Here is a 57009-nt window from a genome sequence, read left to right as displayed (position 1 = left end):
CGGAGTTGCCCGGTGCCGGCAGGCCGGCAGCTCGGACAACTCGGTGGACGAGCCGTGGTGTAGCGGGCCAGGTTCGAGGGGGTGTGCCTGATCCGCTACTCGAACGCCTCGTTGAGAATGCGGTCCTGGTGCAGGCCGTCCATGGTGACGCCTTGAGGCAGCACCCCTCGGAGCGTGCCGATGTGGATGGCTGGCTGGTCGGAGTCGAGCGCGGTCTTCTGGCTGACCAGCAGATGCGGATTCGTCGAGGCCGGCCAGCGGCGGTGGCGGTAGGTCAGCCTCTCGGCGGTCAAGCGGTGCGTGAAGGCTCAAGGTAGAGGGTGTGCCGCAGCAGGCTGCGCCGGATCTCGACCGTGCCGCGGCGAGGTCCACATCGGCTGTCCGGATCGTGCGGATGTCGTGGCCGGAGACCGCGTGCACGGCCGCAGGACGACGGTCGGGCGCCCGAGTGGAGTGGTGGCGTGGCCCAGCAGGCCGGCCAGCAGGTCGCTGGGCACGGACCTCGGTACCCCCCTTAGGTCGCCGATGGGCAGGTTTCGGGCGGGGTTATGGCAGAGGGCGCGTTGCCGTTTCAGGGAGCGGAACAGGCCGCGCAGGACGATGGCGAGCTGTCGGCGGGCGTGGCCGGACAAGCCGTTCACCGTGTCTTCGACTTGCTGCGTGGAGCACATCGGGATCCAGCTGTAGGCCAGTCCCGGCACATACGCCACGCCTCGTCCCCGGCTACCCGAGCGCACCGGCGTTGGGGCTACCGGGGACGCAGTGGCTGCGCGTTCCTGCGAGGAGCAGGTGTGCTCAGGTGAGCGACCCAGTGCGGGCACGATTCGAGCCCCGGAAGATGGAGAACAAGCTCAGCCGGTGGCCGCCTTGCGGCTGCGGTAGGCCGCGACGCGGGTCCGGTTCTGGCAGGTCACCGAGCAGAACCGGCGCCGGCCGCCGGGTGACTGGTCGACGTAGACGTCGGCGCAGTTCCCGGCGGTGCAGACGCCGATGCGGGCGAAGCCGTGGGCGGCGAGGTACTGACGTAGAGCGATCGCGGCTGTCGCCAGCAGGGCGTGATCGGCGTCGTCGACACTCCATGCGGTCCGCAGCGCGCCGCCGTCCCCGGTCATCATGACGGGGCGGACGCCGCTGTCCGCCAGCAGACGCGTCAGGTGCCGTGCGCACGTCTCGGCGTCCTGGGCGGAGAAGACCGGGTGCAGGCGGTCCGCGGCGTGGGCGAGCGCCTCCGGGGTCAGCCCGGCGCTCACCCGCGCGGGCAGGCCGAGGTGTGGCGCGATGTCGGAGACGGGCCGGTGCGGAGCGTCCCCCCGGCCGTCTCCCTCGCGTGGCAGTGTGCCCCAGCCGTTGACGAGGTCCGTCAGTGCCTGAAGGGGGATTTCCGTGAAGGTGACCGCCGTACGTTCCGCCATACGTTCCAGCGTAACGCGTTGCCGACCTTTTACGCGTTGCTTCGGCCATGTCGGGCAGGTAACGTGATGAAAAGATTTTACGCGTTACCGAGCTGTTGAGCGTCACCTCATCCAGGCGCGGGAGGATGTCATGCTGGACCTCACACTGCTGCCGGCCTATCTGGCGGCGGTCGCGATCATCACCGTCGCCCCAGGGCCCGACGCCGCGTACATCATGGCCGTGGCACTGGAACGGGGCCCGCGGGCCGGTCTGGTCTCCGCCACGGGCATGGCGCTGGGCATGGTCGTGCACGTGACGGCCGCCGCGCTCGGCCTGGCCGTGCTGCTGCGCTCGACGCCCGCCGCGCTGGTGGGGGTGGAACTGGTCGGCGGCCTCTACCTGGGATGGCTCGCGGTGTCCACGATCCGCTCGGCCAGGAAGCCGCCGACGGAGGCTCCCGAGGCACCGCCCGAGCGTCAGGTCATGCGCCAGGCAGCCCTCACCAATCTGCTGAACCCGAAGACCGTGCTGTTCTTCGCCGCGTTCCTGCCGCGGTTCACCAGCCCCGGACACGGCCCGATGTGGCTTCAGCTGCTGGCGCTCGGCCTGATCTTCCTGGTGATGGGCTTCGTCTGGGACAGTGCGATCGGCCTGTGCGCCGGCCGGCTGGGCCAGGGGCTGGTGCGGGGCCACCGCACGGCCGCGACCGTGAACGTCGTCGCCGGAGTCACCTTCGCCACGCTGGCGGCATTCCTGCTGCAGCACGCGCTGACCGCGGCCATAGCGGCCTGAGCCTGACTAGACCACTCCAGGAAGAGCTCGACCGGGAGAACCCGACTGGGCAGCGGTGAGGTGATGAAGCGCCTGGGCCGTTCGCCCGGTGCGCCCCGGCTCGGCGGCCGCCGCTGCCTACCACTGCCGGAGATGGTCCCGCAGGCTGCGGGCGACGTGCGCCATGAGGGCGTCGGCGCCGGGCTGGTTTCCGGCTGGGACCAGGGACTCGGTGAGGGCCGCGACGGCGAATGTCTGGCCGTCGGCGTGCTCGACGACACCGACCTCGTGCCGCAGGTTGAGCAGGGTGCCGGTCTTGGAGGACCAGGTCGTCGCGTCGGAGCTGAAGTCCGGGGTGAGCCGGTGCCGGATCAGGTTGTTGGCCATGAGCTCACGGACGCGCGCGGCCACGTCGGGGTGGATCGCCGAGGGCGTCCACAGGGCCTGCAGCAGGTCGACGTAGGCGCGGGCGCTGCCGGTGTTGGCGCGGGTGGTGTCGAGCTGGGGCAGCCGGTGCCCGCGGCCGCTGGTGCCCGCGTCGATGGCGAGGGCGTGGGCGAGGTGGACCTGCGCGGCCGGGAAGCGCTCCGACGGGGTGTCGATCAGCTCGCGCATGTCGTGGCGGACGGTGAAACCGCGCAGGCCGAGGTCGTCGAGGAGAGCGGCGACCCGGGCGGGCGGGGTCAGTTCGAACAGCGCGTCGGCGGCCGCCCCGTCGCTTATGGACGTGCTCAGGTAGAGCAGGTCGTCGAGCGCGATGCGGGCGGGGTGGCGGAAGCGGCTCACCCCGGTGGGACCGGGCGTGGTGACCCGGCCGGGCCGCACGTCCAGCGGCGTGCCCCCGTCGAGTTCGCCGCGCCGGACGCGCTCCGCCGTCGCCACCGCGAGCAGGATCTTGACCAGGGACGCGGCGGGCAACTGGGTGTCCGGCTCGATGCCGAGTTCGTCGCCCGTGTGCAGGTCCCGTACGAGAAAGCAGCCGTGCAGGCCGCCGTCGCGCAGTTCCTGCCGCAGGTCGCGCAGGAGCGCCTCGGTGTTCACGTGGTGGTTCCTCGGGTGGTCGGGGGCTTGTCGTTGTGCACTGTGTTCATGCGGTTCGTGTGGTTCACGCGGTGCACGCCGTTCACAGGGTTCATGTGGCTCACATGGCCCACGTGACTCGTGCGACTCACACGGTCCACGTGGCTCGTGTGGCTCACGTTGTCGACGTGGTCCACGTGGCTCGTGTGGCTCACGTGCCGGCTTCCCCGGTGCGGGGGAGTCCGGCACCGTTCCGGTGGCGGGGTAGCCGTGTCCCCGCCGGGCCGGTGTCCGCCGTGTCCGCCCTGTCCGCCCTGTCCGCCGCGCCCGCCGTGTCCGCCGTGTCCGCCCCCAGGCAGCGGGCGAGGGCGTCGCCGAGGCGTGCCCGGAGGTGCTGGGGGTTGCCGTCCGCGGCGGCGGTCAGGGCGAACCCGCGGCTGAGGGCCACCTCGCCGATGGGGCGCCAGCTCAGGCCCAGTTCGTCGGCCTGCGCGGGGGAGCACAGGAGCAGGTCGCGGGAGCTGAGGGCCTCCGCGGCGGCCGTCGTCAGGTCGTCCGCGGCGACGAGCTGCGCGGGCCGCAGGCCGAGCGCGTCCCGCAGCCGTGTCAGGGGGTCGCGGATGTGCGGTACGTCGTCCTCCGGCTGGATCCACACGCGGCGGGCCGGGCCGGTGGCACCGCGCCGCAGCCGCAGCGTCTCCAGGTAGACGCGGTTCACGCCGGGGTCCCGGGCCGCGGCGAGGCCGAGCGGCACCGACCACGTCGCCTCGTCCGCGGGCACGGCGAGGAGCGCGGCGCGGACCTGCTGGGCGTGGATGAGCTCCAGGCGGCGCGGCGGGGCCGCGACCCGCAGGTCGAGCGTGACGCCGTGGCCGCGCGCCTCGGCCACCAGGCGGGCCAGCGCGGCGGTGGAGCAGGTGCCGGGCACCGCGAGCCGCCACGGCTTGCGCTTGGCGGCCTCCGCCTCGTGCAGCAGTACGTCGGCGGCCTGGACGAGTCGGCGGGCCGTCGGCAGCATGTCCCGGCCGAACGGGGTGAGGACCGCCCGCCGCGAGGTCCGCTCGAACAGCGGCTCGCCGAGGTGCTCCTCCAGCGCGGCGACACGGCGGCTGGCCACCGACTGGGACATCCGGGCGGCGGCCGCCCCGACGGTGAAGCCACCCCGCTCGCTGACGCTGACGAAGGCCCGGCACGCTCCCACGAGATCCACACCCGCACTCTATGCGAGTTCGGCATGGAACCGCGCGAAAGCGTATTGGACCGCATGACGCCGGGCGGCCAGGGTGGTGCCGGTACTGATCACCACCCGTCGGGACGGGGCCGTGCCGCTCCGTCCCCCGTGCCCCGCGTCCCGGGGCGCCTTGGAGGTTCTGACCATGCGGTACACCCGTGCCCGGCGCGCTGCTCTGGCCGCCCTCACCACGCTCGTCCTGGTCCCGCTCGTGGCCTGCGGCGACAACGACGCCCCCAAGTCCTCCGCCGCGGCCGTCACGACCACGGTCCAGGAGGCGGCCGACACGACGGGCAAGCCGTCGGTGGACGCGGCGGCGTACGGCCGCGCGTTCAAGAAGCTGGAGCGCGAGTACGACGCGACGCTCGGGGTCTACGCCCTCGACACCGGCACCGGTCGCGAGGTGGCCTACCGCGACAACCGGCGCTTCGCGTACAACTCCACGTTCAAGGCCCTGGCCGCCGGAGCCGTGCTGCGCAAGTACACCCTGGCGGGGATGGACAAGGTGGTGAAGTACTCCAAGGAGGACCTGGTCGCCAACTCCCCCGTGACGGAGAAGCACGTCGACACCGGGATGACCCTGCGCGAGCTGTGCGACGCCGCTGTGCGTTACAGCGACAACACCGCGGCCAACCTCCTGTTCGAGGCCCTCGGCGGGCCCAAGGGCCTGGACGCCGCCCTGGAGAAGCTGGGCGACCGCGTGACCCGCGTGGAGCGGATCGAGCCCTACCTCAGCCGGTGGGTCCCGGGGGAGAAGCGGGACACGAGCACGCCGCGGGCGCTCGCGAAGGACCTGCGGGCGTACGTCCTCGGGGACGTCCTCGCCGAGCCGGAGCGCGAGCAGCTCGCGACGTGGCTGCGGACGAACACCACCGGTGACAAGGTCATCAGGGCCGGGGTGCCCAAGAACTGGGTGGTGGGCGACAAGACCGGCACCGGCAGCTACTACGGCGCCCGCAACGACATCGCCGTCGTCTGGCGGCCGAACGCCGCCCCGCTCGTCATGGCGATCCTGTCGCACCGCGCCGACAAGGACGCCACCCCCGACGACACGCTGATCGCCCGGGCCGCGTCCGTGGTCGCCGAGACGCTTCCGTAGCAGCGGGGGCCGGGGGTGCGGAGGCTTCGGGCGCGGGGGCTTCGTGTCGCCTCACCCCGCCAGCGCGGCCCGTGCCGCCGCCAGGGCCTGCTCGGCGTACCCCCGGCCGAAGAGCACGGCGTGCACCAGCAGCGGGAAGAGCTGGTGCAGGGGGACGCGGTCCCGCCAGCCGTCCGCCAGGGGTGCCTCCCGCCGGTAGCCGTCGAGGACGTGCTCCAGGTGGGGGCAGCCGAAGAGCTGGAGCATCGCGAGGTCGGTCTCCCGGTGGCCGCCCTGGGCGGCCGGGTCGATGAGCCAGGCGTGCCCGTCGGCGTCCCACAGGACGTTGCCGTTCCACAGGTCCCCGTGCAGCCGGGCGGGCGGTTCGGCCGGGCCCGCAAGCTCGGGCAGCCGCGCGCAGACGCGCTCGACCGTGGCGGCCTCGGCGTGCCGCACCGTCCCGTCGTCGACCGCGCGGCGCAGATAGGGCAGCACCCGGTGCTCGGCGTACCAGCTCGGCCAGTCGTCGCCGGGGACGTTGCGCAGCGGGGCCGAGCCGATGAACGCGTCCTCGGGGCCGTCCGGCGGCGGGGCGCCGAACGCGGGGGCGCCGCAGGCGTGCAGCGCGGCCAGGTCCCGGCCGAACCGGGCGGCCGCCCCGGCGCTCGCCCGGCCGGACGGCACCCGGTCGGTCACCAGCCACGGCCCCTCGCGGCCGCGCACGGCGGGCACGCGCACCGTCCCCGTGGCGGCGAGCCAGCGCAGCCCGGCCGCCTCGGCGCGCGCCGCCCCCGGCGTGTCGGCGCGCTTGACCACGACCACCGACCCGTCGTCGAGCACGACCTCGCCGAGCGCCCCGGACAGCGGGCGCTCGGCTCTCGCCCGGTGGCCGGTGAGACGGCTCGCCACGGCACGCGCGCCGATGCCCCCGCCGGCCGCGGGCCGGGCGGTCACGCGGCACCCCCGGGCCCGTGCCCCCGGGCGGGCGGAGCGGACGTACGTACGGCGAGGGCGGTCAGCACGGGGTGCGCGTCCTTCCTGGAGGTCCTGGAGGTCCCAGGGGCCCCGGGGGTCCTGGAGGCCCCGAAGGTCTCGGAGTCCTGGAGGTCCTGGCGGTGTCGGCGGCCCCGGCGGGGGAGCTGGTGGCCGCGTCACCTCGTCCAGTCTGGCGCCCCGACCGCGACCCGTGCCACGGTCCGCCCGCGCCGTCGGCCGCCCGTCACGGGCACGCGCTCTCCCGCGCCAGCTCCTTGAGCGCCATCCGCGCCGCCGGGGTGCCCGCCGACGTCTGCCAGTAGGGGTGCGAGGCGATCAGACGGGACAGCCGAAGCAGCTGTCGGCGGTGCGCGGCGCCGGCACCCGGCGCCGCGGTGGCGAGCTGCCTGTAGGTGACGTACCAAGCGGTCTGGGCCTCCAGGAGGTCCGTGGGGAAGGTGTTGCCGTTCATGACCTCGATTAGATCGCATGTTCGAATTACGGGGCAACGTCGGGGTGGCGTCGGCTGTCGGCGCGGACGGTGTCCAAGGCCCGGCCGCGGGACGCAACGGGAAGCGGCGGCACGGCGAGCACCACCGGGAGCACGGCGAAACAGCCGGTCACGGGGGTGCCGAGGCGGGACGGCCCGGTCATGCCTCCGGTCAAGGAGGTGTGATGTCGTCGGCCCTGTCCCCTTCTCGATACGTCGACGATATGCACCGGCTCTTAGCATCGGACCATGCGTGTCTTAGTCGTCGAGGACGAGCCCTACATGGCAGAGGCCATCCGCGATGGGCTGCGCCTGGAAGCGATCGCGGCCGACATCGCCGGTGACGGTGACACGGCCCTGGAGCTGCTGAGCACCAACGCTTACGACATCGCCGTACTCGACCGGGACATCCCCGGGCCCACCGGTGACGAGGTCGCCGCACACATCGTCGCCTCCGGCGGCGGCATGCCGATCCTCATGCTGACCGCCGCCGACCGGCTCGACGACAAGGCCAGCGGGTTCGAACTCGGTGCCGACGACTACCTCACCAAACCCTTCGACATGCGAGAACTCGTGCTGCGGCTCAGAGCACTCGACCGCAGGCGCGCCCACAGCAGGCCACCTGTGCGAGAGGTCGCGGGCTTACGCGTGGACCCGTTCCGTCGCGAGGTCTACCGCGAGGGCCGCTACATCGCGCTCACCAGGAAGCAGTTCGCCGTGCTCGAAGTCCTCGTCGCCGCCGAAGGCGGTGTCGTCAGCGCGGAGCAGTTGCTGGAGCGAGCGTGGGACGAGAACACGGACCCGTTCACCAACGCCGTGCGCATCACGGTCTCGGCCCTGCGCAAACGCCTCGGCGAGCCCCGGCTGATCGCCACCGTGGCCGGGGTCGGCTACCGCATCGACACGGGATCGGACGCGGACGACCGGAGCGCGGAGCGTGGATAGGCGTCAGGGGCTGAGCGTCCGCCTCAAACTCACCCTCAGCTACGCCGGGTTCCTCGTGATAGCGGGTACCTTGCTGCTCGCCGCCGTGTGGGTGTTCCTTCTGCGAGGACGGTCGAACAGCCTGGCCATCCCCGATCGGGCCGACTTCTTGCTCGTCTTCGCCCCCGGCAGTTTCGGCCCGGTCGTCTTCGTCCCGGCGGGAATCCTGGTGCTCGCGTTCCTGCTGGTGTTCGGTCTCGTGGGCGGGTGGCTCCTGGCCGGCCGGATGCTCGCCCCGCTGATACGCATCACCGACGCCACCCGCAGAGTGGCGAACGGGCCGCTCTCGTACCGGATCCGCCTGCCGGGCCGCCGGGACGAGTTCCGCGAACTGGCCGACTCCTTCGACACCATGCTCGCGCAGCTCGAAGCCCACGTCGCCGAACAGCAGCGTTTCGCGGCCAACGCCTCGCACGAACTGCGCACACCGCTGGCGGTCACGCAGGCGCTCCTCGACGTGGCCCGCAACGATCCGCACCACGACACCCGCGAGCTCGTCGAGCGCCTCCGCGTGGTCAACACCCGGGCCATCGACCTCACCGAGGCACTGCTCCTGCTCAGCCGCGCCAACCAGCGGTCGTTCACGAGGACACGCGTCGACCTGTCCCTCCTGGCGGAAGAGGCCACGGAAACGCTCCTCCCCCTGGCCGAAAAGCACGGCGTCACCATCGAAACCTCCGGCGACCTGAGCACCACCACAGGCTCGCAGGCGCTCCTGCTGCAGATGACCATGAACCTGCTGCACAACGCGATCGGCCACAACCTGCCGGAGCAGGGCATCGTATGGGTGCGTACCGGCGTCCGCGCCGACATGGTGGTGCTCACTGTCGAGAACACCGGCGAGAAGCTCACCTCGGAGCTGGTCCCGACGCTCACCGAGCCGTTCCAGCGCGGTACTGAACGCGTACACACCGGCCATGCGGGTTTCGGACTCGGCCTGGCCATCGTCAAGAGCATCACCCGAGCACACGACGGAACCCTCACCCTCGCCCCCCGCCCCGCCGGCGGGCTCCGCGTCACGGTGCACCTGCCCGCCGCGCCGGCGCCCGCACGTACCGATGGCGATCAGGTCCGGCACACACCGGGCGCGGGTTCCGCCACCGGCGGGCTGCCTCAGCCTCGGCGGGACATGTAGACGTCGAACGCCTTGTACAGCAGGCGGTTCAGCGGCAGATCCCATTCGCCGAGGTACTCCACGGCTTCGCCGCCGGTGCCGACCTTGAACTGGATCAGGCCCAGGTGCGGGTCGTTCCCGTCCACGGTGTCGGTGATGCCGCGCAGGTCGTAGACCGCACACCCGGCAGCCAGGGCGTCGGTGATCATCCTCCACTGCACGGCGTTCGACCCGCGTACGTCCCGTTTGGCCGTGGCGGAGGCGCCGTAGCTGTACCAGGCGTGCTCTTTGACCCGGATCCAAATGGTGGCGGCGACGAGGTCGCCTTCGTGGTGGGCGAGGTAGAGCCGGATCCGGTCCTTGTCCTCGGCCAGCAGCGCCTCGAACATGACCGGGAAGTAGCCGAACGGCCGCGGAATGAAGTGATCACGCCCCGCGGTCTCGACGTAGACTCGGTAGAAGTCGGGCAGGTCCTCGACACCACCCTGGGTCACGACGACGCCCGCTTTGGCGGCCTTCTTGATGTTGCGCCGCCAGAGCTGGTTCATCCCCTTGAGGAGCTGGTCCTCGTTCTTGCCGGCCAACGGGACCTGGAAGACCCAGCGCGGCTGCCCGGCGGCGAAGCCCTCCTCCCCGTCCTTCGGCGGGCGCCAGCCCAGACGTCGGAGCCGGCGGCTCGCCCGGGTGGCGACGTCGTTGACCGTGTCCGGCGGCACGTCGCTGAGCCTGGTCATCCCCGGGTCGGCGATCGCGGCCTTGATCGTCGCGGCACTCCAGGTGCGGGTCGCCGTCGTCGGCCCGACGCGTATGGCGAAGGCGCCGGAGCGCTTCAGATGGTGCACCAACGGGTCGAGCCAGCCGGCCAGGTCGTCCGAGGCCCAGTCGATGACCGGTCCTCCGGGGAGGTACGCCAGCGACATCTTGATCCCGGGCAGCCGCCGGTACAGCACCAGGCCCGCGCCGACCAGTCGACCGAGGTCGTCGAACCAGCCCAGGGACTCCGACCCCCACTCGCTCTTCACCGCCGCCCAGGCCGGGGTCTGCAGGAAACTCACCGCGGGGCGGGCCGCGTTGAAAGCGGCGTGCTCGCTCGCCGTGATGGTCCGTACCCGAAAAGCCACAGCCGCTCCTACCTGTCGTCCATCGGTCGATCCACCAGTACGTCGTGGGGTCCCGACGTGAGCGCGGCGGCGACCTCGTCGAGGCGTGCCCCGCGGGAGGCCTTGACGAGCACCACATCGCCGGCGGTGAGCCGACCGCGCAGCCACTCGACGGCCGCCGCGTTGTCGGCCACCGCCACCGCCCGCTCTCCGGCGCCGTCGGCGAGCGGCCGGGTGCCGACCGCGACCACCACGTCGGCCCGGAGAGCGGCGTACTCCCCGATGGCACGGTGCTGGGCCTCGCTGCCGTCGCCGAGTTCGAGCATCTCGCCGAGGACGGCGACGCGGCGCCTGCCCTCGACGGCGGCCAGCGCGTCCAGGGCGGCACGGGTCGAGTCGGGGTCGGCGTTGTAGGAGTCGTCGAGCAGCGTCGCGCCGCCGGCGAGGTCACGCGGCTCCAGGCGCCACTTCGACAGCGAGACCGCGGGCAGCGCCGCCGCGGCCGTATCGAGGGGGACTCCGGCCGCCAGCCCCGCCGCCGCGGCGGCCGACGCGTTGAGCGCCTGGTGCGCGCCCACGAGCGGCAGCGTGACCGGGACCCGGGCGGCGGCGGCCCGCAGGGTGAAGGCCGGGCGGGCGGACCGGTCAAGGACCACGTCGAGTACGCGTACGTCGGCGTGTTCCGCCCGGCCGAAGGTCAGCACCGCGCGGTCGGTGAGCGCGCGCATCGCGGCAACCCGGGGGTCGTCGGCGCTCAGGACCGCGGTGCCGCCGGGCGCCAGGCCCTGCACCAGCTCACCCTTGGCCCGGGCGATCGCCTCACGCGACCCGAGATGGCTGAGGTGGGCCTGGCCGACGTTGAGGACGACACCGATGTCGGGTGCGACCAGGCTGGTGAGTCGGGTGATGTCGCCGATGCGGCGGACTCCCATCTCGAGGACGAGGAACCGGGTGGCCGCGTCGGAGCGCAGCATGGTGAGCGGCACGCCGAGCTCGTTGTTGAGCGAGCCGGTCGTGGCGATTGTCGGCGCGGTGCTCGACAGGACGGCCGCCAGCAGGTCCTTGGTACTGGTCTTGCCGCGGGATCCGGTCACCCCGACGACGGTCAGCCCGTCGCGCAGCCGTGCCACGACGTGGGCGGCGAGCGCCTGCAACGCGGCCTCGGCGTCCTCGACGACGACGGTCGGCAGCACCGTGGGCCGGGAGCCGAGCACGGCCACCGCGCCGGCCCGGCCGGCCTGGACGGCGTAGTCGTGGCCGTCGACGTGCTCGCCGACGAAGGCGACGAAGAGGCCGCCCGGCTCGGCCTGTCGGCTGTCGAGCACGGCCGGCGCGGTCACCGTCACGGTGCCGTCGCCCTCGACCGTCCCGCCGACGACTGCGGCGATCTCACCGAGGCTGAGCGGGATCACGCCTGGACCGCGCAAGGACCGGCGGGACACGGCACCGACCGGCCGGCCGCTGTGACGGCGATCGGGGGCGGGCCGGTGAGGCCATGGAGGGCAGAGGCTGCTTCGCGGGAACTCATGGCGTCCAGTCAAGAGCGCGCGGTGTTGCCGGCACGTATGCGCATTCCGATATGCCGACGACAGGTCGCCGGTCAACTCCGCACGAAACATGGTTGGTTGGTCCCGCCGTGCTGCCTTCGCCCGTGGGGTCGCCCGGACGACCGGACAGGGCGAGCACCGGACCGGGCTCGCAGCGGTCGGCACCCTATGTCGTCGGCGTATCAGAAAACGCATACGCGCCGGCAACAGTGCGCTCTCTTCACTGGACGGCATGAGTTCCAGCGGACCAACACGAGCGGCGGCGTGCCCCACCCGAGCGCCGGCACCGTCCTCACGGGCTGTCCCGACAACAGGGGTCACGGTCTATGGGTGCGAGCGGGACGAGGCCCGGCTGTTCCGAGAATTGGCACCTCGTTTCGGGGTGGTGCCCACCCTGACGAAGGCGGCGGTATCCGAAGCCACTATCGACCTGGCGGTCGGGAACCGATGCATCAGCGTCGGCCACAAGGCACACGTCACCCGGGCCACGCTCCTCGCACTGAGCCGCGCCGGTGTGAAGTACCTCTCCACGCGTAGCGTCGGATGCGACCACATAGACGTGCGGTTCGCGAACAGCGTCGGTATCTCCGTCGGGAACGTGACGTATTCCCCCGACAGCGTGGCGGACTACACGTTGATGTTGATGCTGATGGCGGTGCGCCACGCGAAGGCCACCATTCGTCGTGTCGATGCTCACGACTACCGGCTGAGTGAGCGACGTGGCAAGGAACTGCGCGACCTGACCGTCGGAGTGGTCGGCACGGGGCGCATCGGCACAGCGGTCATCGACCGGCTGCGAGGCTTCGGCTGCCGCGTACTGGCCTACGACAACCGCCCCAAGGCCTCCGTCGGGCACACGCCGACGGCCCCCGTCGGGCACACGCCGACGGCTGCCGTCGGGCACGCGCCGACGGCCTCCGTCGAGTACGTGCCGATCGACGCGTTGTTCCGGCACAGCGACGTGGTCACGCTCCACATCCCGCTCACCGCGGAAACCCGCCATCTCGTCGATCGCCGGCGTATCGAGCAGATGACACACGGCGCGTTCATCGTCAACACCGGACGCGGACCCCTCATTGACACCGAGGCCCTTCTTCCCGCGTTGGAGAGCGGCAGGTTGGGCGGCGCGGCGTTGGACGTCCTCGACGGCGAGGAAGGGATCTTCTACACCGACTGCCGGAACAAGCCCATCGAGAACCGCTCGCTGCTGCGACTGCACGAGCTGCCGAACGTGGTCATCAGTCCACACGTGGCCTATTACACCGACCACGCGCTGAGTGACACCGTCAGGAACAGTCTCATCAACTGCCTCGACTTTGAAAGTGGTAAAACGTGGACAGCGACAGGTTGAAGATAGGCATCGTCTTCGGGGGCTCTTCCGAAGAGCATCACGTCTCCGTCAAGTCCGCCCGAGAGGTCGCGAAGAACCTCGACACCGATACCTATGAACCGTACTGGATCGGCATTACGCAGTCCGGTACCTGGCAGCTCTGCGACTTCCCCGGCGCCGACGAGGAGAGCGGTGGCGCTCGTCCGGTCATGCTGTCACCCGACCGAAGCGTTCACGGACTGCTCGTCCTGGAAGAGGGGCGGTTCGAAGTGATCCGTCTGGACCTCGTGCTGCCCGTCCTGCACGGCACACTCGGTGAAGACGGGGCGATCCAGGGCCTGTTGGAGCTGTCCGGCGTTCCCTATGTCGGCTGTGATGTGCAGAGCTCCGCCCTATGCATGGACAAATCCCTGACCTACACCGTCGCCAGGAGCGCGGGCATCGCCACGCCGCGATTCTGGGTGGTCACGGAGAACGGGAAGGTCGACGCCGAGCGGCTTCCTTATCCTGTCTTCGTGAAGCCGGCCCGGTCGGGCTCATCCTTCGGCGTCAGCAAAGTCGCCGGAGAAGAGGAGTTGCCGAGCGCACTGGATGCCGCGCGGCAGTACGACTCGAAGGTCCTGATCGAAGAGGCCGTCGCCGGGAGCGAGGTCGGCTGCGCGATCCTGGGGGACCCCTTCACCCCGATCGCCGGCGAGGTGGACCGCGTGGCTCTCTCGGACGGTTTCTTCAGGATCCACCAGGAGGAGTCACCGGAGACCGGTTCGGAGAACTCGACGTTCATCGTTCCCGCCGACATCTCCGAAGAATCGCGTCGGCTCGTCCAGGAGAGCGCCAAGACCGTCTACCGCACCCTGGGCTGCCAGGGACTTGCCCGGGTGGACATGTTCCTCACACCGGACGGCCAGGTGGTGCTCAACGAAGTCAACACCTTGCCCGGCATGACCTCGTACAGCCGATATCCCCGGATGATGGCCGCCGCGGGACTGCCGCTCTCCGACGTGATCGACCGGCTCGTGTCCATGGCGCTGCACCGCGAAAGGACACTGGACCGGAAAAGGACACCGGACCGGAAAGGGACACCGCACCGGGACGAGCGGTGAACGGCGACTTCGTGTACCTGGACGAGGTGGTGCCCGGCATTCGTTGGGACGCCAAGTACGCCACCGGCGACAACTTCACCGGGAAGCCGGTGGACGGCTATCTGACCAACCGGATAGTCGGCACCAGAGCTTTGTGCGCGGCCCTGGGGCGAGCGCAGGAAAAGGCCGAGTTCCTCGGCTTCGGCCTGCTGGTGTGGGACGGATACCGCCCGCAACGCGCCGTCGAGTGCTTCCTGCGCTGGTCGGAACAGCCGGAGGACGGCCGGACAAAGCAGCGCCACTACCCCGGCATCGACAGATCCGAACTCTTCGACAAGGGGTACGTGGCCGCGCGGTCGGACCACAGCCGCGGCAGTGCCGTCGACCTGACGCTCTGCACCCTCGCCACCGGAGAAGCTGTCCGCATGGGCGGCTACCACGACCTCATGGACCCGGTCTCACATCACGGAGCAAGAGGAACAACCCCCGCCGAAGCGAGAAACCGCGAACTCCTGTGCTCCATCATGGAAAGCTGTGGATTTGCTCGCTATGCCTACGAGTGGTGGCACTACACGCTGAGAAGCGAGCCTTATGCAGATGTCTACTTCGACTTCCCTGTCACTTGAGGGGGCCCTCCCTCATGAGGGAACCCTCCCTTACGTCTCACAGTGGGGAAGCCTGGACCGGAACGACGAGGTCGTCATGCGGCGTGCCGCGGCATCGCGTCTCGACGTCTTCCTGAGACGCACCGATCCCTCGCACCTGCACGACTGGGCCTCCGACGGGTACCACTCGGCCGAGGAGTACCTGTTCTGGTCGCGCAAAGTCTGCGGCTTGGCATGCTTGCAGTCTCTGCTCCACGGCTGGACGGACGTTCGGCTGCCGATGCGTGACCTCCTTGCGCTGGCCCTCGACCGGGGCTGCTACGTGGTGGAACCCCAGGGCAAGGTCAGAGGGCTGATCTACAGGCCGTTCATGGCTTGGGTCAGCTCACAGTTCGGGTTCCCATGCCAACTGGTCGAGAACACACCGATTCAGGCGTCCGCCCGAGCGGTGCGCTCCGGACGCGTCCTGATCGCTTCGGTGTCTCCTGAGATCCGTGACCCCAAAACCTCCGAACCGCGCCGGGGAGGGCACCTTGTGCTGGTGCACGCGGTCCAGGGCGGGCAGGTGCGGTTCCACGACCCGTCGGGCTACTCCCACAACGCGGACTCCGCATCGCTGCCCATGCACGTGTTCGAGCGGTTCCATGCGGGACGCGGCATCCTGGTCGGTGCGACACCGTGAGACGAGGCGCACCGGCACCGCGCGTTCTTGTCGCCGACGGCCACTCGGTCGGGCGCACCGAGCGCACCAGGAGTGATCGGCCCACGGCCCGCACCCCGGACGGTCGGCCAGCCGTCGGCGCCACGCGTCCCTCGTCTGGCCCCTCCGTACGTGCGGTGTCCCCGGGCGGTCCTGACGATGAGGCCAGTCAAGGCCAGTCAAGGCCTGTCAAGGTCAGTCGAGGGCCATGAGGCCGGGCGAGGTGAGCCGGACCCGGCCGGGGCCAGTCAGGAAGGTGTCGTCATGCGCCGTCTCAGCGCCTCGCTGCTGGGGGCCGCCGCACTCGCCGGTGTGCTTGCCGTTCCCGCCCACGCCGCCGCCGCGCCCGCCGCGGCCGGAGCCGTCCCCGCCGCGGCCGCCGCCCCGTGCTGCACGCTGCCCTCCATCAAGATCCCGGAGATCAAGCTGCCGGAGATCAAACTCCCGGACATTCCCAAAGCGGGCCTGCCGGGCGGTCGCTGACCCGCCGCCCCGGCACGGCGCGCGGCCCCGGCGCGGCGCATGACCCTCCGCCGGCCGTCGTCCGCCGTGCGTCCCGCGGGCGGTCCCGCGGACGTGTGTGCCGATACGCACAGGGAAAGCGGTGGTACGCGACGGACGGGCGCGGCCGGTGGCGCCGGGGCGTGGGCCCCCGGCCGCGCGGGTGAAGGAGGCGGGGATGGCGACAGAAGACCGGGCGGGTGCGCGGACCGGCACGGTGACGACGTCCGTACCGGCGCGGCTGGACCGGCTCCCGTGGTCGCGCTGGCACTGGACGGTCGTGATCGGGCTCGGCACCGTGTGGATCCTCGACGGCCTGGAGGTCACGGTCGTCGGCAGCATCGCGAGCCGCCTGTCCGAGGAGGGCAGCGGCCTGCCCGTCAGCGCCGCGCAGGTGACGGGCATCGCCGCGGCCCTGTACGTGGCGGGCGCCTGCACGGGCGCGCTGTTCTTCGGCTGGCTCACCGACCGCTACGGCCGCAAGAAGCTCTTCCTGATCACCCTCGCCGTCTACCTCGCGGCGACCGCGCTGACCGCTGTCTCCTTCTCCAGCTGGTGGTTCTTCGCCTTCCGCTTCCTGACGGGCTTCGGCATCGGAGGCGAGTACGCGGCCATCAACTCGGCCGTCGACGAGCTGATCCCGTCCCGCTACCGGGGCCGCGTCGACCTCGTCATCAACGGCAGCTTCTGGCTGGGCGCGGTGGGCGGCGCCCTGCTCTCGGTGCTCGCGCTCGACACCGACGTCTTCGCGGCGAACGTCGGCTGGCGGCTGACCTTCGCCCTCGGCGTGGTCCTCGGCCTGGTCATCCTGCTGGTGCGCCGCAACGTGCCGGAGAGCCCGCGCTGGCTGTTCCTGCACGGACGCAGCGAGGAGGCGGAGACGCTCGTCGCGGACGTGGAGAGGCAGATCGCGGCGGAGAAGGGCGGCCCGCTTTCCGAGCCCGAGGGAGAGATCACCGTCCACACGCGCAAGAGCATCGGCTTCGGCGTCATCGCCCGGACGGTCCTGTCGACCTACCGCAAGCGCGCGGTCCTGAGCTTCTCGCTCTTCATCGGCCAGGCCTTCCTCTACAACGCGATCACGTTCGGCTTCGGCACCATCCTCACCACGTTCTACGACGTGCCGAGCGGGTCGACGGGCTACTACTTCGCGGTGATGGCGGCCGGCAACTTCGTCGGGCCGCTCGTCCTCGGCCGCCTCTTCGACACGCTCGGCCGCCGCGTCATGATCTCCGGTACGTATCTGGCCTCCGGGGTGCTGCTGTTCGTCACCGCCTGGCTGTTCGACGGCGGGCACCTCACCGCCAAGACCCTGACCGCCTGCTGGTGCGTGGTCCTCTTCTTCGCGTCGACCGGCGCGAGTTCGGCGTACCTGACGGTGAGTGAGATCTTCCCGATGGAGACCCGCGCGATGGCCATCGCGTTCTTCTACGCCATCGGTACGGCGGCCGGCGGCATCAGCGGCCCGCTGGTCTTCGCGAAGCTGACCGAGTCCGGCGTCGTCGCCGACACGGTGCTCGCCTTCCAGGTCGGCGCCGCTTTGATGACGCTGGCCGGACTGGTGGCGGCCGCCCTCGCCGTACGCGCCGAGCGCCGCTCCCTGGAGGACATCGCGGCACCGCTGTCGTCCGCGGCGCCTTCGGGCTCGCGGGCCTGAGACCGAGAGCGGCACAGCTCCGTGCCGATTCACCCGCCCGGTACCCGAGGACTACGCCCGGGGCCGGAACCGGACCCGCGGTAGTCCTTGCGACGGATCTTCCGAGGTCATCATCGCAGGTGACGACCTTGATCACCGAGCTGCCTACGGTGTGAGAGGCGAGGGAGCGCCCGGCGACGCCGGGCGCTCCCTCACGCCTTCCTCCCTCACACCCCACACGCCTCGCGCGCGTGCCTCATGCAGCTCCGGAGATCCGTCGTGCCCAAGAACGCCCTCGGCCCCGCAGGACCGGCGGTGCTGGCCCTCGTCCTCGGTCTGTGGGGCATCACCCGCGAGGACAGCATGTGGCGCGACGAGGCCGCGACCTGGATGGCCGCCGACCGTACCCTCACCGGCCTCCGGCGCCTGCTGGACCACGCCGACGTCGTCCACGGCTGCTACTACCTGCTGATGCACGGCCTGTTCGAGCTCTTCGGGCCCGGGCTCGGCACCCTGCGGCTGCCGTCCGTGCTGGCGACGGCCTGCGCCGCCGCCGCGACCGCCGCGACCGGCCGCAGGCTGGCCGGGCCCTGGGCGGGGCTCCTGGCCGGTACGGCGTTCGTCCTCCTGCCCAGCACCCAGCGCTACGCGCAGGAAGGGCGCTCGTACGCCCTGGTGGTGGCCGCGGTGGCGGTGGCCACGTGGCTGCTGGTGACCCTCGCGGAGGGGCGCCCGGGAGCGCGCGTGGCCACCTGGCGCTGGGCGGCCTACGCCGGGACCATGCTGGTGGCGGCCCTGCTGAACTGGTTCTCCCTGCTGGCGCTCCTGGCGCACGCCGGGACGGTCCTGAGGGCCCGGCGGCACGGCGCGGGCCACCTCACGCGCCACTGGCCGGTGGCCGCCGCCGTCGTCGTGACCGGGGCGCTGCCGCTCGTCCTGGCGAGCCGCGCGCAGGCGCGACAGGTGGCCTGGATACCCGCGCTCACCTGGACGACGGCGCTGACGCCGCTGGGCCTTCTGGGCGCGGGCCTGCTGTGCGGCCTGCTGGTGCGGCGGTGGCCGGGAACCCCCTCCCGGGCGGCGAAACCGGCGGCCCCGGTGGTGTCGGTGGTCTCGGCCGCGCTGCCGCTGCTGGCCGTCCCCGTGCTCGCCCTGCTGGCGGCCTCGCTGGTCAAGCCGCTCTACCTCGACCGGTACATCCTCTACGCCAATGTCGGGCTCGGGCTGCTCCTGGGGGCCGCGCTCGGGGTGCTCGTCCGCTCCTGGCGTCCGTTCACGGCGCTCGTCCTGGTCGCCTCCGCCGCGCTGCTGCCCCTCCAGCTCGGCCTGCGTACGCCGCAGAGCCGCGTCGACGACGTCCTGGCCTCCGCCGACGCGGTGGCCCGGCTGTCCCGGCCCGGGGACGGGGTGCTCTTCATCCCCTCCCTGCGCCGCGACACCGCGGAGGTCTCCCCGCGGCTCTTCGCGGAACTCGACGACGTGGCCCTGGTCCGGAGCCCGGCCGACTCCGGGACGCTCCGGGGTGTGGAGGCCGCCCCCGCGCGCATACGGAAGGCCATGCTGGCCGAACGCCGCATCCTGGTGGTCGGGGACCCCGAGGACCACCCCGGCGGGTCGCGCGACGCCACCAAGCGGCGCGTCCTCGCCGCCTTCTTCGTACGGTGCGCGGACGCGGAGACGCGGGGCCGCCGTGTGCAGGTGTACGAGCGCGGAACGAACTGCTCCGGCGCCCCGGCGGGCCGTCCCTGAGGGGAGAGGCCCGCCATGCCCTGCGCCGTCCGGAGCGCCCCGAACTGGCCCCCGGGAGACGGGCCTTCAGGCTGGAGGAACCCGTGCCCCCGTATACCGCGCACCGGTGAACTGAGGTTAGGCTAACCAAAGTCTGATCATGGCCCGGTGTCGATCGAGCCGTGCCTGTGTATTAGGTTAGCCTTACCTAATCAACGCCGGGGGTTGCTCATGCCTGACCACATACCCAGTGCCCGCTCCGCACTCGCTCGAAGAACAGCCCTGGTCACCGGGGCGGGGCAGGGCATCGGGGCGGCCGTCGCCGAGGCGCTGGCCGCCGAGGGCGCCCACGTGGTGGCCACCGACAGGACCGCCGAGGGCGTCACGAAGCTCGCCGCCGAGTGGGCCGCACGGCACGACCGGCAAGGCCGACAGGACCGGTCGGACCGGCAGGGGTCCGGGGCGGAGGGGGCCATCACCGCCCGCGTCATGGACGTCACCGACGCGGCGTCCGTCGAGGCCGTCGTGGCGGACACCGAGGACACCCACGGCCCGCTCGACATCCTGGTCAACGTGGCCGGGATCCTGCGCACCGGACCGGCCGCCGGACTCACCGACGCCGACTGGGCGGACACGTTCGCCGTGAACACCAGCGGCGTCTTCCACACCTCCCGCGCCGTCACGCCCCGCATGGCCGCGCGGGGGAGCGGCAGCGTCGTCACCGTCGGCTCCAACGCCGCCGGGGTGCCCCGCACCGGCATGGCCGCCTACGCCGCCTCCAAGGCCGCGGCCGCCATGTACACCAAGTGCCTCGGCCTCGAACTCGCCCGCAGCGGTGTGCGCTGCAACGTCGTCGCCCCCGGCTCGACCGACACCGCCATGCAACGCGCCCTGTGGACCGACGACGAGGCGCCCCGGCGGGTCATCGACGGCGACCCCGCCACGTACCGCACCGGTATCCCGCTCGGCCGCATCGCGGCGCCCCGGGACATCGCGGAGGCGGTGCTCTTCCTCGTCTCCGACCGGGCCCGCCACATCACCATGCAGGAGCTCTACGTCGACGGCGGCGCCACCCTCCGCTGAAGGCCACCGCCCCGCCGGCCGCGCGGCCGCACCCCCGCACGACCCGTACCGCACAGCACACCCCCGCGTCCTCACCCCGCATCCGCACCCGCACGCCCACCCGCGCCCGTGCCGCGTGCGCCGCCCCGGCGCACGCCGACGGAGCCCGGGAGAAACGGAGTTCCCCGTGTCGACGGCACCCCGTGTCGCCACACCCGCCCCGGCCCCGGCCGGCCCCGCCGCGGCGGTCGCCCCGGACCACGCCGGCGTGGCGTCCGCCCCGGCCCACCCTGCCGTCGGCGCCGCCACCGCGCTCCTCGGCGCCTACACCCCGGGCGCCCGCTTCCTCGGCACCCCCACGCGTACGCTGCTCGGACAGGGCGTCCACAGCGAAGTACCGCACGACGAGCGGCCGTTGACGGCGCGCGTCGCGCAGACCCTGGCCACGGCCCGGGCGGCGGGTGTCGAGGCGCCGGTCGTCATCGGCGCCGTGCCCTTCGACCAGTCGGCCCCGGCGGCGCTCGCCGTGCCCGCCGCGGTGCGCAGCACGCCGCCGCTGGCCGCGGACCCCCTCGTCGCCCTGCCCGCCGAGCCGCCCGCCGCCGCCCGGTGGCGCATCCGCCAGGTGCCCGCCCCCGAGCGCTACGGGGAGGCCGTCGCCGGCGCCGTCGACCGCATGTGGCGCGGCGAGTTCAGCAAGGTCGTCCTCGCCCGCACCCTCGAACTCGACAGCGACGCGCCCCTGGACGTGCCGGCCATGCTCCAGCGCCTCGCCCGCCGCGACCCCGGCGGCTACACCTTCGCCCTGCCCACGGGCCCCGGGTGTACCCTCCTCGGCGCCAGCCCCGAACTCCTGGTGTCCCGCCGCGGACGGCACGTCGTCGCCAACCCGCTCGCGGGCTCCGTCCCGCGCAGCGACGACCTGGCCGAGGACGTGCGCCGCGCGGCGGCCCTGCTGCAGTCCGCCAAGGACCTGCACGAGCACGCCGTCGTCGTCGACGCCGTGCACCAGGCGCTCGCCCCGCACTGCACGGACATGACCGTGCCGGCCACGCCCACCCTGATCCGCACGGCCGCCATGTGGCACCTGTCCACGACGGTCACCGGCACCCTCACCGACCCGCTCACCTCCGCGCTCGAACTCGCCTGCGCGCTGCACCCCACCCCGGCCGTGTGCGGCACCCCGACCGCCACCGCCCGCGAGGTCATCCGCGAGAGCGAGCCCTTCGACCGCGGCTTCTTCACCGGCATGGTCGGCTGGGGCGACGCCACCGGCGACGGCGAATGGGTCGTCACCATCCGCTGCGCCGAGGCGGAGCGGACCTCTCTGCGCCTGTACGCCGGCGCCGGGGTCGTGGCCGCGTCCGAGCCCGAGGCGGAGATCGCCGAGACCGCCGCGAAGTTCCGTACGTTCCTCACCGCCGTGGGAGCCGAGCTGTGACCGCCGAGAAGCCCCTGCCGGCCCCGGCCGACGCCCCACCGCACGCGACGGCGGCCGACGCCCGGCCTCGCGGGGCGGTGGCCGACCCGGCCGCGCTCGCCCCCACCTGGCCCGCGGAGTTCGCCGAGCGCTACCGCGCCGCGGGCTGGTGGCGCGGCGAGACCTTCGGGGGGATGCTGCGCGAGCGGGCCGCCGCCCACCCCGACCGGGTCGCCGTCGTCGACCCCGCCACCGACCGCCGCTGGACGTACGGGGAACTCGACGCGCGCGCCGACCGCCTGGCCGCCGGGATGCTCGCCCGCGGCATCGCGCCGGGCGAGCGCGTGGTCGTGCAACTCCCCAACATCGCCGAGTTCTTCGAGGTGGTCTTCGCGCTCTTCCGCATCGGCGCGCTGCCGGTGTTCGCGCTGCCCGCGCACCGCGAGACGGAGATCGCCTACTTCTGCCGCTTCACCGAGGCCGCCGCCTACGTCGTCGCCGCCGAACACGGGGGCTACGACTACCGCGCCCTGGCCGCGCACGTGCGCGCCGAGGTGCCGACGCTGCGGCACGTGTGGGTCGCCCAGGGGGACCCCGGGGAGTTCGAGGCCCTGGCCGACGTGGCCGCCCCGGCTGCCGCGCGCCCGGACGTACCCGGGCCCGCCCCGCACGACCTGGCCTTCCTCCAGTTGTCCGGCGGCAGCACCGGCGTCCCCAAGCTCATCCCGCGCACCCACGACGACTACCTCTACTCCCTGCGCGGCTCCAACGAGATCTGCGGCGTCGACGAGCACAGCGTCTACCTGTGCGTGCTCCCGGCCGCGCACAACTTCCCGCTGTCGTCCCCCGGCACCCTCGGCGCCCTGTACGCCGGCGCCCGGGTCGTACTCTGCCCGCAGCCCGGCCCGGACACCGCCTTCCCGCTCATCGAGCGCGAGGGCGTGACCCTCACCGGCCTCGTGCCGCCCCTTGCCCTGCTGTGGACCCGGGCCGCGGAGACCACCTCCCACGACCTGAGCAGCCTCGACGTCCTGCTCGTCGGCGGCGCCAAGTTCAGCGAGGAGGCCGCCCGCCGGGTCCGCCCCGCCCTCGGCTGCACGCTCCAGCAGGTCTTCGGCATGGCCGAGGGCCTGGTCAACTACACCCGCCTGGACGACCCGGAGGAGACCGTCGTCACCACGCAGGGCAGGCCCATCTCCCCGGACGACGAGATCCGCGTCGTCGACGACGCGGACAACGACCTGCCGCCCGGCGCCACCGGCCACCTGCTGACCCGCGGCCCGTACACCATCCGCGGCTACTGGAACGCGCCCGAGCACAACGCGCGCTCCTTCACCGCGGACGGCTTCTACCGCACCGGCGACATCGTCCGCCTCACCGACACCGGCCACCTCGTCGTGGAGGGCCGCGCCAAGGACCAGATCAACCGGGGCGGTGAGAAGATCGCCGCCGAGGAGGTCGAGAACCACCTCCTCGCCCACCCCGCCGTCCACGACGCCAACGTCGTCGGCGAACCCGACCCCTACCTCGGCGAACGCACCTGCGCGTACGTGATCCTGCGGCCCGGCGCGGAGCCGCCGACGGCCCTCGCGGTCAAGCGGTTCGTCCGCGCACGGGGCCTTGCCGCGTACAAGGTGCCCGACCGCGTCGAGTTCGTGGACGCCTTCCCGCAGACCGGGGTGGGCAAGATCTCGAAGAAGGACCTGCGCGCCGCCGCGGCCCGGCAGCCGGGGAGCCCCTGACCGCTCGGCCCTGGCCGCTTGGCCCCGGCCCGGCGGCCGCGCGACCCCGGACGGCCCCGGCCCGCCCCCGCACCCGTGTTACCCCACCCCCGTGTCACCCCGCACCCCCCGACGGAAAGCACCCCACCATGGCCCTGCCCGCCATCACGCCCTACCCCATGCCCGCCGCCGCGGACCTGCCCGCCAACCGCGTCGACTGGAAGGCGGACCCCGACCGCGCCGTGCTGCTCGTGCACGACCTGCAGAACTACTTCCTGTCCGCGTACGACGCCGGGGCCTCGCCGGTCCCCGAACTGCTGCGCAACGTAAGCGCCTTGAAGCTGCGCGCGGCCGCCCTCGGCGTCCCCGTCGTCTACACCGCGCAGCCCGGCGGCCAGACCCCCGCCGAACGCGGCCTCCAGCAGGACTTCTGGGGGCCGGGCCTGCCCGCGGACCCGCACGCGGCGGCCATCGCCGACGCCGTGGCACCCGGGCCGGACGACCGGGTCCTCACCAAGTGGAAGTACAGCGGGTTCGTCCGTACGTCGCTGGAGCGGGACCTCCGCGACCAGGGCCGCGACCAGCTCGTCATCACCGGCGTCTACGCCCACATCGGCGTCCTGGCGACGGCCTGCGACGCCTGGATGCGCGACATCCAGGCCTTCGTGGTGGCCGACGCCGTCGCCGACTTCTCCGCCGCCGACCACGCGGCGGCCCTGCGCTGGGCCGCGGGCCGCTGCGCCGTGGTCACCACCACCGACACCGTCCTGGACGGCGTCTGACCTCGGGCGACGGTACGGCCGTCCGGTGGCGCCGCCCACCGGACGGCGCGGGCCCCGACCGCCGAACGGCGCCTGGCGGCAGGGGAGTTCACGGCGGCCGGATTGGTCTAAACCCTTGACTGGTATAGACCAAGGCGGTTGACTGCGCCCAGTCCGTCTCGGCCCCCACCGGCTCGCAGCCGCACCGAGGAGTGAAGAGATTGAACGAGCGCAAGTCCTCAGGACGCGTCACCGCCCGTATCCGCGCCCGCGCCCGGCGGCTGCGGCCGTGGTCGGCCGCCGCGGCGGCCTCCGGGGTGGCGGCCCTCGTGGCCGTCCTGCTCCCCGTGTCCCCGGCGACGGCCGCCCCGGCCGCCGCGCCCGCCTGCGCCACGGCCTGGACCTCCGGAGCGGTCTACACCGGCGGCTCCACCGTGTCGCACGGCAACCACAACTGGCAGGCCAAGTGGTGGACGCGGGGCGAGACGCCCGGCACCACCGGACAGTGGGGCGTCTGGGTGGACAAGGGTGAGTGCGGCACCGGAAGCGGCAACCCCGACCCCAGCGGCTTCGTCGTGAGCCAGGCCCAGTTCGAGCAGATGTTCCCGAACCGCAAGCCGTTCTACACGTACCAGGGCCTCGTCGACGCGCTGAAGGCGTACCCCGAGTTCACCAAGACCGGCAGCGAAGAGGTGCGCAAGCGCGAGGCCGCCGCCTTCCTCGCCAACGTCAGCCACGAGACCGGCGGCCTCGTCCACGTCGTCGAGCAGAACCAGGCCAACTACCCCCACTACTGCGACAAGACCCAGCCCTACGGCTGCCCCGCGGGCAACGACGCCTACTACGGACGCGGCCCCATCCAGTTGAGCTGGAACTTCAACTACAAGGCCGCGGGTGAGGCGCTCGGGATCGACCTCCTGAACAACCCGTGGCTGGTCGAGCGGGACCCGTCCGTCGCCTGGCAGACCGGCCTGTGGTACTGGAACACGCAGAAGGGACCGGGCACCGTGACGGGCCACCAGGCCATCGTCGAGGGCCACGGCTTCGGCGAGTCGATCCGCAGCATCAACGGCACCCTGGAGTGCAACGGCGGCAACCCCGCCCAGGTGCAGAGCCGGATCAACCGCTTCAAGGAGTTCACGCAGATCCTCGGCACCACCCCTGGTGACAAGCTGAGCTGCTGACCCACCGGCGCCCCCGTCCGCCGACCCGCCGCCCCTTGGTCCGCCCCGCCCACTGGTCGGGACGCACGCCCGGGCCGCCGGCCCGAAAGACGCACACGGTCCGTGCCTACGGACGGCGCGTACGGCCCGCGCGTATGGCCCGCGCGTATGGACGGCGCGTACGGCGGCCCGTGCGTACGGCCCGACCCACGCGTGAACGTCCCCGCGTTTCCGCCCGTGACGCCGTGCCCGCCTCCCATACTGTGCGCTGTGCGCGTGGTGATGATGACAGCGGGTTCGAGGGGCGACGTCGCCCCGTTCACCGGCCTCGGAGCCGGTCTCGTCCGGGCCGGACACGACGTGACGCTGGTGACGCACGAGATGTTCGCCCCCCTGACCCACGGTTCCGGCGTCCGCTTTCACCCGCTGCCGCTCGACCCGCGGGCCGAACTCCACTCGGAGCGGGGCCGGGACCTCCACCGCAGCGGCACCGGCCCGGCCAAACTGGTGAAGGTCGTGGCGATGGCCAGGGAACTCGTGGGCCGGCTCACCGACGACCTCATCGCGGCGGCCGGGACCGGCGACGTCCTGATCCTGGCCGGAGCGGTCGCCCCGCTCGGCTGTGCCGTCGCCGAAGGGCTGCGGCTGCCCTCCATCGGCGTGAACCTCCAGCCCATGCACCCCACCCGCGCCTTCGCGCCGCCGATGGCCGGACTGCGCTCCCTCGGCCCCCTCGGCAACCGCCTCGCCGGACACGCCGTCACCGCCGCCGTGGAACGGGTCTTCACCGACGCCGTCCGGGACGCCCGGGCCCGGCTCGGCCTGCCGCGCCGCGGTGTCGCCGCCGACCGCCGCGCCCGCGAACGCGCCGGCTGGCCCGTCCTGTACGGCTTCAGCCCGCACGTCGTGCCCCGCCCCGCCGACTGGCGCCCCGGCCTGGACGTCGTGGGCTACTGGTGGCCGTACGACACCAGGCCCCTGCCCGCCGACCTGGAGGACTTCCTCGCCGCGGGCCCCGCCCCCGTCTTCGTCGGCCTCGGCAGCGCCACCGCCCCCGACCCCGAGCGCCTCTGCGACCACGTCGTCCGCGCCCTGCGCGCCGCGGGCCTGCGCGGCGTCATCCAGCGCGGCTGGGCGGGCCTGTCCGCCACCGGCGACGACGTCCTCACCATCGACGACGTGCCCCACAGCCTGCTGTTCCCGCGCATGGCCGCCGTCGTCCACCACTGCGGCGCGGGCACCACCGGCGCCGGGCTGCGCGCGGGTGTCCCCGCGGTCCCGGTCCCCGTCCAGTTCGACGAGACCTTCTGGGCCCACCGCCTCACCACCCTCGGCACGGCCCCCGGCGTCCTGCCCCTGCGCCATCTCTCCGCCGAAACCCTCGCCGCAGCCCTCACCCGCGCGACGAGCACCCCGTCGTACCGCGCCCGCGCCCAAGCCCTGGCGGCCCACCTGGCCACGGAGGACGCGGTGGAACCGGTACGGGCCCTGCTGGAGCGCGCCGGACGCGAAGGGCCCGGCGGCAGCGGGCGCGGCTGAGGGCCCTGCTGCTACGCGGTCCAGTGCGCGGGGCGCCGCAGGAGGGGCGGGATCTTCGTGCGGGCGTCGCCTCGGGCGGCGTTGAGCTGGGGCTGGGTGAGGAAGAGTGCGCCGGTCAGGTCGGCTCCGCGCAGGTTCGTGTCCCGCATGTCCGCGCCGATGACGTCGGCGTCGCGCAGGTCGGCGCCGGACAGGTCGGCCGCGATCAGCAGGGCGCCGCGCAGGCTGGCGCCGCGCAGCTTCGCGCCGCGCAGCCGGGCGCCCATGAGGTGGGCGCCCCGGTGGTCCTTCTTGCGGCCCGGCACCGCGGCCCGGGCCAGCTCGCTGGCGCGCAGCAGCAGCGGGTTGACCTCGCCGCGCAGCGCGTCCACGTCCACGGCCAGCAGCGCCTCGGCCGTGTCCCGGGTCAGCGCGTCGATCCGGCCGTACGCGCTGCGCAGCTCCCGGTGCACGGGCCGGGCCGCGGTCAGGTCCAGGGCCTGCGCGACGTACTTCAGCAGCTCCTGCAGATGCCGTACGACGGGGAAGACCTCGTACATCGCGCGGGCCGAGTCCGGCTCCTCCCGCCAGCCGACGCCCTTGAACGTGACCTGCGAGACCTTCTGGCCCGCGCCGAAGCAGTCGAAGACCGTGCAGCCGTTGTAGCCCTTGTCACGCAGCCGCTCGTGGATCCCGCAGCGGAAGTCGTCCAGGAGGTTGCCGCAGGGGGAACCGGCCGACTTGTTCACCGGGAAGTCCGAGGAGCGCGAGAAGGGCAGCGCCACACAGCACAGACCGAAACAGCTTCCGCAGTCCGCCCGCAGGTCGGGCCGGGCGGCGTGCGCGGTGGGCTGGGACAAGGCGGTGGCTCCTGGTGTGACGGCGGGGATCTGGTTTCGGTGAGTGGGGCGGGGGAGGGAACGGTCGTATGCCGTACGCCGTCCGTGTCCGTACGTCGTCCCCGGAGCCCCCGGCGGTCGTCGCCGGGGGAGAGCACCTACGTCTGCGGGGGAGGGCAGGGTGCCCGCCAGGGCGGGGCGTCCGGGCGCGTTCGGGCGGGGTCAGCGGCGCGCGCGTGCGCCGCGTCGGTCCTCGCGCCGCGGCGCGTCGGCGTCCCCGGCGGCTCCGGACCGCGCGGCCTACTCCGGCTTCTCGGCCTTCTCCGCCTTCTCGGCGTGCAGCGCCTTGATCCGCGCCGTCTCCTTGCGGACCTCCGCCTGCGTGGCGCGCTCGCGCTCCAGCCACTCGGGGCGCTCCGCCTTCAGCGCCTCGATCTGCTCCGTGGTGAGGGCCTCGGTGACGCCGGCGCGGGCCAGCCCCGAGACCGAGACGCCCAGCTTGGCGGCGACGACCGGGCGGGGGTGCGGGCCGTTGCGGCGCAGCTCCCGCAGCCACTCGGGCGGGTCGGCCTGGAGCGCGTTCAGCTCGGTTCGCGAGACGGTGCCCTCCCGGAACTCGGCGGGGGTGGCCTCGAGGTACACACCCAGCTTCTTCGCCGCGGTGGCGGGCTTCATGGTCTGGGCGGTGTGGTGCGACGTCATGGGACAAGGGTATCGATCGAACGAGCGACTCCTGACCACGGCGGACCGGACGGCCACCGCCCCCGCCGGTGGGCCCGTGGGTGACTACGGCCGGTAGTCTGGCGAGGTGACAGCCTCGGAAGACTCCACCGCGTTCCGGCTCGCCTACGTGCCCGGGGTGACGCCCTCGAAGTGGGTGCGCATCTGGAACGAGCGGCTGCCCGACATCCCTCTGACCCTCGTCCAGGTGCCCTCCGCGGAGGCGTGCGGCGTACTGCGCCGGGGCGACGCCGACGCGGGCTTCGTCCGGCTGCCGGTCGACGGCGACGACCTCAGCGCGATCCCGCTGTACGAGGAGACGACCGTCGTCGTGGTCCCCAAGGACCACCTCCTCGCGGCGGCCGACGAGGTCGCCCCCGACGAGCTCGCCGACGAACTGGTGCTGCACCCCCTCGACGACACCCTGGACTGGGACCACCCGCCGGGCCGTCCGGCGCTGGAGCGCCCCGCGACGACCGCCGACGCCGTCGAACTCGTCGCCGCGGGCGTGGGCCTGCTCGTCGTGCCCCAGTCGCTCGCCCGGCTGCACCACCGCAAGGACCTCACCTACCGCACGCTCACGGACGTCCCGGCCTCCCGCGTCGCGCTGTCGTGGCCGCAGGAGGCCACCACCGACAGGGTGGAGGACTTCATCGGCATCGTCCGGGGCCGCACCGTCAACAGCTCCCGGGGCCGCCGCGCCGAGGCCGAGGCCCCGGCGAAGGACCGGCGCGCGGACAAGGGCGGGGCCCGGCGGCAGCCCGCGGCGGGCAAGACCTCGGGCAAGGGGAGCGGCAGGACCGCCTCGGGCAGGTCCGCGGGCAAGCCGACGGGCAAGACGTCCGGCAAGAGCCCGCGCCGGGGCTCCGGCGGCGCGAAGTCCCCCCAGCGCGGCAAGCCCCGCCGCAAGCCGTAGCCGGGGCACTGCGGGGCCCTCGGCCCGTGCCGCGGACACAGGCCGCGGTTCCCACCTGCGGGTGGTTTGCCTCCGCCGGGACTCCGCCCCGGCCGGGCCGCTCCCACACTGGGCCGGGGCGGCACGCGCCCCCGGGAGGGAGCCGCATGACGGACAGCGGGATTCTGGTCGCGGTACGCGAACACCCGGGGGACGGCGGCGCCGGCGCCCAGCAACTGGTGCGCGTCCGCGAGGCGGTCGAGGCCCGGGGCTTCCACGTGCGCTGGGCGGTCGACGCGGCCGACGCGCAAGCGGTACTGCGCACGGAGGCGGGGCTCACCGCCGCCCTGGTCGCCTGGGAACTGCCGGATCCGGACGGCGCCGACGGCGGGCCGGGAGGCGCCGCGGTGCTGCGCTCCATCGGCCGCCGCTACCACGGCCTGCCGGTCTTCCTCGTCATGAGCGACGACGGCGTCCAGGAGCTGCCCCTGTGGGTGTCGGAGTCCGTCGTGGGCTACGTGTGGCCGCTGGAGGACACCCCCGGCTTCATCGGCGGCCGCATCACCACCGCCGCCCGCGCCTACCGGGAGAACGTGCTGCCGCCCTTCTTCCGGGCCCTGCGCCGCTTCGACGACGCGCACGAGTACTCCTGGCACACCCCCGCCCACTCCGGCGGCGTCGCCCTGCTGAAGTCCCCCGCGGGCCGTGCCTTCCACGACTACTTCGGGGAACGGCTGCTGCGCAGCGACCTGTCGATCTCGGTGGAGGAACTGGGCTCGCTCTTCGAGCACACCGGCCCCATCGGCGCGGCGGAGCGCAACGCGGCCCGGGTCTTCGGCGCCGACCTCACCTACTTCGTGCTGCACGGGGACTCCACCTGCAACCGCGTGGTCGGCCACTTCAGCGTCACCCGGGACGAGATCGCCCTGGTGGACCGCAACTGCCACAAGTCGGTGCTGCACTCCCTGGTGATCTCCGGTGCCCGGCCCGTCTACCTGATCCCCACCCGCAACGGCTACGGCCTGGCCGGACCCCTGCCCCCGGCGGAACTCGCGGCGGAGTCGGTCGCGGCCCGCGTCGCCGCGCACCCGCTGTCCGCGCAGGCGCTCTCGCCGCGGCCCCAGTACGCCGTGTTCACCAACTCCACCTACGACGGGCTCTGTTACGACGCCTCGGCGGCGGCACGGGCGTTCGCCGCGAGCACGCCCCGGCTGCACTTCGACGAGGCGTGGTTCGCCTACGCGCGCTTCCATCCGCTCTACGCGGGCCGCTACGGCATGTCGGTGGACGAGGGCACCTTCCCCGGCCCGGACCGGCCCACGGTCTTCGCCACCCAGTCGACCCACAAGCTCCTCGCCGCGCTCTCGCAGAGCGCGATGGTCCACGTCAGATCCGCGCCCAGGGCGCCCGTCGCCCACGACCGGTTCAACGAGGCGCTGATGATGCACGGGACCACCTCACCGCTCTACCCCATGATCGCCTCGCTGGACGTGGCGACCGCGATGATGGACGGGCCGCAGGGGCGCTGCCTCCTCGACGAGGCCGTGACGGAGGCCGTCCGGTTCCGCCAGGAGATGGTGCGCCTCCGGCGCCGTATCGAAGAGGCCGGTGACCGGCCGCCGTGGTTCTTCGGCGTGTGGCAGCCCGACACGGTCACCGACCCGGGCAGCGGCGCCCGGCTGCCGTTCGAGGAGGCCCCCGCCGACCTGCTGCGTACCGAACCGGCCTGCTGGCACCTGGAACCCGGCGCCGCCTGGCACGGCTTCCCCGGCCTGACCGACGGCTACTGCATGCTCGACCCCGTCAAGGTCACCCTCACCTGCCCCGGCATCGACGCGACGGGCGGGACCGCCGCGTGGGGCATCCCGGCGCGGGTCCTCACCGCCTACCTGGCCACGCGCGGCATCGTCGTGGAGAAGACCGACACCTACACCACCCTCGTGCTGTTCTCCATGGGCATCACCAAGGGCAAGTGGGGCACCCTCCTCGACGCGCTGATGGACTTCAAGGCCCTCTTCGACGAGGACGCCCCGCTCGACCGCGTCCTGCCCGCCCTGACCGCCGCCCACCCCCGGCGCTACGCCGGGCAGACCCTGCGCGGCCTCTGCCAGGACATGCACGACCACCTCCGCTCGGCCCACCTGGTCACCCTGCTGGAGACCGCCTTCCGGGAGCTGCCGGAGCCGGTCGCCCCGCCTCAGCAGTGCTACCAGCGACTGATCCGGGGCGGCACGCACCGCGTCGCGCTGCGCGACGCCCCGGGCCAGGTGGCCGCCGCCATGGTCACGGTCACGCCGCCCGGCATCCCCGTCCTCATGCCGGGGGAGTGCGTCGGTGGCGCCGACGGCCCCCTGCTGCGCTACCTCAGCGCCCTGGAGTCCTTCGACCGCCGCTTCCCCGGCTTCCACAGCGAGACCCACGGCGTGACCCTCGACCCGGACACCGGCGACTACCTCATCGAATGCCTGCTCCCCGCCGCCGACGAGCGCACGGGCCCCGCCGGGGAGCATCAGGCCGTGCCACCGGCCCGCGCGAGCCGTCCCGAGGAGTCCACGAGCCGGGACGGCACGGCATCCTGAGACGCGAAGGCGCGGGACCACGCCAGGCGGATCTCACCTGCCGTCCCACGCCAGGTCGCCCGCAGGGGCTCAGCCACGGGCGCGAGCAGGGCCTCCATCCCCGGTGTCGCGGGCGGCGGCCCTCTACGCCCGGTGTCGCGGGCGGCGGCCCTCTACGCCGCCCACTCCCGCAGTAACTGCTCCCGCTGCGGGCCCCGTGGCGTCCCGCCCTCCCACGTCCGGCCCCACTCCGCCATCGCCGCCAGCGTCGTCGACATCGTGGCGGCGCCCTCCGCGAGGCGGGTCAGGAGGGCGCGGGAGAGGTCGACCTCCGTCCGGGGGTAGCCGAGAGCGGCGGCGGCCACGTAGGCCGCCAGCTCGTGGACCTCGCCGGAGGACTCCACGCGCACGGTCATCACCGCCGGGGCGTCCTCCGCCGGGCCCGCGCCCATGGGCTGGGCGAGCATCAGCACCGTGCCCACCGCCAGGTCCTTGACCACGCCGGCCCGCCGCATCAGGGACTTCACCGGGACGTCCGCCACCGTCAGGGCGCTCACGTCCTCCCACAGGTGCAGGCCGGACTGTCCCTCGCCGAGGCCCAGTACGCCCTCGGGGGTCAGCCGCACCCCCGGAGCCAGCCCCGACGGCTTCGCGCCCACGTACACATCGCCCTGCGCGATCCAGAACAGGCCCACCATGGCCATGGCTTGCTCACTTCCCCCGACGACGGCACGGGGTCGTCGCGTTCCTCACCGGACGACACGTTCGTCCGTCCTCTCGTCCTCCCTTGAGGACGTGCGTGGAAGCCGGAACGTTCCACGCCCCGCCACTCGTACGGTGCCGCCCGCCCGGAGCCCGGCGTACGGCGACAGTGACCGGCCCCACCGGTCAGGCGTTGGCAGGGCGTCGGGCGTCGGGCGTCGGGCGTCGGGCGTCCCCGGCCGTCCGCAGCCCTGCCGTTCCGCCCCGCCCCGTCTTCCGCCCGTCCCGCCGCACGCCACCTCACCCCCCCGGAGGACCCATGTCCCTGTCCCGTCGTGGACTCCTCGGCCTCGCGGCGAGCGGCCCGCTCGCCGGGCTCGCCGAGGCCGTCGCCCGTGGCGGTGACCGCCGCGCGCGCGACGGCCGCCGCGCCCACTTCCGCGCCATCGTGATCGGCTCCGGGTTCGGCGGCTCCGTGGCCGCGCTGCGCCTGGGCGAGGCGGGCGTCGACACGCTGGTCCTGGAGCGCGGCCGGGAGTGGCCGGTCGCCCCCGACCGGCACCTCTTCGGCTCCGCCCACGGCATCACCGACACCATGTTCTGGCGGCGTCGCACCGCCCGCTGGCCCGCCATGGCCCCGGTGCCCGTACGGCCGAGCGGGGGCGTCATGGAGGTGTCCCAGGAGACCGGCCTGGACATCGCCTGCGCCGCCGCGGTCGGCGGCGGCTCGGTGGTCTACACGTGCGTCACCCTCGCCCCGCCCCGCCGCTACTTCGCGTCGCTCTACCCCGCCGGCCTGAGCTACGACGCCTTCGCACGCACCTGGTTCCCCAAGGCGCGCGCCATGCTCGGCGCCTCGCGCATGCCCGACGACGTCTACCGCTCCACCCCCTTCACGCACTCCCGGGTGTGGGACCGGCAGCTCCACCGGGCGGGGTGGACCCCCTTCCCGCTGGAGTCGACGTTCGACTGGGAGGTCGTGCGCCGTGAACTCGCGGGCACCGCGCCGCGGTCGGCCACCGTCGGCAACTCCGACTTCGGCTGCGGCAACGGCGCGAAGAGGTCCCTCACCCGCACCTATCTGCCGGCCGCCCTGGCCACCGGCCACGTACGGCTGCGCCCGCTGCACGAGGTGGTCTCGCTGGGGCGGCGCAAGGGCGGCGGCTACCGCGTGGGCGTCCACCGCCTGGACACCGACGCGGCCGTCGTGGAGAGGCTCGAGCTGAGCTGCGACCTGCTGTTCCTCGCGGCCGGCACGCTCAACACCAACCGCCTTCTGGTCGCCGCCCGCGACGGCGGTGACCTGCCCGACCTGCCCGCCGCCGTCGGCACCGGCTTCGGCGACAACGGGGACCAGCTCGACCTGCGCAGCCAGCCCCTCGTCTTCCACGGTGGCAGCCAGGGCTCGCCCAGCGCCTCCGCGGCGTTCCTGCACCGCGAGTTCAGCCTCCCCCTGCTGGTCGAGAACTGGGTGCTGCCCACGTACCAGGCGCTCCCGGCCGTGGTCACCTTCGCCATGACCGTGGACCGGGACCACCGCGGCACCTTCCGCCACGACCGCGCCTCCGGCCGCGTGCGTCTCGCCGACTGGACCCCGGACAAGTCCGCGGAGGCCGCCCGCGCCGTGCGCGCCTACAGCGCCCGCGTCGCCGCCGCCAACCCCGGCACGCTGCCCGTCACCCTCAGCAACCCGTACCCGTTCACCGGCCACCCCCTCGGCGGCTGCGTCATCGGCCGGTGCACCGACCTGCACGGCCGGGTGCACGGCCACCGCGGGCTGTACGTCGTCGACGGGTCGCTGCTGCCGGGCAGCGTCGGCGGTGCGAACCCCTCGCTGACCATCACCGCGCTCGCCGAGCACGCCCTGGCCGGGATCGTCACGGCCGGCGGCTGACCCCGGCCGCCTCCGCCGGCGGCCGGGGCTCCGCGTCCCCCCGGCGCGGCAGCAGCAGCGGGGTCGCCAGCAGGAGGAGCCCGGCGGCCGCGAGCGCGGCACGCGGGCCGGTGACGGCGGCCAGCAGGCCCCACAGGGCGGTCAGGGCCGCGATGCCGGTGCTGCTGCCCACCGACCACGCGGTCAGGGTGCGCGCGACCCGGCCGGGATCGGTGTGGTCGAGCCGGCAGGTGGCCAGGACCGGGTTGAACACGCCGCAGCACGTCACCAGGCCGAACTGGACGACGATGACGAGCACCATGCCCGGCACGCCGGGTCCGGCGAACGCCAGCCCGAGGGGCCAGCAGGCGCGCAGCGCCCCGGCCGCGCGCAGGGTGGTGTGCCGCCCGAACCGCGCCACCAGCCGGTGCGCGAGGTGCGAGCCGACCAGGCCGCCGACGCACGGCACCGCGAACACCAGACCGTACTGCCACGGGGCGTACCCGTAGCGATCGAGCAGCAGGACGGCGAGCAGCGGCTCACCGGCCATGATCAGGCCGTTGACCACGACGGCGTTGAGGAACAGCGGGCACAGCGAGGGGTGGCCGAGCAGGTGGCGCCACCCTGCGAGCAGGTCGCCCGGCCGCGGTCCGCCGGTCCGCGCGGGGCGCGGCTCCGGCTCCTTGAGGGTGCGGATGCCCAGCGCCGAGAGCAGGTGGCTGACGGCGTCGGCCACCACGGTCGTCACCGGGCCGAACACCCCGACGGCGGCCCCGCCGAGCGGGGGCCCGACCATGGTCGCCGTCCATGTCGTGGCCTCGAACCTGCCGTTCGCGACGAGGAGGTCCTCCGGCGGTACGAGCGCCTTCACGTACGCCCCGCTCGCCGCGTTGAAGGCGATCCCGGCCGTGGCGACGACCACGGAGACGGCGAGGAGCTGGACGAAGGTGAGCCGGCCGAGCGCGTACGCCGCGGGGACGCTCAGCAGCGCCACGCACCGGGTCAGGTCCATCGCCACCATGACCGGCCGCTTGCGGTGGAACTCCACCCAGGGCCCCAGCGGCAGTGCCGCCACCGCTCCCACGGCCCGCCCGGTGGCGGCCAGCGCCGCCACCTCGGCCGGTCCGCAGCGCAGTACGAGGACCGCGATCAGCGGGAACGCGCCGAACCCCAGCCAGGTGCCGTACGAGCTCACCGCGTACGCCGCCCACAACCGTCCGAAGTGCGGCCCCAGCGTCCGCCTGCCCGTCATCCCCGCCGCCGCCCTCACTGCTCCGGCCCCCTGCCTGCTGCTCACCGGCATCCAAGCGACTGCGGGGTGCGGGGATCAAACAACCGTCCGCCGGGCTCGCACAACCGGTGGTTGTGCCCGGAGGCGTGCTGCCCTGGTTCCGGCACGCGTGAGCCCCGGGCGCTGCCCGGTTCAGGGGCGCGCGCGCCGGGGCCGTCCCCGAGGGCGGGGACCGTTGCGAGGGCGGGGAGCGTCTAGAGGGTGGGGAGCGTCTAGAGGGTGGGGCCCTTTTCGAGAGTGGGGCGGATGGCCTGCTCGGCCTTGTGCGGGTAGGGGAGGCCGTGGGCTTCGGCCACCTCCTTCGCCAGCTCGGCGAAGAGGTCCGCCGTCGCGCGGGCGGCCCGCAGCGCGTCCCGCGCGTCGAAGCCGCCGAAGGTGTCGGGCAGGCGCTCCCACACGCCGGGCGCCGCCCACTGCCGCATGCGGGTGCCGCCGTACCAGACGTCGTGGCCCGCGCCCCGGCGCGTCAGGGCGTGCCACTCGATCATGCACTCGAGCAGCTCCTTCGTGGTCCAGTCCCGGGACCTGGCCACCCACAGCTCGCCGCGCGCGAGACAGCGGGGCAGATGGGCCACCTCGAACCAGAACTCCGCGCAGACCTCCGCGAACTCCTCGGCGTCGGGGAGCTCCGCCGCCACCGTGCCGCCGGCCTCCGGCAGCCGGGCGGTCGCGCCGTCGCGGTCCCAGAGCACCTCGTAGCCGCGCTCGTGCAGCTCGTCCAGGCCCTCCGCGGCCAGTTTCTCCAGCCGGGCCGCCGGCACCACCTGGAAGTCGACCTTGACGCCGCCCTCGAAGAACACCAGCCGTGCGGGGTTCTCCCACGGCCCCTCCAGGCCGACCTGCACCACGACCGGGCCCAGCTCCTCCACCCAGTCGCCGGTGTCGTACCGGCCGGGGTCGGTGGTGTACAGCTCGATGTCGTGGTCGGAGAAGGCGTCCACCGTGCCGTCGCGCCGCGCCCGCGAGCCCGTACGGAGGACCGCCCGGACGTCCGGGCGCCGCCGTGCCCACTCCAGCACCCGCTCGACGATCCCGTCGGCCCCGTCCTCATCGGTTCTGGCGATCATGCCCGTTACGGTACTGCGCCCCGCGGGCACCCCGGTCGGGGCGCCCGCGGGGCCCCGGCTCTCAGTCCGTGTACGGCGTCCGCGTGAGGACCTCGCAGCCGTCCTCGGTGACCAGGGCCGTGTCCGAGAAGGCGTGGGTGCCCAGGCGGTCGTCGAGCAGCCACGACTGGATGTGGAACGTCATGCCCGGCCGCAGCGGCATGGTCTCGCCCGGGCGCAGGGTGCGGGAGCCGCCCATCCAGCCGGGCGGGAAGCCGATGCCCACCAGGTAGCCGCAGTGGTGCCGTGCGTACGGCCGGCCAAGGGCCGACTCGATGACCGCGTGCCAGGCGCGGAAGACCTGCTCGGCGGTGTGCCCGGGCCGCAGCGCCGAACGCAGCGCCGCCATCGCCGCCCGCGAGGTCTCCGCGGCGCGGGCGTGGCGCGCGGCGTCCCGGCGGTCCAGGTGCCGCAGCCGGGCGAGCGGCGCGTGGTAGCGGCCCCGCGCGCCCGACAGTTCGAGGAAGACGGCGTCGCGCGGGTGGAATCGGTGCCGCGACCAGGTCAGGTGCTCCTGCGCAAGCCGCTCGGTGCTGCGGACGAGCGGCGCGAAGGCGGGCAGGTCGCCGCCCGCGTCCAGCATGGCCGCGTACACCGCCCCGGCGACCTCGGACTCCCGCGCTCCCGCGGCGGCGGCGTCGAGGCCCGCCGCCATGGCCGTGTCGGACAGCCGCGCGGCCTCGCGGATGCGGGCGATCTCGCGCTCGGTGTGGACGTGCCGCTCCTGGGCCAGCAGGTCGTCGCAGGGTGTCCAGCGGACCGCCGCCGAGCCCCGCAGCCGGTCCCAGACGGCGGGCGGCAGGTTCGGCGACGCGGCCTGGTAGCCCACGGCGCTGCCCGGCGCGACGAGCTGGGTGAGGACGTCGAGCAGCGCGTCGGCGGGGTCCTCGGCGTCGCCGTAGCCGCGGTGGCCCACGCCGTGCGTCTGCGCGGCCGCCGTCGGGGCCTCCATGGCGCGCTCGACCAGGACGGGTTCGCCGTGCAGCGGCACCAGCAGCCCGGTCACGGCGAAGTGCCCCTGGTGGTCAAGGCCGGTCAGGTGGTGGACGTCCTCGGGAGCGGTGACCAGCACCGCCGCCAAACCCTGCCGCTCGGCCGCGAGCCGTACGGCGGACAGTCGTCGCGCGTACTCCTCGGAAGGGAACTCCGGTTCGGTCACCTGTCGTTGGGTCGTCGGGTTCAGTGATCGCGTCATGCCGTCCCAGTGTGCACCCGCGCCCGGGGCGGTGCGGACGCGTGGGCGACCGGGCGCGGCGGCTCAGCGACCGGCGCCCGGGTCCAGCGGCTCCCCGCACCAGGCGCAGAAGGGGGCCCGGGCCTCGGCGCGCATCCTGCCGCAGTGCGGGCAGACCTGGTCCAGGGCGCACGGCGCCTCCCCGCCCTCCGCCGCCGGGGCGGGACCGGCGATGCCCATCCCCGGGCGGCGCGCGTGCACGGTCAGGTACACCAGGCCGCCGGGTCCTGCCCGCAGCCCGCGCCGCGAGGAGCGCGGCAGCCAGGCCAGGGACCCGGCGGCCAGCGGGAGCGAGCCGTCACTGCCGTCCAGGTGGCCGTCGCCCGCGACCACGAGGAGCAGGACGTCCAGGGCGTTCTCGACGTGGAGCGCCACGCTGCCGGATGCGGGGAGCCTGATCACGTTGGCGTCGAGCTGCCGCCGCTGTTCCGCGAGCTTCCACAGCGCGCCGCCCTGCGTGGAGGACGCGGACGGGACGAGCTCGTCGAGGGAGAGCAGGAGGCGGGGCGTCTCCGGCACGGACATCGGCACCTCCGGGCTGAACGGTGGAACGGTCAAATCCTAAACGGCCCAGGTGGGACGCGGTCGTCCGGCCTCGGCGGGGCGGGGTGCCGTGCCGCAGCCGAACAGGTGCCGTACGGACGGCAGGCCGTCGTGATCGTGTTCGACGTCCGGAGGTCCGGGAAACACCCCCGCGGGAAGCGTCCGGAGGCCGGGACGGGTGCGCCGCGCCCCGCCCCTCGGCCGCGGCGGGGCGTCGAGGCGCCGAGGTCGGCGCGTCCGCGCGCCCCTGCCGCGGGCGTGCGCGCCGGTGTCCGAAACCCGGTGGTCCCTGCGCCAAACACCGCGTCGGCCAAGCTCACCGCATCGAAGTAATACCGGCCTCTTTCCCGGGTGGGCGGGGCACAAGTGCCGTTACGGTTCCCGGAGTTCTGGACGGATTCACCGGCATTGGCACCCGGTTCCCCCTTTCCGCAGTTGTGCGCAGGTATGCCGTTCGTTGCCCCGAGACACACGCGTGGCCCCGGCGGCACTCGCGTGGCCCTGACGAAGGAGACCTTGACCGATGAGCGTTGACGCCGACCCGGAGGCGCGGCAGGTGCCGCAACCGCGGTCCAGCCTGGGCACGACGGCTGCCCGCAACCTCGCCACCACCACCAAGTCGGCCCCGCAGATGCAGGAGATCACCTCCCGCTGGCTGCTGCGGATGCTCCCCTGGGTGGAGACCAAGGGGGGTGCCTACCGGGTCAACCGCCGCCTCACCTACACCGTGGGGGACGGCCGCGTCGAGTTCCTCCAGGACGGCGCGGACGTCCGCGTCATCCCCCGCGAGCTCGGCGAACTGCCCGTCCTGCGCGGCTTCGAGGAGGACGACGTGCTGACCGCGCTCGCCGACCGGTGCGTCCAGCGCGACTTCCGGCCCGGCGAGGTGCTGGTGGAGCGCGGCACGCCCGCCGGGGAGGTCCATCTGATCGCCCACGGCCGCGTCCGGCAGACCACCGCGGGCAAGTACGGCGAGGACGTCGACGTCGCCGTGCTCGGCGACGGCGACCGGTACGGCGACCACGCCCTGCTCGACGCCGACGCCACCTGGGAGTGCACCGCCACCGCCGAGACCGCGGGCACCCTCCTCACCCTCTCCCGCGAGGACTTCGCCGCCGTCCGGTCCTCGGCACCGCACCTCCAGGAACACGTCGAGGAGTTCACCGCGCGCACCCGGCAGCGGCAGAACCGTCACGGGGAGGCCGAGATCGCGATGTCCGCCGGCCACACCGGCGAGCCGGAGCTGCCCGGCACCTTCGTCGACTACGAACTCCGCCCCCGCGAGTACGAACTCTCCCTGGCGCAGACCGTGCTGCGGGTCCACACCCGGGTCGCCGACCTCTACAACGGGCCGATGAACCAGACGGAGGAGCAGCTCAGGCTCACGATCGAGGCGCTGCGCGAGCGCCAGGAGCACGAGCTGATCAACAACCGCTCGTTCGGCCTGCTGCACAACGTCGTGCCCAAGCAGCGCATCCAGCCGCACTCCGGCCCGCCCACCCCGGACGACATGGACGCGCTGCTCTGCCGCCGCCGCGGCACCAAGTTCTTCCTGGCCCACCCCCGGACGATCGCCGCGATCGGACGCGGGTTCAACGCGGACGGGGTCTACCCGGAACACGTCGACGTGGGCGGGCAGCACGTCCCGGCCTGGCGCGGGGTGCCGATCCTGCCCTGCAACAAGATCCCCATCAGCAAGGAGAACACCAGCTCCGTCCTCGCCATGCGCACGGGCGAGGACAAGCAGGGCGTCGTCGGCCTGCGCCAGACTGGCCTGCCGGACGAGTACGAACCGGGCCTGTCGGTGCGCTTCATGGGCATCAACGAGCACGCGGTCATGTCCTACCTGGTGACGGCGTACTACTCCGCCGCCGTCCTCGTGCCCGACGCGCTCGGCGTGCTGGAGAACGTACAGATCGCCCGCAGGCCCGACTAGATCCAGGAGCTACGGATGCCCGACCCCGGGTCCCCCTCCCCGCCCGTGAGCCCGGCCGCCACGTCCCACATCGGGCCCTACGTCCTCGCGAAGGCGCACGGCACACCCGCCCCGGAAGTCCCTGCCGCCGCCCCCGCCCCGGAAGCCCCTGTCCCTGCCGCCGCCCCCGCCACCCCGGCGCCCGCCCTGGAGCGGGTCCTGCGCGGCCCCAGCGGGCTGGGCACGGCGGGGCTGAGCCTGGCCCCGCGCGCGGAGCCTCCCGGGGCGCCGCGGCCGGAGCTGCCCGAGGCGCGGCGGCCGGAGCCGCCCGAGCCGCCGCCCCCGGCCGAGGGCCGCCCGGTCCCCGGCCTCTACCACCACCCCGTCCCGGAGCCCGACCCCGTACGGGTGGAGGAGGTCAGCCACCGGATCAAGAGGTGGGCGGTGGACGAGGTGGAGGCCTACCCGCCGGAGTGGGAGGACCAGTTCGACGGCTTCTCCGTCGGCCGGTACATGGTCGCCTGCCACCCCGACGCGCCCACCGTCGAGCACGTGATGGCCGCCACCCGGCTGATGGTCGCCGAGAACGCCGTCGACGACTGCTACTGCGAGGACCACGGCGGCTCACCGGTCGGCCTGGGCGGCAGGCTGCTGCTCGCGCACACCGCGCTCGACCCGCTGCACACGACGAAGGAGTACGCCCCGGCCTGGCTGGAGTCGCTCGCCTCGGACGCCCCGCGGCGCGCGTACACCTCCGCCATGGAGTACTTCGTCCAGCTCGCCAGCCCCTCCCAGGCGGACCGGTACCGGCACGACATGGCCCGGCTGCACCTGGGCTACCTCGCGGAGGCGGCGTGGGCCGAGACGGAGTACGTGCCGCAGGTCTGGGAGTACCTGGCGATGCGGCAGTTCAACAACTTCCGCCCGTGCCCCACCATCACCGACACCGTCGGCGGCTACGAACTCCCGGCCGACCTGCACGCGCTGCCCGCGATGCAGCGGGTCATCGCGCTCGCCGGCAACGCCACCACCATCGTCAACGACCTGTACTCGTACACCAAGGAGCTCGCCAGTCCCGGCAAGCACCTCAACCTGCCCGTGGTGATCGCCGAACGGGAGGGCGTCTCCGCCAAGGAGGGCTACCTCAAGACGGTCGAGGTCCACAACGAGCTCATGCACGAGTTCGAGGCCGCGGCCGCCGAGCTGGCCGTGTCCTGCCCCGACCCGCGTGTCGTGCGCTTCCTCAAGGGCGTGGCCGCCTGGGTCGACGGCAACCACTACTGGCACATGACCAACACCTACCGCTACAGCCTGCCCGACTTCTGGTAAACAAGGGGGACCCAACCGTGTCAAGCACCGATGTCAGCACCGCGGCCGCCGCTGGGAACAAGGCCGCCGACGCGTCCGTGTTCATCCCCGCCCCGGCGACGCCCTACCAGGGCGACATCGCCCGCTACTGGGACCACGAGGCCCGGCCGGTCAACCTGCGCCTCGGGGACGTCGACGGTCTGTACCACCACCACTACGGCATCGGCGACGTCGACACCGCCGCCCTGGGGGACCCCGGGGACGAGGCGTACGAGAAGCGGCTGGTCGCCGAGTTGCACCGGCTCGAGTCGGCGCAGGCCTCGTTGCTCCTGGACCACCTCGGCGACATCACCCGCGACGACGCCCTGGTGGACGCCGGCTGCGGTCGCGGCGGCACGATGGTAATGGCCCACCAGCGGTTCGGCTGCCGGGTCGAGGGCGTGACCCTGTCGGCCAAGCAGGCCGAGTTCGGCAACCAGCGCGCCCTGGAGCTGGGCATCGAGGACCACGTCCAGTCCCGCGTCTGCAACATGCTCGACATGCCCTTCGAGACCGGCCAGACGGCCGCCTCCTGGAACAACGAGTCCAGCATGTACGTCGACCTGCACGACCTCATGGCCGAGCACGCCCGCATCCTCGGCGTCGGCGGCCGGTACGTGACCGTCACCGGCTGCTGGAACCCGCGGTACGGCCAGCCGTCGAAGTGGGTCTCGCAGATCAACGCGCACTTCGAGTGCAACATCCACTCGCGCAGGGAGTACCTGCGCGCCATGGCGGACAACCGCCTGGTCCCGCAGGCCGTCGTCGACCTCACGCCGGCCACCCTGCCGTACTGGGAGCTGAGGGCCACGTCGTCCCTGGTCACGGGCATCGAGGAGGCGTTCATCAACTCCTACAGGGACGGCTCGTTCCAGTACGTCCTCATCGCCGCCGACCGCGTCTGAGGCCGCACCGCGCGCCGGGGCCGAACCGTCCGTACGACGGCCCGGCCCCGGGGCAGGAGCCGCCGCAGCTCGCGCACGGCGATCCGACGGCCGGCGTCCTGTTCACGCCGGGAGGGGCTCCGGCGGTCATCGACTTCCCGCCGTACGGGCGCGCAGGCCTTCGGCGAGGCGCTCGTGGCGGGGGACGCCGTGCGCGGGGGTGCTCACTCCACGCGGGCCGAGCCGCCGTCGGCGTTGTCGTCGTCGGGCAGGTGGACGTCGTTCACGGCCACGTTGACCTCGACGACCTCGAGCCCGGTGATGCGCTCCACGGCGGCGATCACGTTCTCGCGGACGTCGTGGGCGACGTCCGTGATCGGCACGCCGTACTCCACGACCACGTCCAGGTCGATGGCGGTCTGCCGCTCGCCGACCTCCACCTTCACGCCGCGGCCGACGTTCGACCGGCCGCCCGGGACGCGGTCGCGCACGGCCCCGATGGCCCGGGACAGGCCACCGCCCATGTCGTACACGCCCGGGACCTCCCGCGTCGCGATCCCCGCGATCTTCACCACGACGACGTCGGCGATGGACGTCCTGCCGCGCGTCGCCGGGGGCTGGTCGGCACCGGCCCGGCCGGTGAGCGTGGTGGCACCCGGCGCGTTCTGCCCGGTACCGCCGGTGTTCTCCCCGGTCTGCGGCGTGTTCGCCTTCGGCGCCAGCTCTGATGTCGCCATGAGGTGTCTCCTCGTCTCGTTTTAGTACGTCTTCTCGGTACGTCTTCTCGATACGTCGTCTTGGTGCGTCGGCTCGGTACGTGCCTTTTCTGCGGCCTTCCTCCTGTCCTTCTGCTCTGCTCCACGGGTCCGGATGCATGGCGGGCGGGCAGGAGCGGTTTTTGACCGAATGACCACGGGGCGGGCCCCGGCGCGGGCGGGCCGGCGGCGGGCTCAGGGGCCGAGCACGGCCAGGCCCGCCCACAGGGCGAGGGTCGCCGCGAGCAGCGCGGCGGGCACGGTGAGCAGGCCCAGGGCGGTGTACTCCCGCAGGCGGATCTCGTGCCCGTGCCGCCGGGCGACGCGCCGCCACAGCAGGGTGGCCAGCGAACCGGCGTACGTCAGGTTGGGGCCGATGTTCACACCGATCAGGACGGCGAGGACGGCGCCGGGCCCGGCGGGCGCGGCCAGCGGCACCAGGGCAAGCACGGCGGGCAGGTTGTTGATCAGGTTCGCCAGGAGGGCGGCCAGCGCGGCGGCGCCGAGCAGCGGGAGCAGCCCGGTGCCGTCGGGCAGGGCGTGCCCGAGCACGTCGCCCAGGCCGTTGTCGAGCACGGCGCGGACCACGATGCCGAGGGCCAGGACGAAGGCGAGGAACGCCGGGGATGCGGCCCGCACCAGACCGCGCGGCGACAGCCGCCCCCGGACGAGCGCGCGCCCGGCCAGCACGGCCGCGCCCGCCGCCGCGGCCCAGGCCGGGTCGGTGTCCGCGGCCGAGGCGACGGCGAAACCGGCGAGCGTGCAGGCGACGGTCACCAGGGCGAACAGCGGCAGCTCCGGGGCTTCCGGCTCCGCCGCGCCGATGTCGGCGGACGCGGCGGGCCCGGCCAGCTCGGCGGCGAAGAACCGGCGCAGGACGGCGTACTCGACGGCGATCGCGGCCAGCCACGGCCCGGTCATGAGCAGCGCGAACCGCGTGAAGGACAGCCCGGACGCGCTGAAGGCGAGCAGATTGGTCAGGTTCGACACCGGCAGCAGCAGGGAGGCCGTGTTCGACAGGTGCGCGGCGGCGTAGAGGTGCGGCGTCGGGACCACGCGCATACGGCCGGCCGTGGCGAACACCACAGGGGTGAGCAGCACCACGGTGGCGTCCAGGCTGAGCGCGGCGGTGATCACCGAGGCCAGGGCGAAGACCGCGCCGAGCAGCCGGCCGGGGTGCCGCCCCGCCCAGCGGGCCATCCACGTGCCGCAGGCGTGGAACAGGCCCTCGTCGTCGCAGAGCTTGGCGAGCACCAGGACGGCCGCGAGGAAGCCCACCACCGGCCCGAGGCGCGCGGCCTCCTCCCGTACGTGGGCCAGGGGGACCGCCCCGGCGGCGACGACGGCCGCGGCGGCGGGCACCGCGAACACCGCCTCCGGCAGGCGGAACGGACGGACGACGGCACACACCAGGACGACGGCCAGGGCGGCGACGGACACGGACTCGGCGAACATGGTCTCGATCATTCCCGGCATGCGCCGGGGCGTGCGCCCCCGCCCACCGCCTCCCGTACGGCCGCGGGATGTGGTGGGCGGGGTCGGGTGCTACGGGGCCGGGATGTAGGCCAGGCCGTGCGCCCCCGGCTCGCCCGCGCGGTCGACCTCCAGGGTCGTCACCACCCGCATGCGCCGCAGGTCCACGACGGTGACCGTGCTGGAGACGACGCCCGCCACGAAGCCGAGCGAGCCGTCCGGCGACGAGGTGATGGTCAGCGGGAACCGGCCGACCTCGACCTGGCCGACCTGCTCGAAGGTGTCCGGCGCGAAGACGGTCAGGACACCGTTGCGCTGCCCGCCGAGCGCGGCGTCCGGGTCGGCGGACATCCGCAGCTCACCGGCGAGCAGCAGACCGGTGGCGGTGGCGTGCACGGGGAAGACCACGCCCTCGGTGGGCAGCACGCGCACCACGCGGTCCGTGGCGGTGTCGACGACCCGGATGCCCGGCTGCGCGGACGGGCGCGGGACGAAATCGCCCTTGGGAGCGGCGACGTAGACGTAGCGGCCGTCGGGGGAGACGTCCAGGCCTTCGCTGCCGGGGACCTCGACGCGCCCTGCCGGCCGGTCGCGCTCCAGGTCGACGACCGTGACGAAGGGGGCCTCCTTGTTGGTCGCGTAGCCCTTGCGGCCGTCGGGCGTGATCGCGAACCAGTGCGGGCCCGGGGCCAGCGTGGGGACACGGGTGATCCGCCGCCGGTCCCGCGCGTCGTACACCACCACCCCGCCCGGCTCGGTGTCCGTGGCCTCGACGCTGACGTACAGGCGGTCGCGCGCGCCGTCGAGGACGATGCCGTGCGGGGCGTGGTCGGGGGTGGTGTCGATCACGTCGACCACGGTGCGGGTGGCGACGTCGATGACGCTGACGGCGGTGGCCCGGCCCGCGTTGGCGTGGTAGTAGCCGGAGACGTAGGCGCTGGTGGCGTAGAGGAGGCGGCGTCGCGGGTCGAAGCAGAGCTCGTGCGGCTCCGGCGGCAGCGTCAGCACCTCCTGCCGCTCGAAGGTGGCGGCGTCGAAGAACGTGACGCTCGGGCCGCTCTGGCTGACCACCGCCAGCGTGTCGGAAGCGGCGCAGGGGGAAGGGGTGGTGTTCGTGGACGTCATGCCGATCATCCTGGGCGCGGGCCCCGGACGCCTTCCAATGCCGCGTGCGCAAGGTGTCCTTGCGCGGCACGCAAACACCCCGGTGGTGCCGGACGCGGCGGGTGACCGGTGCGACGCGGGTCACACTCCACCAGCTTCGCGCGTACGCCGCCCGCGGCGACGGCGCCCCGAACTGCCGGGCCCGCCCGGGTTCTCGGGCAGCTCCGTCCTGCCGGTGCGGACGCCCGCGAGCCCGGGGACGGCTGCGGGCCGCCGGGTCGCACGCCTGCCGGTACCCGGCCGCCCGGGCGGGAGCGTCCACCGGCAGCGGCGCCCGGGGGCGTCAACCGGCCTGCGCCGCCAGGGAGTCGTCCAGGGGCCGGGCGCCGGGCAGCCGGTGCCGGGCGGCCGCCAGGGCGGCGTCGATGTCGGCGGTGCCCGTGGCCACGCACAGCGTGTACGAGACGTCGGCCAGGCGGCGGCGGGCGGTCTCGCCACCCTCCTCGGCGTTGAGCGCCGTCAGCGCCTCGTACTCCCGGATCAGGTCGGAGAGAACCACGGGGTGGGCCAGCAGCATGGAGTTCTCCTCTGTCGTCTTGCTCGGTTGACCTGCCGCCCGGCGGTCGGTCACCGCGGGTGGCTCTGCGTCCTCGTGCCCCGGCCCCTCCCGGACATGTGCGTCGATTTTCGGCCACGTCGCTGTGCGGGAGTGGAGTACGCGCCCCCGGGCGTGCAGGATCCCGGGAGTTCACACCCGTTCATGTGTTCCTGGACCACTCGCAAGTGCCATGGTGGGGAGGGGGACGCGGGGTACGCGATGCCCCACGGGCACCATGGACAGGGGACACCGGTGTGGCCACGGCCGCCCGGAACCCCCCTCGGCCCCGGGTTGACGGGGGCCGTTAACATTTGCCGGGCGGCAAGCAACAGTCCGGCCGACCGGGGCGTGTCCCGGTACAACCCCTGGTCGGCAGCAAGAGGACGACGTCCACCCGGACGGGTCCGGAAGGTGAGAGGTTGGGCTGTGACGAGCAGCGACACCGCCGTACGTGAACGCGTCACGCAGGTTCTGCGCACGGACGCCGATGACATCGCGGACCGCTGGGTACAGCTCCAGCGGGAACAGGCCGTTCTCGGCAGCGACCTGACCGAGAGCGAGCTCCACGAGGAGGCCGACGCCCTCGTCGCCGCCCTCTCGGCGGCCCTCGAAGGCGCCGGGCGCCCGCAGAGCCTCGTCCACACCCACGAGGACCTCAACAGAAACGTCACCGACCTGTCCCTGCGCCGCGCCCGCGGCGGAGCGTCGCCGACCCTGGCCTCGCTGGCCGTCCAGGCCCTGAAGCAGGCGCTGCTCGAAGCCGTGCGCCGCGTGACCCACGAGAGCGACGAGATCCTCGCCGCGGCGCTGCTCATCAACCAGCTCCTGGACGCCGCCGGCGCGCTGTCCTTCGAGGTCTACGTCGAGGGCCGCGAGGAGATCATCCGCCGCCAGAGCCGGCAGCTCCTGGAGATGTCGACGCCCGTGGTACGGCTGTGGCGCAAGGTCCTCGCCGTACCCCTGATCGGCACCCTGGACACCGCGCGCACCCAGATCGTCATGGAGAACCTCCTCCAGGCCATCCAGGACGACCAGGCGCTCATCGCCATCATCGACATCACCGGTGTCCCCACCGTCGACACGGCCGTCGCCCAGCACCTCATGCAGACCGTCAAGGCGGTCCGGCTCATGGGCGCCGACTGCGTCATCAGCGGCATCCGCCCGCCGATCGCCCAGACCATCGCCCAGCTCGGCATCGACCTGTCGACCATCCTGACCCGCGCCACGCTCGCGGACGCGCTCGCCGCCGCCATCCCGCTCACCGACACGCCCGGACCCGACGGGACGGGCGCCCGGTGAACGAGCGACCCACCGCGGGGGTACCCATCCTGCGCCTCGGCGACGTCCTGGTCAGCGGACTGCTGAACGAACTGGACGACAAATCGGCCCTGGCCTTCACCGAGGAGCTCACCGAGACCATCGTCACCACCGGCGCGCGCGGCGTCCTCATCGACATCTCGCGCCTGGAACTCGTGGACTCCTTCGTCGCCCGCACGCTGATGGACCTCAGCACCACGGCGCGGCTGCTCGGGGCCCGCGTCATCGTGGCCGGGATGCGCCCCCCGGTCGCCATCACCCTGGTGGAACTCGGCATCGAGCTCGCGGGGGTCGAGACCGCGCTCAACGCCGAACAGGCGATGACCGCCCTGGGCTGGCGCAGGGGCGCGCCCTCGCAGGAGAGGCCGGAACCGTGACGCGAGCCGACGGACACACCGCCGCCCCGCCCCGCCCCGCCGGGGTGCCCGGGCAGACGCGTCCGCAGGATTCCACCACCCACACCGTCTCCACCGAGGAGGACCTGCTGCACGTCCGGCACGCCGTGCGCGCCGCCACCGTACTCGCGGGCTTCGGCATCGTCGACCAGACGCGGGTGGTGACCGCCGCCAGCGAACTGGCCCGCAACGCCTACGTACACGGCGGCGGAGGCACCCTCACCATCGAGATCGTCCGCCGCCTCGGCACCACCGGCATCCGGCTGACCGTCGAGGACGAGGGGCCGGGCATCAGCGACGTGGAGGCCGCCCTCACCGACGGCTTCACCACCGGCACGGGCCTCGGCCACGGCCTGGGCGGCGCCCGCCGGCTCATGGACGACTTCGCCGTGCGCAGCGAACCCGGACGGGGCACGGTCGTCACCGCCACCCGGTGGCACACGAGGCGCGCGTGACCCCCGGCACCACCAGCCCCTCGGGGCCCCCGGGCGGCGCCCTCCCGGAACCCACCCGGGCCGTCCCGATCGACCACTTCAGCGCCGTGCACCTGGCCGCGGCGACGGCCCGCGCCGTCGCCGAGCGCTGCGGCCTGCCCGGCGCCCTGCCCGACCAAGCGGCCGTGGTCGCCTCGGAACTCGCCAGCAACATCGCCAAACACGCCACCGGCGGCAGCCTCTACCTCCAGCCCCTCACCTACGGTGAAGGCATGGAGGTCATCGCCGTCGACCGGGGGCCGGGCATGCGCGAGCTGGAGCGCTGCCTGACCGACGGCTACACCACCACCAACACCCTCGGCGCGGGCCTGGGTGCTATCGGCCGCATCGCCACCACCCTGACCATCCGCACCCGGTCGGGCACCGGCACGCTCGTCTGCGCCCGCCTCGCGCCCCGGGGCCGCACCGCGGACGCCGAGCGGCCGCTGGCCTCCCTGTGCCTGCCCGCCGACGGCGAGGAGCACTGCGGCGACGCCGTCGCGGTGGCCCTCACCGACCGCGGCCCGACCGCGCTCGTGGTGGACGGCCTCGGCCACGGATCCGAGGCCGCCGAAGCGGCCCGCGCCGCCGTACGCTGCTTCCGGCGCGCCCCCGACGCCGACCTGCCCGACCTGTTCACCGCGGCCAACCGCGCCCTCCGCCACTCCCGCGGCGCCGCCCTCGCCGTCCTGCGGCTGGCGGACACCACCGCCTCCTACTGCGGCGTCGGCAACGTCCGCGCCGTCCTGCTGTCCCCCGACGACGTCACCCACCAGCTCACCGGCCAGCCCGGCGTCGTCGGCTGGAACATGCCCCCGCCGCAGGTGCGCCGCCTCAGCACCCCCGCGGGCACCACCGCCGTGCTCCACACCGACGGCCTCGACCACCGCTGGTCCCGGGCTCCGGAGCCGTTTCTGCTGCGGCTGCCGCCGCCGCTGCTGGCCGCCGCCCTCGTCCACGGATTCCGCAGTAGCCGGGACGACACGACCGCCGTCGCCGTCAAGACCCCCCTGAGGCCCCGATGACCGCCACCGACCTGTGCTCCCTGCCGGCGCTCAGACACGCCGTCCGCCGGCTCGCCGACGCCCACCACCTCGGCGTGGAGGTCCGCGCCCGGCTCGCCCTCGCGGTCACCCGCGTCGCCGCGCCGGCCGTCGACGCGGGCCGCGCCGTCGCCCTGACGGCCGAGCGCCGCGGCGCCGGGGAGGACGGGACGCCGCTGCTCGTCGTGGTCCTCGACCGCCCCGCGTGCGGCGTCGACGTCCCCGCCGCCGACGACCTCCCGCTCCCCGCGCACAGCACCACCCCCACCGCCGTGACGTGGCACATCCCCCTCGACACGGCCCCGCACGACGTCCCGCGCCCCGCACCCGGCGCCGACGTCGCGGCGCCGGGCGAGACCCTGCCCACCGGCGAGACCGAGCTGCTGCTCAAGGAGCTCGGCGCGGCCCTGGCCCAGGTCGACGCCCTCAAGGCCGAGCACCGCATGCTCAAGCACGAACTGGCCGAGACCAACAGCGGCGTACTCGCCCTGTACGTCCAGCTCGACGAGCGCGACCAGCAGCTGCGCCGCGCCCACGGCCGCGTCCTGCGCGAGCTGGAGGACGCGCTGCGCCCGCCCGTCCTTGACGTGCCCGGACTCGAACTCGGCGTGCACTACGCCCCGGCGGACTCCGAGGCCCCCACCGGAGGCGACCTGTACGACTGGTTCGTGCTGCCCGACGGCACGGTGCACATCACCGTCGTCGACGCGCTCGGCCACGGCGTGCGCAGTACCCGTACGGCTCTCAACGTCACGCACGCCGTCCGCACCCTGGCCCTCGAAGGCCACCCCCTGGAGTCGGTCGTCGCCCGCACCAACGAAGTCCTCGCCCCGTTCGACCCCGGCCTGATGGCGACCGTCCTGCTCGCCCGGCTGCGCCCGGAGACCGGCGAACTCCACCTGGCCAACGGCAGCCATCCGCCCGCGCTGCTGCTGCGCCGCGAGGGCGACACCGAGTTCCTGGAGACCCCCGGCCGGGGCATCGGCTTCCCGCTGCCCGGCAGCGAGGGCATCCGCCGCGCCCGACTGCGCCCGGGCGATCTGCTGCTGCTCTACACCGACGGCCTCACCGAGAGCCGCAGGGACCCCGAGGAGGGGGAGGCCCGGCTGGCCCGGGCCGTCCGCGAGCACGCCCACCGCCCGACGGCGCACCTGCCCGCGGAGATCGCCAGGGAGATGCACGAGGTGATACTGCACGCGGACGACACGCTGGCCCTCGCGGTGCGTCTCGGCGGCGGCACGGGGGACGGGGCGCCGGATCCAGCGCGGGCACGCGGGACGGGCGCGAGGCCTGAAGGCGATGCCTGACGGCGGGACTTGACGGCGGAGGTTGATGGGAGAGCCGGACAAGGGAGGCGGTTCCACCACGGCTACGGCCGCGGTCGCGGGCCGTCCGCCCGCACCGCGTCACCGTCGCGGGGCCGTGGGCCCGTACGCGGTCCTCGTACGAGGTCGAGGCTGTCAAGGATGGGGTGTGGACCCGCCGTTCACGCCGTCCTTGCCCTCCACGCCGTCCATACCGTCGACGACGCTGAACACCTGCTCCGTGTGCGTCAGGCGCAGCAGATGGCGGATGCTGGGGGAGGGCCGGGAGATCAGGAGGCGCGCCCCGGACGTCTCGGAGTGTTCTCGCAGGATCAGCAGGGTGTTGAGCCCGCTGGAGTCGCAGAACGTGACGTCCTCGCAGTCGAGAACGACGGTCCGGGCTCTGTCGTGGAGCAGCGGGCCCGCGGCTTCGGCGAGTGACGGGGCCCCCTCCAGGTCGAGTTCGCCCGACAGCCGCAGCACGGCTCGCGCTCCCGCGTCGTCGTCCTCGCGGCTGAGCCAGAAGCGGTCTTCCATGGCCTGCACACCTCTCCCGGGCCATCACCGCCCGACTCGTTGCCGACGTGCTTCGTGGAGCAGACCTCTACCCCGTGCGGACGCTCTTAGCAGCACTGCAGCGAGACGGACGTGTCGCCTTGCTCACATGAGACACACGGGTGAGTACGGCACGTCACCCGGGAAAGGGAGGGCTCTCGCAGTGGTCGTAACGGTCGCAATGGTCGCAACGGTGCGGGCTCTCATGACAGCGGCACGGTGGCGCCCACCCGCTTTCCGACCGGGCGCCACTCGACCTCCAGGCGGCCGGCCAGACCGCGTACCAGGTGCAGACCGAACCCGCCCGGCCGGGCCGGGTCCAGGGCCGCGGTGCGCGGGGGGTCGTCGGTGGCGTCGTACACCGACACCGTCACCCCTCGATCGCTGTGGTCGAGTTGGAACGCGGTCACGCCGCCGGCGTGCCGCACCGCGTTCGTCACCAGTTCCGACACCACCAGGAGCACCGCGTCCGCGTGCCGTTCGTCGGTGTGTCCCACCGAGGCCAAGAAGTCACGTGCCGTCGCACGCGCCTCGGCTGCCGAGACCCTTCCGTACCGCGACCACTTTCGCACCGCTCGCTTCTCCTCCGGAGGGTGCACCACGACAACAACCTCCCATCGTCTTGATGCTCACGTACAGATCGCCTGCCCCGAACCCCCGGGGCTACGCCGCGGGGCGGCACCCGGGTGGGAAGCCGCAGGTCGGGCGCCGTGTACGGGCGGACATCCGTGCCGTGGGACCGGGGCCGTGGGTTCGGACGCGGTACGGGGATAGGCTAGAGGGCGCGGCCGCCCGCCTAGTCCGGCGCCGCCGAGTGGCGGGGCGTGACGACGCGGACGGGCAGCGGGCCGTGCGGCCCGTCCCCGTCCACCGACGTGCGGGGCGTCGAGGCCGACCGAGGGGGCGACGAGGGGAAAGGCCATGAGCAAGCCAGTGACGCGCCGTCCGGGCGGACGGCGCCCGTGGCCCGGTCCGGTCGGCTCCGTCGGGGCGGCGGGGACGGCGGGTGGCGCCGATGCCCGCCGGTGGCCGGGCGCCGGCGGCGGGAAGTGTCGGTGAGATGGTCACGGACCACGGCGAGCTGAGCGCGCGACAGCGCGCGGACGACACGGACCACGCGCACCCCGACCTGGCCGGTGAGTTGGCCGAGCTCCTGGAGGCGCTGTGGGAGCACGGCCGTGAGGTGCCCTCGGCGCCCGCCTCGCCCTCGCAGCTCCGCGTCCTGCACTGCCTGGACCGGGACGAGGGCATCAACCTGCGCACGCTCGGCGAACTCCTGGGTTCCGCGCCGCCGTCCGTGAGCCGGTTGTGCGACCGCCTGGAGGCCCTGGGCTTCGTCCGCCGCGTCCCGAGCAAGGTCAGCAGGCGGGAACTGGAACTGCACCTCACCCGGCACGGCCGCACCTACCTGCGGACCCTGCGGGACCGGCGGGTCGCCTCGCTGCGGGAGGTCACCGACCGGATGACCCCGGCCGCGCGCCGCGTCCTGCTCGACGGCCTGGTCGCGCTGCGCGACGCGCTGGAGCAGACGCAGGGCGCCTCCGGCCGCGGTGCCGACGGTGATGTGCGCTCGGCGTGAAGCGCCCGTCCGGGGTCCCCACCCGGCGTGCACGTCGCCTCCACCGCCCCGCTGACCTCGCGGAAGCGGTTCGCGTCACCTGGTCCCCTCACCTGGTCTCCGCACCCGGTCTCCGCACCGGGAACGGCGCGCTGACCGAGGGGTAGGGTGCCGCCAGGACGAGGAACGCCGGACCGGGGCGGCACGGCCCGGCTCGCGTCCGTACGGACGTTCCGCGTACCGGACGTCCCCGCAGTACCGGACGTCCCCGCAGTACCGCCGGAACTCATGGGAAGTGCAGTGGCATGAACGCTCAGCCGGCGCCCGCCTCGCGGCGCCCCGCCGATGTCGCGCCGGTGGCGTGCGACGCCATCGAGCTGCTGGACCTGGTGTGGGACACGGACCGCGGCCAGGAGCCCGGCTCCGGCGGTTCCACCGTCTCCGCGTCGCAACTGCGCGTGCTGCGGTGCCTGGAGCGCGGCGACGGCATCAACCTCCGCACCCTCAGCGAGCTGCTGGGGTCGCCGCCGTCGTCGGTCAGCCGGCTGTGCGACCGCCTGGAGGCGACGGGGCTGGTCGAGCGCGGCCCCAGCCCGGTGAGCAGGCGCGAGCTGACGCTCCGGCTGACGGGCCGGGGGCGGAGGCATCTGCGCGGGCTGCGCGAGCGGCGGGAGGAGAGCCTGCGGCGGGTCGTACGGGCGATGCCGCCCGCGGCGCGGAGCGCGCTCAGGGACGGACTCGACGGGTTCCGGGCCGCGCTGGAGGCGGGCCCGCAGGTGCCCGGCGAGCGCCCCGGGGACGCCGTCCTGTCGGAGGCGGCGGGCCCCTGTCGCCAACCGGCGGCACGGACGGCACCGGTACGCCGGAATGAGGCCCCGCCCGGTCCTCCCTCCGGCCCCGGCGCCGGAGGCGCCGAGCCGGGCGGTGCATGACCGCGGTGACCGCGGGCCCTCGCCGCTCGGCGGTGTCAAGGCGGTGTCAGGCGGGGCCGGGGCCGTCCCCGCGGTCGGCGGGGGCCCCGGGCTCGCCCGGCGCCCGGGGGCCGTCGGCGTCGTCGGGTCTCTCCGGGACGTCGGGGACCGGGGCCGCCCCCGGGCGCCCGTACCAGTCGAGGCACAGCACCAGGGCGTCGTCGTCCAGGGCCGGGTCCCCGTGGTGGTCGCTCAGCTCGCGCAGCATCGCGCCGGGCACCTGCGACGGCGGCAGCAGGCTCGTGGCCAGCAGGGTGCGGGCCAGCGCGCTCTCGCCGTAGTTCACCCCGCCGGGTGACGGGGCGTCGTAGACGCCGTCGCTGCTGAACGCCAGCCGGTCGCCCGGGCGCACGGTGAAGTGCTGCGGCTCGTACACGGTGTCCCCGAACATGCCCAGCGGGAGCTGCGCGTCGAAGCGGACCTCCGACACCGAGCGGTCCCGCAGCCGCCACAGCCGCGGCGAACCGGCGTCCACCACGTCCACCTCGCCGGTCGCCAGGTCGAAGCTCAGCAGCAGCACCGCGACGTGGGCCTCGCCCCCGTACTGGGCGTGCACCGCCTGGTCGGCCAGCACGGCCTGGTTGGCGATGTCGAGGCCCGCCCTGCGCGCGTTGCGCAGGGCGCTGACGGCGAGGTTCGTCAGGAGCGCGGCCTGGACGCCCTCGCCCATGCCGTTGGTGATGGTGAGCGTCAGGCGCTCGGCGGACACCGACCAGTCGTAGTTGTCGCCGAAGATGGCGTAGGCGGGCTCCAGGTGGGCGCCGATCGCGAACTCCTCGCGGGCGCACGCCCGGCCGGGCAGGAGCTGCCACTGCATCTCGGCCGCGAGGGTCAGGCGCGCCGCCCGCCGGGCGAGCACGTACAGGTCCGTGTCGCGCTCCGCGACGAGGATCTCGTGTCCCAGCGCTTCACTGATGCGGGCCAGCTCCGGCAGGATCGGCTCCGCGTAGGTGTCCGCGCCCATGCGCACCGTGAGGACGCCGAGGTTGTCCCCCCGGATGATCACGGGCAGGTGCACGTCCACCGCGCCGGCCGCGGACCGTGTCATGTAGGGCTTCTGGGAGCCGAACGCCCGCCCCTGCGGGCTGGTGTGGATGCACACGGACTCCTCCGCGTCCGGCCCGACGCCCTGGAGGGAGCGCATGCCGTAGTCGGCGAGCCGGAGTTGGACGTCGACGGCGCCGTACGTGTCCTTCACGGCCTCGCGTACGACGTCCACGAGGGCATGGGGAGCCGCGGCGCGCAGTGCCTGCGCGATGGGAGTCTCGTCCACGTCATCCTGATTCAGTCGGTGCCGGAACCGGGGGCCCGGCAGGGGGACTTCCGCCGACAGGTCCGCGGACCTGTTCACAGAAGTGAAGGTTCTGCTTGAGTCGTGCGCGACCGGTGAAGCACATGAACGATGTGCAACGCTTGCCGCAAGGCAATGGTAGCCCTACGGCAAGTCACCGGTGTCCGGCTCGTGTTGGTGCGCGGAGCGCGGGCGCGGGGGCAGGCCGCCGCCCCCGCGGCGGTGGCGTACCGGGCTCACGGGGACGGGTCGCCCGTACGGGAATTCGGCATTCCGGCGGCATGGGCGGAACCGGAGCGGAACCCGGAGCGGAGCCTGAGGCGAAAAAGGTCACATCCGGCGCGCACGCGCGGCGCGCAATGCGTTGTCGGCCCCCGGCCGCGGGGGGCCGTACGAGGAAATGGCCGGGGGAATGCGGGCGGCGATCTTCGGGGCGCTCCGGGGGCGGCGGCGGGAAAACCGCGGGGCCGGGGGAGCGACTCCCGCGCCGGCGGGGGCCGGAAACGGCGAAGGCCCGGCCGCTCCTCGCTGCGAGGGGCGACCGGGCCGTTCATGTCTCAGCCGTTACCAGCGGTACCAGCGGCTCCTGCGTCCGCCCGCGCCCGCGGTGCGCATCACGAAACCGAGCAGCCAGGCCACCAGGACGATGGCGGCGAGCAGCCAGAGGAATTTCACCGCGAAACCCGCACCGAACAGTACGACGGCCAACAGAAGAACAAGCAGCAAAGGCACCATGCCCTGTCACCTCCACAGAACCGAGTTCCCCGGATTCCCGATATGACACGGGCCCGCCCGGCCGGTTTCGCACGGTGCCCGGAACCGCTCCGGTTTACGGAGCCGGAGCCCGGTTACGCGTCTCAATGCACCTGTTGTCGATATTCGGGAAGTGAGCACTGTGGCTGGCGACGAGAAGGCCAAGGGCAAGACCGAGCAGGCCAAGGGCAAGCTGAAGGAAACGGCGGGCCGCGCCGTGGGCAACGAGCGACTGACCGCCGAGGGCCGCGCCGAGCAGGGCAAGGGCGACCTGCGCCAGGCGAAGGAGAAGGCGAAGGACGCCTTCCGCCGCTGAGGCACGACCGCCCGGCGGCACGAGCGCCTGCGTACACCCCCCGGGTGACGCCCGCGAGGACGCCCCTGTGACGTGCGCCCGTACGTCTCTGTGACGTGTGTACGTCCGCACGCCGCCGGCGTGTGTACGCTCGGCCGCCGCCCGGCTTCCCGGGCGGGTGGGTGGGGGGGCTAACGCCCCGCCCGGTGCGCGCGCCCACGCCCGGGGCGCCGCCGCCCGCCTCCGCGGTGCTCCTGCCGTCGTCCTCCGCGGCTGTGTTCACGGGGG

General features: G+C 73.5%; 53 protein-coding genes and 1 pseudogene. 31 read left to right on the top strand and 23 right to left on the bottom strand.

The features are described from left to right. Window positions 1-95 precede the first annotated feature (95 nt). Together QK440_RS06275 and QK440_RS06270 are read right to left on the bottom strand one after the other, a co-directional pair. Window positions 96-293, bottom strand: a complete 198-nt coding sequence (locus tag QK440_RS06275) for a hypothetical protein (RefSeq protein WP_282791963.1) — start codon at window positions 291-293, stop codon at window positions 96-98. A 558-nt stretch (window positions 294-851) separates the two neighbouring features. Then, complete coding sequence (locus QK440_RS06270; RefSeq protein ID WP_282791962.1) at window positions 852-1412, bottom strand: CGNR zinc finger domain-containing protein; 561 nt, start codon at window positions 1410-1412, stop codon at window positions 852-854. 130 nt (window positions 1413-1542) lie between these two features. Here QK440_RS06270 and QK440_RS06265 point away from each other — a divergent pair, with 130 nt between their 5' ends. After that, window positions 1543-2184, top strand: a complete 642-nt coding sequence (locus QK440_RS06265; protein ID WP_282791961.1) for a LysE family translocator — start codon at window positions 1543-1545, stop codon at window positions 2182-2184. 117 nt (window positions 2185-2301) lie between these two features. On the opposite strand, the gene QK440_RS06260 is transcribed toward QK440_RS06265, so the two are convergent. Further along, complete coding sequence (locus tag QK440_RS06260; protein WP_282791960.1) at window positions 2302-3204, bottom strand: serine hydrolase; 903 nt, start codon at window positions 3202-3204, stop codon at window positions 2302-2304. Window positions 3205-3394: 190 nt separating this feature from the next. Continuing rightward, on the bottom strand, window positions 3395-4393 hold the full coding sequence (locus tag QK440_RS06255) for a LysR family transcriptional regulator (protein WP_282791959.1): 999 nt from the start codon (window positions 4391-4393) through the stop codon (window positions 3395-3397). 166 nt (window positions 4394-4559) lie between these two features. On the opposite strand from QK440_RS06255, the gene bla reads away from it, so the two are divergent. Then, on the top strand, window positions 4560-5513 hold the full coding sequence (gene bla / locus QK440_RS06250) for a class A beta-lactamase (protein ID WP_282791958.1): 954 nt from the start codon (window positions 4560-4562) through the stop codon (window positions 5511-5513). Window positions 5514-5564: 51 nt separating this feature from the next. On the opposite strand, the gene QK440_RS06245 is transcribed toward bla, so the two are convergent. Next, window positions 5565-6446, bottom strand: a complete 882-nt coding sequence (locus tag QK440_RS06245) for a fructosamine kinase family protein (RefSeq protein ID WP_282791957.1) — start codon at window positions 6444-6446, stop codon at window positions 5565-5567. Between the two features lie 265 nt (window positions 6447-6711). After that, complete coding sequence (locus QK440_RS06240; protein WP_282791956.1) at window positions 6712-6939, bottom strand: hypothetical protein; 228 nt, start codon at window positions 6937-6939, stop codon at window positions 6712-6714. Between the two features lie 267 nt (window positions 6940-7206). Between QK440_RS06240 and QK440_RS06235 the strand changes: the two genes are divergently transcribed. Beyond that, the gene (locus QK440_RS06235; RefSeq protein WP_282791955.1) at window positions 7207-7902 is read left to right on the top strand and encodes a response regulator transcription factor; all 696 of its coding nucleotides are present in this window, start codon (window positions 7207-7209) and stop codon (window positions 7900-7902) included. After that, a complete protein-coding gene (locus tag QK440_RS06230; protein WP_282791954.1) occupies window positions 7895-9076 on the top strand; it encodes a HAMP domain-containing sensor histidine kinase in 1182 nt (393 codons plus the stop codon). Before QK440_RS06235 ends, QK440_RS06230 begins: the two co-directional genes overlap by 8 nt. Here the strand turns inward: QK440_RS06230 and QK440_RS06225 are convergent. Both QK440_RS06225 and murF read right to left on the bottom strand, forming a co-directional pair. After that, window positions 9055-10176: a peptidoglycan bridge formation glycyltransferase FemA/FemB family protein gene (locus QK440_RS06225; RefSeq protein WP_282791953.1), complete on the bottom strand. Its 1122-nt coding sequence runs from the start codon at window positions 10174-10176 to the stop codon at window positions 9055-9057. The genes QK440_RS06230 and QK440_RS06225 overlap by 22 nt on opposite strands. A gap of 8 nt (window positions 10177-10184) precedes the next feature. Beyond that, window positions 10185-11567: a UDP-N-acetylmuramoyl-tripeptide--D-alanyl-D-alanine ligase gene (gene murF, locus QK440_RS06220; RefSeq protein WP_282791952.1), complete on the bottom strand. Its 1383-nt coding sequence runs from the start codon at window positions 11565-11567 to the stop codon at window positions 10185-10187. Window positions 11568-12054: 487 nt separating this feature from the next. Between murF and QK440_RS06215 the strand changes: the two genes are divergently transcribed. The 13 genes from QK440_RS06215 to QK440_RS06155 all read left to right on the top strand — a co-directional run bounded on the left by QK440_RS06215 (window position 12055) and on the right by QK440_RS06155 (window position 26950). Then, window positions 12055-13053, top strand: coding sequence for a D-isomer specific 2-hydroxyacid dehydrogenase family protein (locus tag QK440_RS06215; RefSeq protein ID WP_282792027.1), 999 nt, complete (start codon window positions 12055-12057; stop codon window positions 13051-13053). Beyond that, entirely contained in the window at window positions 13035-14135 is a 1101-nt protein-coding gene (vanA, locus tag QK440_RS06210) for a D-alanine--(R)-lactate ligase (RefSeq protein WP_282791951.1), read from the top strand. The genes QK440_RS06215 and vanA overlap by 19 nt, the downstream gene beginning before the upstream one ends. Further along, on the top strand, window positions 14132-14740 hold the full coding sequence (gene vanX / locus QK440_RS06205) for a D-Ala-D-Ala dipeptidase VanX (protein WP_282791950.1): 609 nt from the start codon (window positions 14132-14134) through the stop codon (window positions 14738-14740). Before vanA ends, vanX begins: the two co-directional genes overlap by 4 nt. A gap of 76 nt (window positions 14741-14816) precedes the next feature. After that, window positions 14817-15401: a hypothetical protein gene (locus QK440_RS06200; RefSeq protein WP_282791949.1), complete on the top strand. Its 585-nt coding sequence runs from the start codon at window positions 14817-14819 to the stop codon at window positions 15399-15401. 282 nt (window positions 15402-15683) lie between these two features. Further along, a complete protein-coding gene (locus QK440_RS06195) occupies window positions 15684-15902 on the top strand; it encodes a hypothetical protein (RefSeq protein WP_282791948.1) in 219 nt (72 codons plus the stop codon). 196 nt (window positions 15903-16098) lie between these two features. Then, complete coding sequence (locus QK440_RS06190) at window positions 16099-17577, top strand: MFS transporter (RefSeq protein WP_282791947.1); 1479 nt, start codon at window positions 16099-16101, stop codon at window positions 17575-17577. Window positions 17578-17835: 258 nt separating this feature from the next. Further along, window positions 17836-19305, top strand: coding sequence for a glycosyltransferase family 39 protein (locus QK440_RS06185; RefSeq protein WP_282791946.1), 1470 nt, complete (start codon window positions 17836-17838; stop codon window positions 19303-19305). Window positions 19306-19515: 210 nt separating this feature from the next. Beyond that, window positions 19516-20367: a 2,3-dihydro-2,3-dihydroxybenzoate dehydrogenase gene (locus QK440_RS06180; protein ID WP_282791945.1), complete on the top strand. Its 852-nt coding sequence runs from the start codon at window positions 19516-19518 to the stop codon at window positions 20365-20367. 166 nt (window positions 20368-20533) lie between these two features. Further along, the gene (dhbC, locus tag QK440_RS06175; RefSeq protein WP_282791944.1) at window positions 20534-21787 is read left to right on the top strand and encodes an isochorismate synthase DhbC; all 1254 of its coding nucleotides are present in this window, start codon (window positions 20534-20536) and stop codon (window positions 21785-21787) included. 77 nt (window positions 21788-21864) lie between these two features. Continuing rightward, window positions 21865-23508 carry a (2,3-dihydroxybenzoyl)adenylate synthase gene (locus tag QK440_RS06170; RefSeq protein ID WP_282792026.1) on the top strand — a complete coding sequence of 548 codons (1644 nt, stop codon included), beginning with the start codon at window positions 21865-21867 and terminating at the stop codon, window positions 23506-23508. A gap of 128 nt (window positions 23509-23636) precedes the next feature. Next, complete coding sequence (locus QK440_RS06165) at window positions 23637-24269, top strand: isochorismatase family protein (RefSeq protein WP_282791943.1); 633 nt, start codon at window positions 23637-23639, stop codon at window positions 24267-24269. A gap of 296 nt (window positions 24270-24565) precedes the next feature. Beyond that, a complete protein-coding gene (locus QK440_RS06160; RefSeq protein WP_282792025.1) occupies window positions 24566-25432 on the top strand; it encodes a glycoside hydrolase family 19 protein in 867 nt (288 codons plus the stop codon). A 264-nt stretch (window positions 25433-25696) separates the two neighbouring features. Beyond that, entirely contained in the window at window positions 25697-26950 is a 1254-nt protein-coding gene (locus QK440_RS06155) for a glycosyltransferase (RefSeq protein ID WP_282792024.1), read from the top strand. An 11-nt stretch (window positions 26951-26961) separates the two neighbouring features. On the opposite strand, the gene QK440_RS06150 is transcribed toward QK440_RS06155, so the two are convergent. After that, window positions 26962-27789 carry a pentapeptide repeat-containing protein gene (locus QK440_RS06150; protein WP_282791942.1) on the bottom strand — a complete coding sequence of 276 codons (828 nt, stop codon included), beginning with the start codon at window positions 27787-27789 and terminating at the stop codon, window positions 26962-26964. Window positions 27790-28068: 279 nt separating this feature from the next. Beyond that, on the bottom strand, window positions 28069-28470 hold the full coding sequence (locus tag QK440_RS06145; RefSeq protein WP_282791941.1) for a DUF5997 family protein: 402 nt from the start codon (window positions 28468-28470) through the stop codon (window positions 28069-28071). A gap of 106 nt (window positions 28471-28576) precedes the next feature. Between QK440_RS06145 and QK440_RS06140 the strand changes: the two genes are divergently transcribed. Together QK440_RS06140 and QK440_RS06135 are read left to right on the top strand one after the other, a co-directional pair. Beyond that, on the top strand, window positions 28577-29404 hold the full coding sequence (locus QK440_RS06140) for a LysR family substrate-binding domain-containing protein (protein WP_282791940.1): 828 nt from the start codon (window positions 28577-28579) through the stop codon (window positions 29402-29404). 146 nt (window positions 29405-29550) lie between these two features. Beyond that, on the top strand, window positions 29551-31962 hold the full coding sequence (locus tag QK440_RS06135; protein ID WP_282791939.1) for an Orn/Lys/Arg decarboxylase N-terminal domain-containing protein: 2412 nt from the start codon (window positions 29551-29553) through the stop codon (window positions 31960-31962). A gap of 152 nt (window positions 31963-32114) precedes the next feature. On the opposite strand, the gene QK440_RS06130 is transcribed toward QK440_RS06135, so the two are convergent. After that, on the bottom strand, window positions 32115-32645 hold the full coding sequence (locus tag QK440_RS06130; protein WP_282791938.1) for a hypothetical protein: 531 nt from the start codon (window positions 32643-32645) through the stop codon (window positions 32115-32117). A gap of 317 nt (window positions 32646-32962) precedes the next feature. Here QK440_RS06130 and QK440_RS06125 point away from each other — a divergent pair, with 317 nt between their 5' ends. Then, window positions 32963-34537: a GMC oxidoreductase gene (locus QK440_RS06125; protein WP_282791937.1), complete on the top strand. Its 1575-nt coding sequence runs from the start codon at window positions 32963-32965 to the stop codon at window positions 34535-34537. On the opposite strand, the gene QK440_RS06120 is transcribed toward QK440_RS06125, so the two are convergent. From QK440_RS06120 to QK440_RS06105, 4 genes are all read right to left on the bottom strand, one after another. Next, window positions 34521-35768: an MFS transporter gene (locus QK440_RS06120; protein ID WP_282791936.1), complete on the bottom strand. Its 1248-nt coding sequence runs from the start codon at window positions 35766-35768 to the stop codon at window positions 34521-34523. The two genes, QK440_RS06125 and QK440_RS06120, sit on opposite strands and share 17 nt — an antisense overlap. A 251-nt stretch (window positions 35769-36019) precedes the next feature. Continuing rightward, complete coding sequence (locus QK440_RS06115) at window positions 36020-36874, bottom strand: aminoglycoside 6-adenylyltransferase (RefSeq protein ID WP_282791935.1); 855 nt, start codon at window positions 36872-36874, stop codon at window positions 36020-36022. Window positions 36875-36935: 61 nt separating this feature from the next. Then, window positions 36936-38108 carry a Xaa-Pro peptidase family protein gene (locus QK440_RS06110; RefSeq protein ID WP_282791934.1) on the bottom strand — a complete coding sequence of 391 codons (1173 nt, stop codon included), beginning with the start codon at window positions 38106-38108 and terminating at the stop codon, window positions 36936-36938. 63 nt (window positions 38109-38171) lie between these two features. Next, window positions 38172-38666: a hypothetical protein gene (locus QK440_RS06105; RefSeq protein WP_282792023.1), complete on the bottom strand. Its 495-nt coding sequence runs from the start codon at window positions 38664-38666 to the stop codon at window positions 38172-38174. A gap of 547 nt (window positions 38667-39213) precedes the next feature. On the opposite strand from QK440_RS06105, the gene QK440_RS06100 reads away from it, so the two are divergent. The 3 genes and pseudogenes from QK440_RS06100 to QK440_RS06090 all read left to right on the top strand — a co-directional run bounded on the left by QK440_RS06100 (window position 39214) and on the right by QK440_RS06090 (window position 42857). Further along, window positions 39214-40626 carry a family 2B encapsulin nanocompartment shell protein gene (locus QK440_RS06100; protein WP_282791933.1) on the top strand — a complete coding sequence of 471 codons (1413 nt, stop codon included), beginning with the start codon at window positions 39214-39216 and terminating at the stop codon, window positions 40624-40626. A 105-nt stretch (window positions 40627-40731) separates the two neighbouring features. Continuing rightward, window positions 40732-41934: pseudogene (locus QK440_RS06095) on the top strand (family 2 encapsulin nanocompartment cargo protein terpene cyclase); the annotation flags it as partial. Between the two features lie 17 nt (window positions 41935-41951). Then, window positions 41952-42857, top strand: coding sequence for a geranyl diphosphate 2-C-methyltransferase (locus tag QK440_RS06090; RefSeq protein WP_282791931.1), 906 nt, complete (start codon window positions 41952-41954; stop codon window positions 42855-42857). Between the two features lie 203 nt (window positions 42858-43060). Here the strand turns inward: QK440_RS06090 and QK440_RS06085 are convergent, their stop codons facing one another. The 4 genes from QK440_RS06085 to QK440_RS06070 form a co-directional block, all read right to left on the bottom strand. Next, the gene (locus tag QK440_RS06085) at window positions 43061-43573 is read right to left on the bottom strand and encodes an Asp23/Gls24 family envelope stress response protein (RefSeq protein WP_282791930.1); all 513 of its coding nucleotides are present in this window, start codon (window positions 43571-43573) and stop codon (window positions 43061-43063) included. Between the two features lie 213 nt (window positions 43574-43786). Beyond that, the gene (locus tag QK440_RS06080) at window positions 43787-45058 is read right to left on the bottom strand and encodes an SLC13 family permease (protein WP_282792022.1); all 1272 of its coding nucleotides are present in this window, start codon (window positions 45056-45058) and stop codon (window positions 43787-43789) included. Between the two features lie 78 nt (window positions 45059-45136). After that, on the bottom strand, window positions 45137-46189 hold the full coding sequence (locus QK440_RS06075; RefSeq protein WP_282791929.1) for a YncE family protein: 1053 nt from the start codon (window positions 46187-46189) through the stop codon (window positions 45137-45139). 322 nt (window positions 46190-46511) lie between these two features. Next, on the bottom strand, window positions 46512-46745 hold the full coding sequence (locus tag QK440_RS06070; RefSeq protein ID WP_190134429.1) for a DUF5133 domain-containing protein: 234 nt from the start codon (window positions 46743-46745) through the stop codon (window positions 46512-46514). 447 nt (window positions 46746-47192) lie between these two features. Here QK440_RS06070 and QK440_RS06065 point away from each other — a divergent pair, with 447 nt between their 5' ends. From QK440_RS06065 to QK440_RS06045, 5 genes are read left to right on the top strand one after another with little or no spacing between them, the layout of a single operon-like run. Next, window positions 47193-48065, top strand: coding sequence for an STAS domain-containing protein (locus QK440_RS06065; protein ID WP_282791928.1), 873 nt, complete (start codon window positions 47193-47195; stop codon window positions 48063-48065). Then, a complete protein-coding gene (locus tag QK440_RS06060) occupies window positions 48062-48460 on the top strand; it encodes an STAS domain-containing protein (RefSeq protein WP_282791927.1) in 399 nt (132 codons plus the stop codon). Before QK440_RS06065 ends, QK440_RS06060 begins: the two co-directional genes overlap by 4 nt. 44 nt (window positions 48461-48504) lie before the next feature. Then, a complete protein-coding gene (locus QK440_RS06055) occupies window positions 48505-48933 on the top strand; it encodes an ATP-binding protein (protein WP_282792021.1) in 429 nt (142 codons plus the stop codon). Continuing rightward, entirely contained in the window at window positions 48930-49976 is a 1047-nt protein-coding gene (locus QK440_RS06050; protein ID WP_282791926.1) for a SpoIIE family protein phosphatase, read from the top strand. Before QK440_RS06055 ends, QK440_RS06050 begins: the two co-directional genes overlap by 4 nt. Further along, on the top strand, window positions 49973-51301 hold the full coding sequence (locus QK440_RS06045) for a PP2C family protein-serine/threonine phosphatase (protein WP_282791925.1): 1329 nt from the start codon (window positions 49973-49975) through the stop codon (window positions 51299-51301). The genes QK440_RS06050 and QK440_RS06045 overlap by 4 nt, the downstream gene beginning before the upstream one ends. Before the next feature lie 153 nt (window positions 51302-51454). Here the strand turns inward: QK440_RS06045 and QK440_RS06040 are convergent, their stop codons facing one another. After that, window positions 51455-51835 (bottom strand): STAS domain-containing protein, encoded by a 381-nt coding sequence (locus QK440_RS06040; RefSeq protein WP_282791924.1) that lies wholly within the window; start codon window positions 51833-51835, stop codon window positions 51455-51457. Between the two features lie 221 nt (window positions 51836-52056). Beyond that, entirely contained in the window at window positions 52057-52425 is a 369-nt protein-coding gene (locus QK440_RS06035; protein ID WP_282791923.1) for an ATP-binding protein, read from the bottom strand. 488 nt (window positions 52426-52913) lie between these two features. On the opposite strand from QK440_RS06035, the gene QK440_RS06030 reads away from it, so the two are divergent. Both QK440_RS06030 and QK440_RS06025 read left to right on the top strand, forming a co-directional pair. Then, a complete protein-coding gene (locus QK440_RS06030) occupies window positions 52914-53432 on the top strand; it encodes a MarR family transcriptional regulator (RefSeq protein WP_282791922.1) in 519 nt (172 codons plus the stop codon). Window positions 53433-53716: 284 nt separating this feature from the next. Continuing rightward, a complete protein-coding gene (locus QK440_RS06025) occupies window positions 53717-54343 on the top strand; it encodes a MarR family transcriptional regulator (protein WP_349239267.1) in 627 nt (208 codons plus the stop codon). A 46-nt stretch (window positions 54344-54389) separates the two neighbouring features. On the opposite strand, the gene QK440_RS06020 is transcribed toward QK440_RS06025, so the two are convergent. Together QK440_RS06020 and QK440_RS06015 are read right to left on the bottom strand one after the other, a co-directional pair. Then, on the bottom strand, window positions 54390-55655 hold the full coding sequence (locus tag QK440_RS06020; RefSeq protein WP_282791921.1) for a PP2C family protein-serine/threonine phosphatase: 1266 nt from the start codon (window positions 55653-55655) through the stop codon (window positions 54390-54392). Window positions 55656-56237: 582 nt separating this feature from the next. After that, window positions 56238-56408, bottom strand: coding sequence for a hydrophobic protein (locus QK440_RS06015; protein WP_282791920.1), 171 nt, complete (start codon window positions 56406-56408; stop codon window positions 56238-56240). A 160-nt stretch (window positions 56409-56568) separates the two neighbouring features. Here QK440_RS06015 and QK440_RS06010 point away from each other — a divergent pair, with 160 nt between their 5' ends. Beyond that, window positions 56569-56742: a CsbD family protein gene (locus QK440_RS06010; protein WP_282792020.1), complete on the top strand. Its 174-nt coding sequence runs from the start codon at window positions 56569-56571 to the stop codon at window positions 56740-56742. Window positions 56743-57009: the final 267 nt, after the last annotated feature.

Origin of the sequence: Streptomyces sp. CC224B (genome assembly GCF_030010595.1) — a bacterium.
GTDB classification, from domain to species: Bacteria; Actinomycetota; Actinomycetes; order Streptomycetales; family Streptomycetaceae; genus Streptomyces; species Streptomyces longispororuber.
Note: the sequence above shows the minus strand (reverse complement) of the source record. Positions and strands in the feature narration are given on the sequence as shown.

Excerpts from the sequence above, each read along its gene's own strand:
- QK440_RS06145 (WP_282791941.1), bottom strand. The coding sequence starts at position 28,470 with ATGACGTCGCACCACACCGCCCAGACCATGAAGCCCGCCACCGCGGCG.
- QK440_RS06100 (WP_282791933.1), top strand. The coding sequence starts at position 39,214 with ATGAGCGTTGACGCCGACCCGGAGGCGCGGCAGGTGCCGCAACCGCGG.
- QK440_RS06125 (WP_282791937.1), top strand. The coding sequence starts at position 32,963 with ATGTCCCTGTCCCGTCGTGGACTCCTCGGCCTCGCGGCGAGCGGCCCG.
- QK440_RS06135 (WP_282791939.1), top strand. The coding sequence starts at position 29,551 with ATGACGGACAGCGGGATTCTGGTCGCGGTACGCGAACACCCGGGGGAC.
- QK440_RS06040 (WP_282791924.1), bottom strand. The coding sequence starts at position 51,835 with ATGGAAGACCGCTTCTGGCTCAGCCGCGAGGACGACGACGCGGGAGCG.
- QK440_RS06180 (WP_282791945.1), top strand. The coding sequence starts at position 19,516 with ATGCCTGACCACATACCCAGTGCCCGCTCCGCACTCGCTCGAAGAACA.
- QK440_RS06110 (WP_282791934.1), bottom strand. The coding sequence starts at position 38,108 with ATGACGCGATCACTGAACCCGACGACCCAACGACAGGTGACCGAACCG.
- QK440_RS06025 (WP_349239267.1), top strand. The coding sequence starts at position 53,717 with ATGAACGCTCAGCCGGCGCCCGCCTCGCGGCGCCCCGCCGATGTCGCG.
- QK440_RS06130 (WP_282791938.1), bottom strand. The coding sequence starts at position 32,645 with ATGGCCATGGTGGGCCTGTTCTGGATCGCGCAGGGCGATGTGTACGTG.
- QK440_RS06030 (WP_282791922.1), top strand. The coding sequence starts at position 52,914 with ATGGTCACGGACCACGGCGAGCTGAGCGCGCGACAGCGCGCGGACGAC.
- QK440_RS06075 (WP_282791929.1), bottom strand. The coding sequence starts at position 46,189 with ATGACGTCCACGAACACCACCCCTTCCCCCTGCGCCGCTTCCGACACG.
- QK440_RS06195 (WP_282791948.1), top strand. The coding sequence starts at position 15,684 with ATGCGCCGTCTCAGCGCCTCGCTGCTGGGGGCCGCCGCACTCGCCGGT.
- QK440_RS06080 (WP_282792022.1), bottom strand. The coding sequence starts at position 45,058 with ATGATCGAGACCATGTTCGCCGAGTCCGTGTCCGTCGCCGCCCTGGCC.
- QK440_RS06085 (WP_282791930.1), bottom strand. The coding sequence starts at position 43,573 with ATGGCGACATCAGAGCTGGCGCCGAAGGCGAACACGCCGCAGACCGGG.
- QK440_RS06270 (WP_282791962.1), bottom strand. The coding sequence starts at position 1,412 with ATGGCGGAACGTACGGCGGTCACCTTCACGGAAATCCCCCTTCAGGCA.
- QK440_RS06200 (WP_282791949.1), top strand. The coding sequence starts at position 14,817 with ATGCGGCGTGCCGCGGCATCGCGTCTCGACGTCTTCCTGAGACGCACC.
- QK440_RS06190 (WP_282791947.1), top strand. The coding sequence starts at position 16,099 with ATGGCGACAGAAGACCGGGCGGGTGCGCGGACCGGCACGGTGACGACG.
- QK440_RS06235 (WP_282791955.1), top strand. The coding sequence starts at position 7,207 with ATGCGTGTCTTAGTCGTCGAGGACGAGCCCTACATGGCAGAGGCCATC.
- QK440_RS06155 (WP_282792024.1), top strand. The coding sequence starts at position 25,697 with ATGACAGCGGGTTCGAGGGGCGACGTCGCCCCGTTCACCGGCCTCGGA.
- QK440_RS06015 (WP_282791920.1), bottom strand. The coding sequence starts at position 56,408 with ATGGTGCCTTTGCTGCTTGTTCTTCTGTTGGCCGTCGTACTGTTCGGT.
- QK440_RS06265 (WP_282791961.1), top strand. The coding sequence starts at position 1,543 with ATGCTGGACCTCACACTGCTGCCGGCCTATCTGGCGGCGGTCGCGATC.
- QK440_RS06045 (WP_282791925.1), top strand. The coding sequence starts at position 49,973 with ATGACCGCCACCGACCTGTGCTCCCTGCCGGCGCTCAGACACGCCGTC.
- QK440_RS06070 (WP_190134429.1), bottom strand. The coding sequence starts at position 46,745 with ATGCTGCTGGCCCACCCCGTGGTTCTCTCCGACCTGATCCGGGAGTAC.
- QK440_RS06120 (WP_282791936.1), bottom strand. The coding sequence starts at position 35,768 with ATGACGGGCAGGCGGACGCTGGGGCCGCACTTCGGACGGTTGTGGGCG.
- QK440_RS06115 (WP_282791935.1), bottom strand. The coding sequence starts at position 36,874 with ATGATCGCCAGAACCGATGAGGACGGGGCCGACGGGATCGTCGAGCGG.
- QK440_RS06165 (WP_282791943.1), top strand. The coding sequence starts at position 23,637 with ATGGCCCTGCCCGCCATCACGCCCTACCCCATGCCCGCCGCCGCGGAC.
- bla (WP_282791958.1), top strand. The coding sequence starts at position 4,560 with ATGCGGTACACCCGTGCCCGGCGCGCTGCTCTGGCCGCCCTCACCACG.
- QK440_RS06240 (WP_282791956.1), bottom strand. The coding sequence starts at position 6,939 with ATGAACGGCAACACCTTCCCCACGGACCTCCTGGAGGCCCAGACCGCT.